Here is a 55823-nt window from a genome sequence, read left to right as displayed (position 1 = left end):
AGCGCAAGCTCGGCGCCTTCCTTCGGCGCGCGGTCGAGATGGATGTCGAAATAATCCGCCAGTGTAAGCTGCCGATCCGCCTCTTCCACCTTCACGCCGTAGACTTCCGCAAGTTCAGCCAGCGTATGCTCGCCGGACACCATGAAGTCGCCGAGCAGATGCGGATCGGGCGAGCTCGACGGCGCCATGTCGACGAAGAAGCGGTCGAGCGCCTCGGCCTTTTCCGGCGGCGCCAGCAGATAGATGTAGTCGCCGGGGGTCACGGGATCGGCCTCGGCCGGCGTGAGGATGCGCTCGTCGCGGATGACCAGCGTGGGCTTCGACCAGGACGGAATCAGCCCGCGCCGGAAATACAGGCTCTTCGAGCGCACGGGATAGCCGACCAGCTGCTGCTCAAGCTGGCCAGGCAGATCCAGCTCGACGCGACGCGGGCCGCGGTCGGCGCGCGGCAGCGCCACATGCAGCCTCCGCGCGGCGGGCGCCAGCGTCCAGCCCTGCAGCAGCAGCGAAATGATGACGACGACAAAGGCGACGTCGAAATAGAGGTAGGCTTTCGACAGGCCGACCAGCATCGGGATCGAGGCGAGGAAGATCGCCACCGCCCCGCGCAGGCCGGTCCAGGCGATGAAGATCTTCTCGCGCCAGCTGAAGCGGAACGGCGCCAGGCAGAGGAACACCGCAACCGGCCGCGCCAGGATCATCAGCGCGATCGCGACGACCACGGCGGGCGCCAGGCTGTCGACCAGCCGCCGCGGCGACACCAGGAGGCCGAGCAGCACGAACATCACGATCTGCGCCAGCCAGGTGGCGGCATCGAGGAAGGTGACGACGGAATTATGCGCGCGCGTCGGCCGGTTGCCGATGATGATGCCGGCGAGATAGACCGCGAGGAATCCGGACGCGTGCGCCATCTGCGCCACGCCGAACACGACCAGCGCCGCCGTGGTGACGAAGGGCGCATGCAGCCCCTGCGGCAGCGCCACCTTGTTCAGCGCAATCACCACCAGCCGCCCGCCGACCACGCCCACGATGGTGCCGAGCACGGCCTCCCGGGCGAACTCCATCGCAACATGCGCCGCCGAGCTCTGGCCGATCGAGATGAACTCGACCAGCATCAGGGTAAGGAAGATCGCGAAGGGATCGTTGGTGCCGGATTCCGCCTCCAGCGTCGCGCCGACTCGCGGGCGCAGACGCAAACCTTGCGTGTGCACCAGCAGGAACACGGCGGCGGCATCCGTCGAGGCCACCACGGCGCCGAGCAACAGCGCCTCGGTCCAGTAGATGTCGAGCGCGTATTTGGCGACCGGCGCGGTGACCAGCGCCGTCAGCAGCACGCCGGCGGTGGCCAGCACCATCGAGGGCGCCAGCACCGCGCGGATGCTCGCAAAGCGCGTGCGCAAGCCGCCGTCGAACAGGATCAAAGCGAGCGCCACCGAGCCGACCAGATAGGTGGTGCGCACGTCGTCGAACTGCAGTTGGCCGGGGCCGGCGTCGCCGGCCAGCATGCCGATGAACAGGAAGACCAGCAGCAGGGGGGCGCCGAAGCGCAGCGCAAGCAGGCTCGACAGGATGCCGGCCATCACCAGGACGGCGCCCAGAAGGATCGCGATACTGACCGAGTCGAGAGAAGCCATCAGCCCTGACAAATCATTGCAAATACTTGCAATTGCATCCTTATCGTCGCCACACTTCCGCGCCAACCCCCTTATTCCCGATAGCGGCGATGCGCCGGTATTTTCAGGGCCAAATCGACATCTGCAATGTGGAGTATCGATGGTCCGCCTGCCCTGCTTGTGAGATTCTGCCCGACAGTCGAATCAATCGATGCCCAAGATCTGATGCCCAAAATCTGATGCCCAAGAACAGCCCCGCCAGCGAGATCCTGTCGATGGACGCGAACGAGATCATGGAATCCGTGCTGACCGCTCTGCGGTCGGTGGGCGCGGAAGTCGCCTCGCCATGGTTCTACCTGCAATTCGGCCTTATCCTGGCCGCCGCCGGCATCGCCTGGGCCGCCGACGCCGCCATCCGCTCGCGGGTCGACATGTCGTCGCTGGCGATGCGCTGGCCGCTGCCGCTGCGGCACTTCGTCCGCGTGATGGTGTTTTCCGCCTCCACCGCGATCTTCGCGATCCAGATGATCGTCGCGCGCGCGATCATGCTGCATACGACCTGGCCGAGCCGCAGCTATCTGCTCGAGGTCTCCGCCAAGCTGGCGCTGGCATGGCTTGCGATCCGGCTGATCACCTCGGTGATCCGCAACGCCTTCATCGTCAGGGTGGTGTCGCTGTCGGCGTGGACGGTGGCGGCGCTTTCCATCATCGGCCAGTTCGGGCCCGCCGTCGAGATCCTCGACTCCTATGCCGTCGTGATCGGCGATCTCCGCCTGACGCCGCTGCTCCTGATCAAGGCATGCGCGCTCCTGATCGTCGCGCTGTGGCTGACCAGCATAGCCAGCAATTTTGCCGAGAGCCGCATCAATCGCTCCAGCGACCTGACGCCGTCGATCCAGGTGCTGCTGGTCAAGATGATCCGCATGGGACTGATGGTGGTGGCGATCACCATCGCACTGTCGGCGGTCGGCATCAACCTGTCGGCGCTTGCGGTCTTCACCGGCGCTGCGGGCGTCGGCATTGGCCTCGGCCTGCAGAAGATCGTCGCCAATTTCATCTCCGGCCTGATCCTGCTGGTCGACAAGTCCGTCAAGCCCGGCGACCTCGTCACCATCGGCGACAATTCGGGGCGCATCAGCGCCATGAAGACGCGCTACATCTCGGTCGCCGCCGGCGACGGCCGCGAATTCCTGATCCCGAACGAGGACCTGGTGACGCAGAAGGTGGTCAACTGGACCTATACCGACAAGAACACGCTGGTGAAGATTCCGTTCGGCACCAATTACGACGCCGATCCGCGGCTGGTGTGCAAGCTCGCTTCCGACATTGCCGCCGCCCATCCGCGCGCCACCAAGGGCAAGAACCCGAACTGCATCCTGACCGAATTCGCCGAAGCCGGCATGAAATTCTCCCTCACCTTCTGGATCGCCGATCCCGACGGCATGGATGGCGTCAAGAGCGACGTGATGCTGGCGCTGTGGGACGCCTTCAAGCGCGAGGGCATCCGCGTGCCCTATCCGGTGCGCGAGATCCGTGTTCGCGGCGGGGCGCTGCCGGTGGAGACCGTGGTGGAGGTTCCGAGCTGAATCCCGGCGTTTTCCCGCAACGACCCCGGCTTGCGCCAGGCCCGCCAATCATTAAATTAGGCCGACAAATCAGCAAATTCCCAGCGAGCACATCCCGCCCATGAACTACGTCGAAGCCACCGATACCTCGCTGCGCAAGACCGGCCAGATCAAGCTGCATGGCCCCGCGGCGTTCGCCGGCATGCGCAAGGCCGGCGCCCTGGTCTCGAAATGCCTGGATGAGCTGACCGACATCGTGAAGGCGGGATTGCCGACCTCCGCCATCGACGACTTCGTCCGCGAGTTCGCCTTCAGCCACGGCGCCTATCCGGCGACGCTGATGTATCGCGGCTACCGCTATTCGACCTGCACCTCGATCAATCATGTGGTCTGCCACGGCATGCCCGGCGACCGCGCGCTGAAGGAAGGCGACATCGTCAATATCGACGTCACTTTCATCGTCGACGGCTGGTACGGCGATTCCAGCCGCATGTACGCCATCCAGCCGATCGCGCGGAAGGCCGAGCGGCTGATCGAGGTGACCTATGAGGCGATGATGCGCGGCATCGCCGCGGTGAAGCCCGGCGCCACCACCGGCGACATCGGCCACGCCATCCAGAGCTTCGTCGAGCCGCAGGGCATGAGCGTGGTGCGCGATTTCTGCGGCCACGGTCTCGGCCGGCTGTTCCACGACGAGCCCAACATCATCCATATCGGCCGCCCCGGCGAGGGCGTGCCGCTGAAGCCCGGCATGTTCTTCACCATCGAGCCGATGATCAATCTCGGCCGGCCGCATGTGAAGATCCTCTCCGACGGCTGGACCGCGGTGACCCGCGACCGCTCGCTGTCGGCGCAGTTCGAGCACTCGGTCGGCGTCACCAAGGACGGCGTCGAGATCTTCACGCTGTCGGCGCGGACGGCTGAGAAGCCTTGGGTGGCTATCTGACCTCTCTCGCCCCCACCCCTCCGTTCTAGCTGAGAATCAATTCAGAACGGCGCGTTGGCGCGGCGGTTTGCCGTGCGGCAGCCCGGCTCGGAAACCTGTTTGATCGCGCATGCTTTTTGGTGCAACATTGAGTTGTGCCGTCTTGTGCGCTGCAAACTTGGTTTGACGCGCATGCCGGGCCGAACGCGATGGAGGGACGACAGTGCCAAGAAGGCGCGGCGCCGTTGTGATCGGCGTCAACAAGACGGGCAACCTTCAGCCATTGGAAAGCGCGGCCGACGGAGCCGAGGCCTTCGGAAATTGGCTCACTTCAGAGGGCTTCGAGGTCAAGGTCATCACGGACAAGGCCGGCAAGGTCAAGGCGCAGGAGATCCAGTCGGCGGTCGAAAGCTTCGTACAGCCTGGCAACTTCGATCAACTCGTCATCTATTTTTCCGGGCATGGATACTGGAAAAACGATGCGGAACTGTGGCTTCTGTCCGACGCCCCCCTGGATGCGAATGCTGCGGTGAGCTGGGTGGAGACTGCGGAATTCGCCAAAGACTGTGGAATTCCCAGCGTCGTTATGATCTCTGACGCGTGCCGGTCCATTCCAGCAACGCCGAAAGACCTACGCGTACGCGGCAGCATCATCTTTCCCAATGACGACGTTGCGCGCAGCCGTGCGAAGGTCGACAAGTTCATGGCTGCGGTGGTCGGCGCTCCCGCATTTGAAATCCCGATCGATGGCAAGAAGCAGAGCGTGTTCACGCACTGCCTCCTGGGAGCGTTCGCGGAACCTGATGCCGAGTTGATCAAGGTCGTAAACGAAGACGGCGTGGCTATTTCGGTCATTCCCAATCGCAGGCTTGGCCGGTTTCTGCAACGCTGCATGACGCGAAAAATGGCTGTCTACGGTGTGCAGTACAATCCGCGACCCGACGCCGAAGTTCTCTCAGACGAAGACATCTATATTGGCAAGGCACGTCCTCCAACGGTGATGGTTGAGGAAGCAGTCGAAGCTCCTCGTCGCAAGCCCGAACTCCCCGTAATACAACTCCGTGATGTCGCGGAAGCCGCCATCAGCCGCGCCATGGACAAGCAAGATGGCCCTTCCGGGTCCAAGGCGCGCGTCCTCGAGCAAATGTCGAGAGAATCGGGATTCGAAGCTGCGATCGAGCAAGCCAGGTCTGTTGCCGAGATCACTCACTTTGAAACTGAAACGGGGTTTGCCGTATTGGGAACAGCAATCGAAGCTGCCGCGATCAGCAACGGCGGCCACGCGGACGTTGTGCAGCCCGGCAATGGACGCGACCCCGGAGTTGTTCGCCTGCACATGCGCAAGCAGGCTCATAGTCTAGTGCTGAGATTTCGCGGCGGACACACGACTGTCCTTGCAGCCTTGCAGGGATATATCGGCCATGTGCTGGTCGAGCATCAACGCGTGGTCAACGTCAGCTATATCCCTTCCGTTAATTCGCAGCGCTGGGGCGATTACCAACCCCGCCGCGAGCGGCTGGACAAGCTACGAGCAGCCGTAGCTGCTGCGGTCCGGCTCGGAGTTTTCAGACTTGATGAAAAGGAAGAGGCCTGGAAACTTGCCGAGCGCATCCGCGTGTTTAAGGGTCTCGACCCTTCCCTGGGGCTCTTTGCGGCCTATGCCTATTCCGATGCCGACCGCCGCGAAGACGTATTGTCGGTTCTCCGCTACATGCGTGACGATCTCACGGCGGATCTGTTCGACGTCAGGCTACTGGCTCGAAGTATCAATTCGATTGACTTGCGCGAGGAGCGAATAGTGCCGTTCTGTCCGATGCTCACTCAGGGCTGGAATTTCCTGCGCGCGCGCAAGGTCGAGCTGCCGGAGCTACTCTATGATGCGCAAGACGAGCTCGAGCCAGCGCTCTGGACGACATTCAAGCCGGAACGGGGGCGATTGATATTCGATGCATTCACGGAAGGGCAATTGCGATGAGGATGTTGCTCATTCACGGCCGCAGCCAGGGCGGCAAGGATCCTGTCGCCCTCCAGAACGAATGGCTGGGTGCGCTCGACAAGGGGCTCAAGAAAACGGGCTTGTCTCTGCCGCGAGACGTGCAGGTGGATTTCCCGCACTATGGTAACCAGCTCGACAAATTCGTCGAACAATTCAAGCTTCCTGCTGATCCGGCAATCGTTCCCAAGGGCAGCCCGGCCTTTGACGAGTATGCGGCATTCCGACGGGAAGTGGCAGATGAAATGCGCCAGCGGGCAGGACTCACGGACGCGCAGGTGCAGGCCGAACTGCCTCCCGGCGTACCCGCCGAGAAGGGACCGCAAAACTGGGAATGGGTGCAGGCGATCGTTCGACTGCTCGACCGTCATCTGCCCGATGTGTCGCAGGGCACCATCGAGGTGTTCTTGCGCGATGTATTTCTCTACACGAAGCGCGACATTGTGCAGGGAGCAATTGATGAGATTGTGTCAGCCAAGCTGACCCCCGACACGACCCTCGTGGTTGGTCACTCGCTGGGCAGCGTGGTCGGTTACAACGTCTTGCGCGCTGCGCCCAAGAACGTGAAAGCCTACATTACCGTGGGTTCACCGCTCGGTATCCGCGCTATCCGGCGAGCCCTAGGTGCAATCAGCAATCCGTTGCAGAAGAGAGATTGCTGGTACAACGCGTACGATCATCGCGATATCGTTGCGCTGAACCCGCTGGATACCGCCAACTTCGATGTTGCTCCGGCCATCGTCAACAACGGCGCCGTCAGCAACCATACCGACAACCGGCACGGCATCATCGGATATCTGGACGACATGGAAGTCGCGCGGACGATCCATGCCGCGTTGCGATAGCCGCTTGGTGTTATCCCGATATCTCCGTCTCGGGTGAAAGCCATCCTGTTGCAAGTCGTTCTCAACAGAACTGCGTCGTCTTATTCCCTGCGGCAAGATGGCTGTCGTCCGCACAAGATTCGGCGGAATAGCCCGCACGCTGCGGTGTAGAACACCGCGCGGGCGCTCTCCAAAAATCCGAGGGCCTCTGAAGGGCAGGAAAACAAACAAGGAGCACGGCAATGTTCGAGATTTCGCGACGCGATCTGGTTCTCGGCAGCACGGGGGCAGCGCTGGTCTTCGGACTCAAGGGTCCGGTATCGTTCATCGGCGCGGCGCAGGCGCAGCGCGCGGCGGACAGCCTGAAATACAAGGTCGGCGACATCGAGGTGTTCAGCCTGCATGACGGCACCATCGAGCGCGTCCTGGGCGAGGGCTTCGTCAAGAATGCCGCGCTCGACGACGTCAAGAAGGCGCTCACCGCAGGCGGCATCGGCCCGGACAAGTTCGAGAATCCCTTCACCGTCACCGCGGTCCGCACCGGCGGCAAGGTCGTGCTGTTCGACACCGGCTTTGGCGGCAACGGGCCGGCAACGGTCGGCAAGATGGCCGACAACATGAAGGCGGCCGGGCTCGATCCGGCGGCGGTCTCCACCGTCGTGATCTCGCACTTCCATCCCGATCACATTTCGGGGCTGTGGGTGAAGGAGACCAACGCGCAGGTGTTCCCGAACGCGGAAATCCTGATGCCGGAGGTGGAGTACAAGTTCTGGACCGACCCGGAGCGGGTGGAGAAGGTGCCGGAAGCCAACCGCCCCCTGGTCAAGCGCATCCAGTCGACCTTCCCGACCTGGAAGAACGTCAAGCAATATGCCGACGGCGCCGATCTCGCACCGGGCGTCAAGGCGATCGCGACGCCCGGCCATACCGTGGGCCACATGTCGTTCCTGGTGGCCTCGGGCGGCCAGCAGCTGTTCATCCAGAGCGACGTCACCGGCATCCACCAGCTGTTCGTGCGCAATCCCGGCTGGTTCTCGATGTTCGATGCCGACGCCCCGAAGGCCGAAGCCACGCGCCGCGCCTTCTTCGATCGCGTCATCGCCGAGAAGGGCATGATTGCCGGCTATCATTTCGGCTTCCCGAATGTCGGCACGCTGTCGAAGGATGGCAACGGCTACGCCTTTGCCGCCGTGAAGGCCTGATCGCGACCACGCAAATCTCAAGCCATCCGGGCGCCGCGTCATACGCGGCGCCCTTTTCGTTCCGCAAACCGGCCGCCCGCCGGTCAATTCAGAGTTGCAAACGCCGCCGGCCGCGGCATGCTGCTGCCGATGCCCCGCAAGCCTGCCCCTTCTGACGACCAGCCCGCCGAAGAGCCGCATTATCACGGCCACCGCGAGCGGCTGCGCGAGCGCTTCTTCACCGCCGGCGCGGATTCGCTGAGCGACTACGAGCTGCTCGAGATGGCCTTGTTCGCGTCACTGCCGCGCCGCGACACCAAGCCGCTGGCCAAGGAGCTCCTGAAGAAGTTCGGCTCGTTCACCGAGGTGATCCATGCGCCGGTGGCGCGCCTTCGCGAGGTCAAGGGCATTGGCGATGCCTCGATCAACCAGCTCAAACTGCTCGCCGCGGCAGCAAGCCGCGCGGCGAAACGCGAGATCGAGCGCAAGATCGCGCTGTCGTCATGGAACGACGTGATCGACTATTGCCGCAGCGGCATGGCGTTTTCCGACAAGGAGCAGTTCCGCCTGCTCTTCCTCGACAAGCGCAACCAGCTGATCGCGGACGAGACCCAGCAGACCGGCACCGTCGACCACACGCCGGTCTATCCGCGCGAGGTGATCAAGCGCGCGCTGGAATTGTCGGCGACCGCGCTGATCCTGGTGCACAACCACCCCTCCGGCGATCCCACGCCGTCGCAGGCCGACATCCAGATGACCAGGGCGATCATCGACATCGCCGCCCCGCTCGGCATTTCCGTGCACGACCACATCATCGTCGGCAAGAACGGGCATGCGAGCCTGAAGGGGATGAAATTGATTTGATGCCTAGGCAAGCCGACCCCTGTTGCAGACCCCGCCCAATGTTCTGTTTGGCCAAGAGCGGAACTCAATTGCCCGGCATGCTATTCATCATATTGATCAAAGACAGGCATTGGAGCCTAGAGGTACGCTTGGTATGCTAACGGACTTGCCTTGATCCGTTTTGAGGAAGTGAGCGTTGCCAACTCAGCAGGATGTATCCAAGCACTACACGCATGGCGACTTGGCTGGTGCAATCCGCACCGGAATCGAGTCCCTTGGCAAGACCATCAACGCCGTAACCGTCGACGATCTCGCACCTGTTGATGAGTTTCATATCGGTGGCCGTCAGGCCTCCGAAGATTTTCTCGGTCAACTCGATCTCTCTCCCGAAAAGCATGCACTCGATGTTGGATGTGGCCTTGGGGGAGCCGCGCGCTTTGTGGCCAGCAGGTATGGTTGTCGAGTGACTGGAATCGATCTGACACCTGAGTATGTCGAGACCGCAAAGATCCTGTGCAGGTGGGTCGGGCTGGACGACAGTGTTTCGTTGCATCAGGGGAGTGCGCTTGCAATGCCCTTTGCTGATGGGGCCTTCGACCGCGCATACATGCTGCACGTTGGCATGAATATCGACGACAAGACGAAACTTTGTTCGGAGGTTAGTCGTGTCCTGCGATCGAACGCGCTTTTCGGAATCTATGACGTCATGAGGATTGACGACGGCGAGCTTACGTATCCTGTGCCGTGGGCAACGACGGCCGCATCAAGTGCGGTAGCGACGCCTGCTCAATACCGTGCAGCGCTGCAGGCGTCCGGCTTTTCCGTCGTTGCCGAACGTAACCGTCGTGATTTCGCACTTGCGTTCTTTGATCAACTACGCGCCAGAACTGCAGCAGCCGGTGGCCCACCGCCTCTGGGGCTTCATATTTTGATGGGCCGAAACACACCGGACAAGGTGCAAAATATGATCGAGAACATATCCAGTGGCCGCATCGCACCAGTCGAGGTGATCGCCCGGAAGGCGTGATACCCGCCGCAGTTGTTGAGCCACGTCAACGATTGGAACAGCGCCCGAGTCTAATTTCCGCGATCTCTTCGGGCTGCGGGAAGCATGTTGTACCGAATCGGAATGATTGCCTGTCTGGCGTTGCTGTTCGGCAGCGCGGCCGCGTCTGCGCAGGATGCTCCGCCGACCGATTGCGACACCTATGCCGCAAACCCGAACGATCCGCTGCGCGTCGCGGCGGGCGTGAACCGCAAGGCGATCGACGTCCCGCGGGCGATATCGGCCTGCACCGAGGCACTTGCACGCTATCCGGACGCGATACGCTTTCACTACCAGCTGGCGCGCGCCTATCGCGAAAGCAAGGACAGTGCAAGGGCGCTGTCGCACTTCCGGCGCGCCGCCGAGGCGTCCTATGCGGAAGCGCAAAATGCCCTCGGCACGATCTACCGCAACGGAGAAGGCGTGCCCAAGGACCTTGCGCAGTCCGCCTCGTGGTACGCCAGGGCAGCGGAGCGCGGCCATGCCGGGGCGCAGAACAATCTCGCTTTTGCCTACGAAAACGGGCTCGGCGTTCCCAGGGATCTCGCGGCGGCCGTCTCCTGGTATCGGAAGTCGGCGGAACAGGGTGAGGCGAGCGCGCAGCACAATATGGGCGTCGTCTACGCCAACGGGCAAGGCGTGGCGAAGGACGATGCGCAGGCCGCCTCCTGGTATCGCAAGGCGGCAGCGCAGGGAAACTCCGACGCGCAAAACAACCTCGGCATGATGTACTGGAACGGCAAGGGCGTAACCAGGGATTATGCCTTGGCGTTCGCCTGGCTCAGCAAGGCCGCCGGAAACGGGCATCAGCTCGCGGCGAACAACCTCGTCGAGATGCGCAAGAAGAACCTGGTGCCCAAGGATACTTTCGCGGCATTCGCGGAGGTCAATGCGGCGATTTCCGGCCCGACGACACCGGCGCGACAATCCCAGCCATCCGCTCAGCCGGCGCAGACGGCAACCGGCGTGGCGATCCTGACGCCACCGCAATCGCCCGCCGTCGCGGCAACTGCCGCAACCGGCCGCCGGATCGCGCTGCTGATCGGCAACGGCAGCTATATCCACGCACCGGTCCTGGCCAACCCCGCCAATGACGTCAAGGCGCTCGCAAGCGTGCTGCAGGCCATCGGCTTCCAGTCCATCACCGTGAAGACGGATTTGAGGCGCGAGGAGACGATCTCCGCGCTGCGCCAGTTCGCCATGGCGGCCGACAACGCGGATTGGGCCGTGATCTATTATTCGGGTCACGGCATCGAGTTCAACGGTATTAACTACATGATACCGATCGACGCCGAGCTCCGCGCCGATCGCGATATCGACCTCGAGTCGATCGACGTGGGCAAGGCGATTGCCGCCCTGGAAGGCGCGAAGCGGCTGCGGCTGATCGTTCTCGATGCCTGCCGCGACAATCCGTTTGCCAGCAAGATGCGGCGCACCATGGCGACGCGTTCGATTGGCCGGGGGCTGGCACGGATCGAACCCGAGGCAGGGACGCTCGTCGTCTATGCCGCCAAGCACGGCGAGACGGCGCTCGACGGCGATGGCACCAACAGTCCGTTCGCCGAAGCGCTGATCAAGCGCATGCCGACCGCGAACCTGGAAATCCGGCGCCTGTTCGACCTCGTGCGCGACGACGTGATGAGCACGACGAACAGGAAGCAGCAGCCGTTCAGCTACGGATCGCTGTCGGGCAGCGAGGACTACTTCTTCGTCACACGATAGGTATCCAACCGGTCCGGATTTCGCCGCCGCCATTTACCATCTGTTAACTCTCCGCTTCGCGTTTTGCGCGATGTGTGAGAGAGTAATTCATCATCGAAATCGAGGGGATCGATCGTGAATCACACGATGGCGCGCCTGTGGGGCGCGGGTTCACTGCTGTTGAATCCGGAACACCTGATCGACTGGCTGCTGGACCGGCTGGAAGAATTGAGCGCGGCGATGATGCCGGCGCCGGCCGAAATGGTTCCGTGCCGCGAGATCCGGCCCGAAACGCGCTTCGATTAGTTCAAGGCGACCGCCTTTCCCTGCGTCGAATTGCGCTCGCGCCGGTACCAGTACAATGCCGCGACGATCAGCAGGTTCACGACGCCGGCAGCCGTGGCATTGGCGAATGACAGGCGATAGTTCGCGCTGATGTCGTAGAACAAGCCGGCCTGGTAGCTGCCCAGCCCCATGCCGATCCAGCCGACGGTCGCGACCACCGCCATGGCAAAGCCCGACAGCCGCAGCGGCGCCGCTTCGCGGGCGCAGATCAGGAGACACGTCATCACGCCGGCAAAGCCGAAGCCGAACAGCACCGATAGCTGGTACAGCACGGCGATGCTCTTGGTTTGGGTGAAGAAGAACACCACGGAGGTTTGCGCCAGCGAGGCCAGGAAATAGGCCGGCAGCCCGCCGATGCGGTCGGCGAGCCAGCCGAAGAACAGCCGGCCGAACACCGCCGTCACCATCACCGTCAGCAGCAGGCCGGCCGCGCTCTGTGGGCTGCAACCGAGATCGATGCCGAGCGGGATGAGATGCACCTGCGGCGCGGTCATGCAGATGCAGCAGAACAGCGCGGCAAGCCCGAGCCATGGCAGGGTGACGCTGTGCGGCACGTTCCAGAGGTTGCCGTCGCGCGGGACGGCCTGACCTGCCGGGCCCGCGGCGGCAGGCGCCGGCCGCAGCAGGAACATCAGCGGCAGGAGAATGGCGAGGAAGCCTGCGCCGAGCACCAGCATGGCGTCGCGCCAGCCGAGTTCGGTGATCAGGAGCCGCCCGAGATAGGGAACGATGCCCTGCCCGAAGGCGCCGCCGGCCGTAACAATGCCGATCGCAAGCCCCTTGCGTGCATTGAACCACATTCCCGTCAACGCGGTCAGCGGCGTGAACAGGCAGGCGAAGCCGACCGCACCGATCAGGAAAAACAGGAGATCGAGCTGCCACTGGGCGCCCTGCCATTTCAGCGCAGCGAGGCCCGCCGCCATCCCGACCGAGCCGACCAGCGCGACGGGCTTTGCGCCGATCCGATCGGACAACGCGCCCCAGAACAGGCCGCCAAGTGCGGCGCCGATGCTGTAGGCGGTATAGGCCATGGAAATGTCGGCGCGAAACCAGCCGAACTCCTCCTCCAGCGGCTTCATCAGCACCGAGACGACGCCACCGGCCCCGAAGCCGAGCGCGAGGGCGACGGTGGAAACCGCGACGATCACCCAGCCATAGGGCTGTTCGCGTGCGCGATCGGTGTCGGCATTGCTCATGTCAGTGTCCCCTGTCAGCCAAAAGGGGCGCGGCGGAATTCCGCCGCGCCCGCGCCGTCGTGCGCCTGCGATCAGGCCTTCCTGGTGATCACGATCTCCAGGTATTCGCTGGGGATGACGAGCGAGCCGTCCTTGGCGACGTTGAAGCTGTCCATCAGCGCGTAGAGGTCGGCCTGCAGCTTTTCCTGCGCGGCCGCGTCGATCGCACCGAACGCCTTGTGCGTCGGTCCGTAATAGGTGCGGAAGATGTCGAGGAAATGCGCCGGCGACTTGTAGCGGAAGGTGAAATGCCGGCTCGTCGTCGCGACGTCGACGCCGCGGCCGAAGATCTCCTCGAGATACTCCTTCTTGCCCCACATCACCGGCGACTTCACGCCCGGCGGCGGCGGCACGAACTTGACGACGGTCTTCAGCAGGTTGCCGATGAAGCCCTCGGGCGTCCAGTTGGCGAGACCGATCTTGCCGCCGGGGCGGCAGACTCGGACGAGTTCGCTGGCCGCGCGCGGATGGTTGGCGGTGAACATCACGCCGAAGGTCGACAGCACGACGTCGAAGCTCGCATCCGTGAACGGCAGGTTCTCGGCATCGGCCTCGCGGAACTCGACCGGCAGCCGCTCGGCCCGGGCGCGCTCGCGGCCGCGCTCCAGCAAGGTGCCGACATAGTCGGTCGACACCACGTCGGCAAAGCGGCGCGCGGCGGCCAGCGTCGCATTGCCGTTGCCGGCGGCGACATCGAGGACGCGCTGGTTGCTCCTGAGGTCGACGGCCTCGCAGAGATTCTCGCCGACGATCTGCAGCGTGGTGCCGACGACGGCGTAGTCGCCGGAAGCCCAGGTGGCCTGCTGCTTGGCCTTGACGGCGGTGAGGTCGGCTGTAGCGGGGGTCTGGATATTCATTGTCGTTTCTCCTGTTTGACTTTGGGGGGACGTGCAGTGAAATCAGTGCTGGTGATGGTGGTCGTGCGGCGTGCAATGGCGCGAGGTACAGGGCTCGTCGACCTTGTTGCCGAGCGGCGCCTTGTTCTCGTTGGCGGTCTTGACGTTGGACGGGACGCCCGGCTTCGTGTTCGCCGCCGTGCCAGGCGCCGACGCACGGTTGTCCGTGGCATCGGCAAGACGCAGCGCGCCCGCGATGCCGGTGGCCCGGGCCTTGCGGTAGAAAGCGTAGTCCGCCGCATACGGCACGCTCAGCATCGCGCCCATGCTCTCGCAGGGCCCATCGGCCGTGCCGCCTCTGGTGTTGAGGCGCTGGATGGTGGTGGCGCCGGCGAGCATGCCGCGGTCGCGCTGCGGCGAAGCCGCGAGCTTCAGCAGCGGAATGTCCGCCTTGCTTGCGCCGGCTGCGCGGCCAACGACCTTGCCGGCCACTGCGCTGCCATCGTCAAGCTCCCAGCTCGGGCCGGCGAAATGCCGCCCGACGGTCTTGCCGTCGATCAGCAGCGTCGCAATCGGCTCGCGGAATTGCCAAGCGAGCTGGCCGGCGGTGTCCTTGCATTCATAGACCTGCGCACCCTCGGCGTGGATGGTGACGATCAGCGTTTCGCCTGGCGCCGAGATGGACTCCGGCAGCTCGGCTGCGGCGAGCGCCGCCGCCGTGAATGTTGCGGCGGCAGCGATCACCGTAACGGCGGTGCGCGGCCGTCGCGTCGCCCAGAATGGCCTGCGGCGGGACGCCGCAGGTGCGGAATGGTTACTGAACATATGGTTTTTCCCTCGATTCGCGTCTCAGAAGCGCCGACACTGCGCGTTGCTGTGATGGTAGGTATGAGGGAGCGGCGTTCCCGCCTGTCCAATTCGCGACACTGCTATCCGCGCGGCGAAACCTTTGGCGGGTTCCGCAAGACAAACAGGGTTATGATGCACCCATCACGAAACCCGGGAATGAAGCGGTGAGCGAGCAGGACGAAGTCCCGTCAAGCATGCCGACGGGCGCGGCCGTGTTGCCGCGCGCGGTGCGGCGTGCGCTTGATTTCATGCAGGCCGGCCTCGAGCGCGACATCGGCATATCCGAGCTTGCGGCTGCAGCCGGGCTGTCGGCCCGCGCGCTGCAGCGGCAGTTCAGGGCTTTCCTCGGCAAGAGCCCGCACGAAGCGCTGCGCGATATCCGGTTTGAAGCTGCGCGCCGTCAGCTGCTGCTCGGCAGGCCCGGCACGCGCGTGATGGACGTCGCCACCGCCTGCGGCTTTCCGCATTTCGGCCGGTTCTCGATCGAATACCGCCACCGCTATAACGAGACACCGTCGCAGACGCTGCGGCGGCAGGCGACCTTCAGCAATGTCGTCGCCGGCCAGCTGCAGATGTTTTCGCACAGTGCCGATCGGCCGGGCGTGACGATTGGCCAGATCGAGACAGCGGCAGGTCAGGAAGAAGCCGGGCGCGGCATCGCGGACGAGATCGCAACGGCGCTGGCGCGCATAGGCATCCTGACGACGGCGAGCACCGGATCGACGCGTTATCACCTGGCCGGCGCGATCCGCGGCAGCGGCGCACAGGCGCGGCTGATCTTCCGGCTGATCGACCGCGAGAGCGGCCGCCATCTGTGGGCGCACCGGATCGAGGGCAATTGGGATCGCGCCAGCGCCTTCGACGAGCAATTGGCCACGCGGCTGGCGGCAGCGCTGCGTCCGAGCCTGCGTGCCGCCGAGATCGACCGCGCATTGCAGAAACCCGATGCCGATCTTACCGCGCAGGATCTGGCGCTGCGCGCGATGCCGGGCGTGCTGTCGCTGGACGAAGCCGGCAATGCCCGCGCCATCGAACTCCTGAACGAGGCGATGACCCGCGACCCTGGCGAGCCGCTGCCGTTCGCGCTCGCCGCCTGGGCCTATGCCCAGCGCGTCGTCTATTATTTCGGCTCCGACCCGTCACGCGACCGCGCGCTGAGCGTGGAATATGCGCGCAAGGCGCTGGGCCTGCGCGCGGACCCGAGGGTGCTCGCCGTCGCCGGCACCGCGCTGTCGCTGCTCGACGATGAAAGCGCAGAGCGCGTCATCGCACAGGCGCTCGCTATCGACGGCAGCTCGGCCTTTGCCTGGGGCCGCAGCGGCTGGGTCGACGTCTATCGTGGCAACGACGACGCCGCGATCGAGCGGTTCATGATCGCACTGGAACTGGCGCCGACCGACGCGCTCGCCTTCAACAATCTCTATGGCATCGGCGTCGCGCATTTCAACGCCGGCCGCTTCCGCGAGGCCGCGCAGTGGCAGGCGCGCGCCCTGGCCGAACATCACTCGCTGGCCTGGATGCACCGGACGCTATGCCCCGCCTACGTATTCGCCGGCGCCCGGGATGAAGCGTCCGCAAGCATTCGCCGCCTGAGGGAGGGCTATCCCGAGCTGACCCTGGCCAAGGTGGCGGATGGATTGCCGCCGCTGCCGCAATCCTCGCGCGAGCGCCTGGTCGAGGCGCTTCACGACGTCGGCCTGCCGCCGTAGCGGATCGAACCCGTCACATTGATCGGCAGCACACGCAGTTGCGGGACGCGCCGGATGTCGACGCGCCCCGCATAGTGACGTATTCGAGCCTCCGGCGTCTCAGTTACAATTCATGAAGGTGCGCTCGCACCTCTTGTAGCAAACGTCTTGCCCGATCGACCGCTTGGCGCATGTCGACTCGCACTTGCCGAGCGCCCTGCCGCACGAGTTTGCCGATGCATAGGCGGAGGTCACCGCAAGCGCGGCAACCACCACAATGGCACTCGCCAGCACCGCCGCCTTTCCGAGAGAGGCCGAGATCGATTTGGTGTCATCGCTTCGCTTGATGGAAATCATTTCGTTGCTCCAGTCGATGTTGCGGAATCCTGCTTCGCGGATGATTGCCATCCGCGGATATGAGTCCGCGCAGGAGCGCTTCGGACTGTCCGTCCAGCGCCAGCGCTATCCGCGCGGCGCACGCTTTGGCGGGAAGCATGGATGGAGGATGCGGAGGCCAGCGAAATGCTGAACGCGCCGCGCAAAGCGATGACCCGGGACGACCTGGTCAACTACATCAGGAGTTTCGACCAGCGCACCCGAGCCCTGATCGGCATCTTCGAAAATCGTCCGGGCTGCTGCCCGGCTTCCTGCGCAATGACGTGATTTCGAAACCAGATGTTCGATCTCTGCTTCTTCAGCCAGACAGCCGAGGGCTGGCGCGCCTGGAAAAAGATGAAGGGGTTTGCGTAGGCGCTTGAAACGTTGTGCGGCCTCTTCTTACCTCGCCCCGCCTGCGGGGAGAGGTCGGATCGCATCGTAGATGCGATCCGGGTGAGGGGGAGCCTCGGCGAACTCGTCTGCCGCCACCTTTGCGGATGCAGCCCCTCACCCCACCCTCTCCCCGCAAGCGCGGGGCGAGGGAGCCAAACAGCTCGGCAAATGGCAAGAAAGAGACCTACTGCACTCGCAGCATGATGAGGCCGTCGGCGGTGTCGGGTACGCGACGCCATTGCGCGTTGTCGTCGGCCTCGAACTGCCAGGTGTCGCCGGTCTTCGACATCAGGATGATCTGACCGCGGTCGAGCCGCCATTGCACCGGTCCGAAGGTCGCGACCGCCGGATCGCATTTCGGCTTGAGGAAGACCTGGAAATTGTCGCCGGTCGTTTCCGTGTTGGTCAGCGTCAACCCGCAGATCGGGCGGCCATTGCCGCGCACCATCTGCCAGTCGCCGATCATCTGGTCCATCGACTTGGCGAGCGAGCGCGCGGCTGCGAGATTTTGCAGGATGTAGACGCCCTCGCCCTGGCGCAGGCCCTCGAAGATGCCGCTCTCGACTTCAGTGAAGTCGATCACGGCCGCTCCGGCGGTATCCTGCATCCGCACGATGTCGAGGCCCTTGATGCTCCAGGCGGCGATGTCCTTGGTGAAGGGAAGCGCGGCCGCGCAGCCTGGCTCAAGTTCGAGCTTGAGGCCACCTTGCGCGGCCTCGTTCTTCATGGTCACGACGCAGGTCTTGCTGCGCTCCGTCGTGGAGAGCTCCCACTGCCCGATCATCTCCTTCTTCAGCGCGTCCTGCTGCTGCGCCTGCGCCGAAACTGCCAGCGCAAGCCAAGCAAGAAGCACGACGCCGGGACGATACAGCGGCATCAGCGGCCCTTCACCGGGGTTTCCGTCACCGGCGTCAACGGCGCCTTGCCGGCAAACCAGTTCTTGAGATTGTCGACCACGAGCTGATCCATGGCGTTACGCGTTACCACGGAAGCCGAGCCGATATGTGGCAGCAAGACGACGTTTTGCATGGTCTTCAGCTCCTCCGGCACGGAGGGTTCGTTGGCAAATACGTCGAGGCCGGCGGCGAGGATGGTGCCGGACTTGAGGGCTGCGACGAGCGCGGGCTCGTCGACGACCGAACCGCGGGCCACATTGATCAGCACGCCGCGCGGACCGAGCGCCTTCAGCACGTCGGCATTGACGATCTTCGCGGTCGAGGCGCCGCCGGGCACGATGACCATCAAGGTGTCGACGGCCTTCGCCATCTCGATCAGGTCGGGAAAATGCTGGTAGGACACGCCGGCGGCAGGCTTGCGCGAATGATAGACCACCGGCACGCGCGAGGCCTCCAGCCGCCGCGCGATCGCCTGGCCGATGCGGCCCATGCCGACGAAACCGACCTTGCGGTCGCGCAGCGAGCCGACGCTGAGCGGATAGTTCTGGGTCTGCCACAGGCCGGAGCGCAGATATTTGTCGGCCTTGACGAATTCGCGCAGCGTCGCGATCAGAAGGCCCATCGCGACGTCGGCGACTTCCTCGGTGAGCACGTCCGGCGTGTTGGAGACGACGATGTTGTGCTCGCGCGCATAGGCACAATCGACGTGATCGTAGCCGACGCCAAAGCTGGCGACCATCTCGAGCTTGGGGAATTGCGACAGCTCTTCCTTGCCGGCATGCATCGTGTGATAGGTCACCGCGATGCCGCGGAGCTTCTGCTTGACGTCGGCTGGCAGCTGATTGAGCTGATCGCCGGTTTCGGCGCGATGCACCACATACTGGTCGGAGAAGCCGTTTTCCAGGATCGGCCTGATCGGCCCGTAGATCAGCAGGTCGATCTTCTCGGAAGTAATATTGGCCGCCATCAGCTTTCCTTTCCAAGCGCACTCTCGTGCCAGCGCCGCAAAACGAGGTGCGAAACTAGCGCAAGCAGCCCATAGATGACAATTCCGGCGGCCGACAACAGCAACAGCGCGGCGAACATGCGAGGTATGTTCAGGCGGTAACCCGATTCCGCGATGCGATAGGCGAGGCCCGAGCCTGCGCCGGCCGAGCCTGCGGCGATTTCCGCAACCACCGCGCCGATCAGCGACAAGCCGCCGGCGATGCGCAGGCCGCCCAGGATATGAGGCAACGCCGCCGGCAGTTTCAGGTAACGCAGCGTCTGCATGGGCGAGGCATGATAGAGCTGGAACAGTCCGGCGAGGTTGCGGTCGACCGAATTCAGGCCGAGCGCTGTGTTCGACAGCACCGGGAAGAACGCGACGATGAAGGCGCAGACCACGACGGCCGTCTGCTGCGGCAGATAGATCAGGAGCAGCGGCGCGATCGCGATCACCGGGGCCACCTGCAGCACCACCGCATAGGGAAACAGCGAATATTCCAGCAGGCGCGACTGGTTGAACAGCAGCGCCAGCGCAATGCCGCCGACTGCCGCACAAACGAAGCCTTCGAGCGTGGTGACGAGCGTGACCAGCAGCGATTCCGACAGCACGCCCCAGTCCGCAACCAGCGTCCGCAGGATCAGCCCAGGCCCCGGCAGCACATAGGGCGGGATGTCGTTGAGCCGCACCACGAGTTCCCACGCCACGAGCCCCATCGCGAGCACGAGGATGGGCAGCAGGATGCGCAATGGGGGAGACTGCCCACTTCTGGATCGCGGCGGCGCTGCAGGCGAGGTGTTCATGCGCGCTGCCCTTCATAGGCCGGCGCCAGTGCCGCGGAGACCTGGCGGCAGAAGCCGGCATAATCGGCGGAGGTGCGGAAATCCTCGCCGCGCGGCTCCGCTGCATCGATGCGGAATTCCGCAGCGATGCGTCCCGGCCGTGCGCTCATCACGATCACGCGCTGCGAGAGATAGACCGACTCGAACACCGAATGGGTGACGAAGATGACGGTCTTGCGCAAGTCGCGCCACAGCGCCAGCAGATCGTTGTTTAGGCGGAAGCGCGTGATCTCGTCGAGTGCGGCGAACGGCTCATCCATCAGCAGTATCTCGGGATCGGTGACCAGCGCGCGCGCCAGCGAGACGCGCATCTTCATGCCGCCGGAAAGTTCGCGCGGATAGCTGTGCACGAATTCGACGAGCCCCACCTGCGCCAGCGCCGCCGTGACGCGGCGATCGGCCTCGGCCGCCGGCATGTTCGCAAGCTCCAGCGGCAGCCGCACATTGGCGGCGACATTCGCCCACGGCATCAAGGTCGGCTCCTGAAACACGAAGCCGATCGCATGGGTGCCGCCGGTCTCGTTGGGCTGCCGCGCAACGTCGACGCTGCCCGAGGTCGGCGCCGCAAGCCCCGCGATCAGCCGGAGCGCCGTGGACTTGCCGCAGCCGGACGGCCCGAGCAGCGAGAGGAATTCGCCGCGCCTGACGTCGAGGTCGAGCGGGCCGAGCGCGGCGACGCCGCTGTCATAGGTCTTGGTGACGCCGTTGAGACGCACCGCAAGGCCGGTCATGCCGGCCGCGGAATCGGATAGCGAGGCGTCTTCGGTCATCGCGACGTCATTTCTTCGGCCGCAATTCGAGGCCGACCGCCTTGTTGACGAAGCGCAGCGTATAGGCCTTGCGGAAATCGATGTCGCGCTTGACGACGCCGGCGCGCACCATCTTGTCGAAGAAGCTCGCCACATGCGCATCCGTCATGGCGCCGATGCCGTCCTTCAGCGTGTCACCGGAATCGACGATGCCGTATTCCTTCATCTTGGCGATGGAATAGGCGAGCAGCGCATCGGTCATTTCCGGGTTGAGCTTCTTGATCATGGCGTTGGCGGCGGCGTTGTCGCCGTAGAGATAGTTGTACCAGCCGATGATGGAGGCATCGACGAAGCGCTGCACGAGGTCGGGCTTCTTGTCGATGAGGTCGAGCCGGGTCTCGATCAGGGTCGAATAGGCATTGAAGCCGTAATCGGCGAGCAGCGTCACGCCCGGCTTCTTTCCCGTTACCTTCTCGATCGCGAACGGCTCCGACGTGACATAGCCCTGCATGGCGCTCTGCTTGTTGGCGAGGAAGGGCTGCGAATTGAATGTGTAGGGCCTGACCATCCGCTCGTTGAAGCCGTATTCGTGCTTCAGCCACTGGAAATAGGAAGCCACGCCTTCCTTGGAGACGAACAGCGTCAGCGGCTTGAGGTCCTCGAGCTTGGTCACCTTGAATTCCGGGTGCGTCACGAACACCTGCGGATCCTTCTGGAAGATCGCCGCCACCGCGATCACGGGCACGTTGTTGGCCACAGCGTCGAAGGATTGCAGCGTGTTGGCCGCCATGAAGAACTCGATCTTGCCCGAGATCAGCAGCATGCGGTTGTTCTCGTTGGGACCGCCGGGCACGATAGTAACGTCGAGGCCGTATTTCCTGTAGGTGCCGTCGGCGACCGCCTGGTAGAAGCCGCCATGCTCGGCTTCCGCCACCCAGTTGGTTCCGAAGGAGACCTTGTCGAGCGTCTGGCCGCGCGCGGGCGCGATGACCGTCAGCAGGCTCACAAATGCGGCGGTTAACGCTCGCGGCAAAAAGGCCGGGTTCATGGTTGGACTCCGTCGATCATTCTGGCCCATGATGGAAGGCCGCGGGCGCGAATGCACCCAAGGAAGTGGCAAGGAAGGCCGCGACAAACTACCTCGCAAATCCGCTTAAAGAAACGCTTCCCGTAATGAGTAAAATCCCGCCCCGCGACTGGAACGCGATTGCCTGGCCGGAGGTCTCCGCCACCGATGCGGCGCGATGGATTGCGGTCCTGCCTCTGGCTGCGACCGAACAGCACGGTCCGCATCTGCCGCTCGAGACCGACGTCATGATCGGCGAGGCCTATCTGGCGCGGGCCAGGGAATTGCTGCCGCCGGACCTGCCCGTCAGCTTCCTGCCGGTGCAGCGGATCGGAATCTCCACCGAGCATACCGACTTTCCGGGCACGCAGACGCTCTCGACCGCGGAAGCGCTGAAGCAATGGATGGCGCTCGGCGAAGCCGTCGCACGGTCAGGCCTGAAAAAGCTGGTGATGGTGACGAGCCATGGCGGCAACAGCGCCGCGATGATGCTGGTGGCGCAGGATTTGCGCGCCCAACACGGGATGCTCGCAGTCACCACGAGCTGGTCGCGCTTCGGCGCGCCGGAGGGACTTTTTCCCGCGGAGGAATTGCGCCACGGCATTCACGGCGGCGCAGTCGAGACCTCGATCATGCTGGCGCGCTATCCGCTAGCCGTGAAGATGGATGCGATCGCCGACTTTCCTTCATCCGGCGTGGCGATGGAGAAGGAGTTTCGCTGGCTGTCCACGCAGCGGCCGGCGCCGTTCGCCTGGCAGGCGCAGGATCTCAACCCGTGCGGGGCGGTCGGCGATGCCCGCCAGGCGTCGGCCGACAAGGGCGAACGGCTGCTCGATCATGGCGCACGCGCTTTCTGTGAGCTGCTGCGGGATGTCGATAACTTCGACGTGAGCAGGCTGGTCGCCGGGCCCAAAAAATCATCCAACTAACTGTATTAACTATCTTTTTTCTATCCATCCCGGGTTCCCGGCGGCGAATCGAACCGCCTCCGAAGTGGCTCCGTCCAAAGGGCATGCGGACCATACCGGCGCCGCTCCCAGACAGGATGGAGTTACCCATGTCGATCAAGACCAAGATTGCCGCTCTCGCCCTCGCTACCCTTGCCGTCGCGGGCTCGCTCGCGACCACCACCACCAAGGCCGAAGCCTATCCGCTGCAGCCCTGGCAGGTCGGCCTCGCCACCGCCGCCATCGTCGGCACTGCGGTTGCCGCCAGCGCCGGCGGCCCGGTCTACTACACCAGCTATCGCCGCTGCGGCTGGCAGCCCCGTTACAACGTGTTCGGCCAGTACATCGGCTCGGTTCGCGTCTGCACGTTCTAAGAGATCGACAAATAGTGGAGCTGCGTCCGGCACGGGCGCCTCATCCACCCCGTGTCGAACCCGACCCGCCCGGCCGTCCCCCCGGGCGGGTCATCCATTTTCGGGGCCCTGAACGCTCCAGGCGACCCGCTTCCCCGCCTCCTGTTGCACGACCGTCACGCCTGGCTGCCATCGATGCGCAGGGGCTCTGCGGCTGTTGCTATTGAGAATGACTTGCAATAATCCTCTCTACGTTTGGGGCTTGGGGATGATCGACGCCTTTCCGCGATCCGGCTTTGGCCGGCGGCGATTTGGCAACAGCCAGCGGGCTTCGCGAATCCGGCCGCGCAGCAGGCAGTGGCGGCGCGCCGGCAAATCTGCAGTGATGGTATGAGACCGCGGGACGTTCGCTACATGAGTCGCTTCAAGACAAGCCGGACCAATCTGATTGCTGGCGCAACGATCGGTGCGCTGAGCTTCGCCGCGCCGGCGCAGGCGGCCGACCTCAAGCTGCCGGTGAAGGCGCCCCATCTGCAGCAGGCGTTCGACTGGAACGGCTTCTACATCGGCGGGCATACCGGCTACAGCCGCGGCTCCACCAGCGCGGTGCTGTGGGATCCGGCGCCAGCCGCCGTGTCCGGCAATTTCGGCGGTGTGATCGGTGGCCTGCAGGCCGGCTACAACTGGCGGGCTCCCTCCGGCTTGCTGTTCGGCGTCGAGGCCGACCTGACGTTTCCGAACTACCTCCACTCGAATTCGCAGATGTCGCTGATCTCGACACCGCGCACCGACTTCATCGAGGACTGGGATTATATCGGCACCGTGCGCGGCCGCATCGGCTACGCCTCGAGCCACTGGCTGCTCTACGCCACGGGCGGCTTTGCCTACATGGGCGAGCGCTTCACCACCCTGCCCGCCGAAGGCTTCGTGGCGAAGCAGCTCGGCGTCCGCCTTGGCTGGGCTGCCGGCGCCGGCGTCGAGTATGCCTTCGCACCTCATTGGACGGTCCGGCTGGAATATCTTTACAACCAGTTCGAACGAGCCAACGTCGCGTTTCCGTCGGGCGAGCGATACACATCCACCAGCGACCTGCAGCTGCTGCGGCTCGGCCTCAACCGCAAGATCGATCTTCCTGGCTCGCCGAAATTGAGCGCGAAGACCGACATCACCGATCCCGAATCCCCGCGCTGGGAAATCCACGGCCAGACCACCTACCTGCCACAGGGCTATCCGGCGTTCCGCGCGGCCTACACCGGCCCCAACAGCCTGACCCCGGCGCCGCAGGCCAAGGCAACCTGGAGCAACGGCCTCTATCTCAACATGCGGCTGTGGGAGGGTGGCGAGGTCTATTACAATCCCGAACTGCTGCAGGGTTTCGGACTCAACGACACCGTCGGCGTCGCGGGCTTCCCGAACGGCGAGGCGCAGAAGTCGAATTTCCCCTACCCGCACTACAACACCTCGCGGCTGTTCTTCCGCCAGACCTTCGGCTTCGGCGGCGAGCAGGAAGAACTGCCGAGCGGCGCGCTGCAGCTTTCCGGCAAGGTCGATATCAACCGGCTGACGCTGCAGGTCGGCAAATTCGCTGTCATGGACGTGTTCGACGGCAATGCCTACGCCAAGGACACCCGCAAGGACTTCTTGAACTGGTCGATGTGGGCGCCGGGCGCGTTCGACTATTCCGCCGACAAGGTCGGCCTGACCTATGGCGCGACCGCCGAACTGAACCAGAAGCAGTGGGCGCTGCGCGCGGGCTATTTCCTGATGCCGGCCGTCTCGAATGCCAACAACTTCGACACCCAGGTGTTCCGGCGCGGCACCTACGCGCTCGAACTGGAGACGCGCTGGTCGCTGTTCTCGCTGCCGGGCAAGCTGCGCGCCATCGCCTGGCTCAACAGCGCCTTCTCCGGCAGCTACCGCGAGACGCTGAACAATCCGCTGCTCGACCTCGACATTGCCCAGACCCGCACGGGCCGCACCAAATACGGCTATGTCTTCAACCTCGAGCAGGCACTTGCCGACGATCTCGGCCTGTTCGCCCGCTGGAGCTGGAACGACGGCAAGACCGAGATCATGGCCTTCACCGACATCGACGCCTCGCTGTCGACGGGCCTCTCGATCAAGGGCACCAGATGGGGCCGGCCCGACGACGTGATCGGCATCGGCGGCGCCATCAATGCACTGTCGCGCGACCACCGCGATTTCCTCGCCGCCGGCGGCCTCGGCGTCCTGGTCGGCGATGGCGCGCTCAACTACCGGCGCGAGCGCATCCTGGAAACCTACTACGCTTATGCGCTGACCAAGGCGATCACGCTGACCGCGGACTACCAGTTCATCACCAACCCCGCCTACAACGCCGACCGCGGCCCGGTTCACGTCTTCTCGGGCCGCCTGCACGGGGAATTCTGATTGGCTAGTCGGCCGTCTGCCGGTACCAATTTCGCGCGGCACCTCGCCTGAACGAGGCGGAATGCCGGCCAGCAAATTGGGAGCCGTCCATGCTTTACCTGGCTGCGAAGGCAATCCTGTCGGGCGTCATCATTGCAGCGATCTCCGAGATCGCAAAGCGCAGTCCGGCCTTCGGCGCGCTGGTAGCATCGCTGCCGCTGGTGTCTCTATTGGCAGTGATCTGGCTATGGCGGGATACCGGCGACGGATTGCGGATCGCTTCGCAGATGGAAGCGACGTTCTGGTACATCCTGCCGTCACTCCCGATGTTCCTGCTGGTGCCCGCATTGCTGCGCGGCGGAATCGCGTTCTGGCCAAGCCTGGCGGTCGGCTGCCTCGTGACATTCCTGCTCTACCTCGCAACAGCCTGGCTGCTGTCGCGTTTCGGAATCCAGCTCTGAGCTGCCCCGAGCAACTGCAGCGAACGATGCAACCGGGTTGACCCCCGTCAAATCCGGCATACCGCAGGTGATATAGCTTTTCCGGCAGCAGCGGAGCCGCGATCATGCCGTTTACGGTCGAGCAATTCGTTGCCGTGTTCGCGAATTACAACGCGGCGATCTGGCCGGTACAGATTGCAGTCTATGTTCTGGGCGCAATCGCCTTCACGCTGGCGTTTCGCGGAAGCGCGCGAACGGACCGAGCCATCGCGGCCATCCTATCAGTCATGTGGGCGTTCACCGGGATCGGCTATCACCTGACGTTCTTTGCAGCGATCAACAAGGCGGCCTACGGGTTCGGCACCCTGTTCCTGATCGAAGCAGCGGCGCTCACCTATACGGGCGCCTATCGCGGTCGACTCAATTTCGGCTTTCGCGGCGACGCGGCGGCATGGGTGGGCGTGTTCTTCGCCATCTACGCCGCAATCCTCTATCCGTTGATCGGCATCGCCACCGGGCATCTTTATCCGGAACTGCCGATGTTCGGCGTCACTCCCTGTCCTGTCACGATCTTCACCCTCGGGATGCTTCTGCTGACGGTGAGACCGCCTTCCGGCTATCTGCTGGCGATCCCCCTGCTCTGGTCACTGATTGGCGGCAGCGCCGCGATCCTGCTGCAGATCCCGCAAGACTGGCTGCTCCTGGCGAGCGGCGCGGTTACAGCGCTGCTCCTGCTCGTCCGCGGATCCGACCCTGTAGCCGAAGCAGGGCCGCGAGCCTGACGGCTCGCGACTCCGAAGGCCGGGAGTGGCCATCCAGCCACCCCTGCGTCAAATCAATCCGGCCAGTCGCAGCAGGACGCCCGCGACGCAGGATGCCGCGAGAACCACCAGCATCCCCACCTTGAAACGGAAGATGGCGATTGCGGCCGCGAGCGACAGAACGAGAGCAGCGACATCCACGCTCGTCAGGACCGGCGCATCGAAGGAGAGGCCAAAACGCTTCACCTCGAAGGTCTGCCGGAACAACGTGTGCAGGGCGAACCAGATCGACAAATTGAGGATCACGCCGACGACCGCCGCCGTGATCGCCGACAAGGCGCCCGCCAGCGCCTTGTTGCCGCGCATGGTCTCGATGTAGGGCGCGCCGGCGAAGATCCAGAGGAAGCACGGCGCGAACGTCACCCAGGTGGCGAGCAGGCCGCCGAGCGTGGCCGCCAGCATCGGCGAAAGCCCGCCGGCATCGCGGAACGCGGCCATGAAGCCGACGAACTGGACCACCATGATCAGCGGCCCCGGCGTCGTCTCCGCCATGCCGAGGCCGTCCAGCATCTCGCGCGGCGAGACCCAGTGATAATAGTCCGCCGCCTGCTGCGCGACATAGGCGAGCACGGCATAGGCCCCGCCGAAGGTCACCATCGCCATCTTGGAAAAGAAGATCGCGATCTGGCTGAAGACGTTGTTCGGCCCGAGGCCGATCAGGATCGCGGCAACGGGGACGAGCCACAGCGCCAGCCACACCGCGCTCACCCGCAGCGTGCGCGCGGCGTTGGGCCTCACGTGGTCGGGCATGGAGTCGCCGAGCATGCTGTCAATAGCGGCCGCATTCTTGCCGCCGCCATGCTCGACGGCGGCGAACTCCGGCCGGCCGAGCCTTGCGCCAATGTAGCCAACAATGCCGGCCGCGACGATGATCACCGGAAACGGGACAGCGAAGAAGAAGATCGCGACAAAGGCGATTGCCGCAAGCGCGATCATGATCCGGTTGCGCAGCGCCCGTTTGCCGACCCGCACCACCGCCTCGATGACGATGGCGAGCACCGCGGCCTTCAGCCCGAAGAACAGCGCTTCCACGAAGCCCACATTGCCATAGGCGGCGTAGATATAACTCAACGCCATGATGGCGATGATGCCGGGCAGGATGAAGAGCCCGCCTGCCACGAGTCCTCCGGCGGTGCGATGCAGCAGCCAGCCGATATAGGTCGCGAGCTGCTGCGCTTCGGGGCCCGGCAGCAGCATGCAGTAGTTCAGCGCGTGCAGGAAGCGGCCCTCGGAGATCCACTTCTTCTCCTCGACGATGATGCGATGCATCACCGCAATCTGCCCCGCCGGGCCGCCGAAGCTGAGGGTCGCCACCCGCAGCCATACCACCAGCGCTTCGCGGAACGAGACGCCGTGGGCATAGGCTTCCGGCTTGGCTTTCGTCGTTGCGGCGAGATCGGTCATGACTTCACCTTGCCGGCCGGCCAGTTGTGGGTCTCGCCCGTCGCATCGCGGCACCAGCGGTAGAACGCGTCATAGAGCAGCATGCCGGCGTCCAGTTGCTCGAGGTCGTCGTCGAACATGCGCGACAGACCGAGGGAGGCGGCGAGCAGTCCGGGCGCTTCCGGCGAGAGATCGAGCCGCGCCGTGTCGGCAGCACGGACCATCGTCGCCAGCCGTTCCATCGGCGGTGTCGACAGGCCGAACTCCTTGACCATCATGTCGAAGGTGCAGAGTTCACCGCGATGGCTCCAGAACACGTTCTCGATGTCGAAGGGCGTCGCCTCGAAGCGGTCGGCAACGGCCTCGACCTCCGACGACTTCACGAAGAGAATGACAGCCGCAGGATCGATGAAGCGGCGGATCAGCCAGGGACAGGCGATGCGGTCGATCTTCGGCCGTTCGCGCGTCACCCACACGGTGCGGCCGCGGCCGTCGCGTTTGGGGATCTTGTCGGCGGGAACGGCGGGCCTCTGCGACTCGGTCCAGCCGAGATGGCCGCCTTCGAGCGTCTCGGCGGCGACGCCGGACTGGCGCAGCCAGGCGGCCGTGCCTTCGCTGAGCTTCAGCCCCTTCTGGCAGATGACGACCACCGATTGGCCGGTGAGCCGCGGCGCCCAGTCCTGCAGATCGCGATGCGAGCGCCGCATCGCGCCGGGGATCAGGCGCGGGTCGGCAGCGAAATCCTCATCGATGCGGACATCGATCAGGGTCGGCGCCCTGGCGGTGCCGATCAGACGGGTGAGCTTGTCGGGTGAGATGGAGGTGTAAGAAGACATGTTGCGTCCTTGGTGAAATGGACGCGATTCTTGGGCATGTCGCCTCGTGGGGAGATCGCAATCCCCATGGGCCGCAAATATGGCTCGTGCGGCGGCGTTGTCAATCCTGATCACGTCAGCTTTCCTGCCGGAAGCTTCTTGAGCCGTCGAAGGTCGCTCGATGCTTCCGAAAGCAGCCAGTCGCGAAAAGTCACGATCTTCGGCAGGCTTGCCGTCGCCTTCGGACAGATGATCCAGTAGGTCCTGGACAGCGGCAGCGACAACGGAAACGGCCGCACGAGATGGCCGTTGATGAGGTCCCACGCAGCAAGCGTGGTGCGCGCCAATGCAATGCCCTGACCGTTGATCGCTGCATCGATGACCATGCTGGCGCGATTGAGCACCGGGCCGTGCGTGACGTCGGCCGTATCGAGCTCCGCCTCGCGCAGCCAGTTGTTCCAGTCGGCACGGCTGTCCATGTGGATCAGCGGATACTTCAGAATGTCGGCCGGCTTGGTCAGCCTGCGCCGGCCGGACAGCAGCTTCGGGCTGCACACCGCAAACAGCCGTTCCGGGCTCAGCCGCACCGTGTCGAGCCCCGGCCAGTTGCCGTCGCCATGGCGCACCGCGAGGTCCACCTCCTCGCGCGCGAAATCGACGTGATGCAGCGTGGCGGAGACACGCAGGTCGATTCCCGTATCCGCCTCGGCGAAATGGCCGAGCCGATGCACCAGCCATTTGGCGGCGAAATCCGGCGAGGTAGAGACGGTGAGCACGCCGGCGTTCTGCCGCTGCAGCAACCGCTCGGTGCCGATGGCGATGCGATCGAGCGCATCGCGCACCACGGCGAGATAGTCGCGTCCGGCCTCGGTGATGATCAGGCGCTGACGCTCGCGGTTGAACAGCTTGATCGCAAGTTCCGCTTCCAGCGCCTTGACCTGGTGGCTCACCGCGCCCTGCGTGACGCAGAGCTCTTCCGCAGCGCGCGTAAAGCTCTCATGCCGCGCGGCGGCTTCGAAGGCCTTCAGGGCGTTGAGCGGCGGCAGGCGTGGGCGCATCGCATGACTTCATGAGAAAAATTGGGGCAGGCACGAGAAACGATGCTTTGCGGGAAAATGTCCCGCGACCCTATTGAACAGCTCCAGCGACGCATTTCAAGCAATTTGGAGCCTGTCATGTCCATCCTGTTGACCGACATCTTTTCGGTCCCGCCGGTGCAGGCCGCCGGCCCGGCCGCGCCTGTTCATCAATCCAGCTCAGGACCCCCAGCCGCCATTCGCCGGCCCGGTTGGTGGAGCTGGCTCGACCGGCCGCTGCAGCGCATTGCGCTGCGCGAGATCGCCGATGATCCGCGCCTGCTCGGCGATCTCGGGCTGTCGCGCGAAGAGGCGCTACGCGAGGCCGCCAAGCCGTTCTGGCGGTGAGAACAAGATCAACAATGGGAGAAGAACGGATGTCCGATCCGATCGTTTACGGCTTTCCGCGCAGCACCTTCGTCAACATCATCAGGTTGATCCTGACGCACAAGGGCGTGGCCTATCAGTTCCACGACCTCGAGCCTGTCATGGGCAAGCCCGAGCATCTGGCGCTGCACCCGTTCAACCGCGTGCCCATCCTCAGGCATGGCGATCTCACGGTCTATGAGACCAGCGCGATCGCCGCCTATGTCGACGAGGCCTTTGGCGGCGAGTCGCTGACGCCGAGAGACATCAAGGCGAAGGCGCGCATGAACCAGTGGATCAGCGCGGTCAATTCCTACTACTACCCGTACATGATCTACCACGTCACGCATGAGCGCCTGGTCTTTCCCGAGCTCGGCATCGCCTCCGACGAGAAGGTCGTGGCGCATGCGTTGCCCAAGGTCGAAACGGGCCTTGCGGTGGCCGAGCGCCAGTTGTCGCATGGCAAGGACTTCCTGCTCGGCGACGAACTCTCGATCGCTGATTTCTATCTGCTGCCGAGCACTTTTGCGTTCAGCCTGACCGCCGAGGGGCAGTCGATGTATCCGAAATTCCCGGCTTTCTGCCGCTGGCGGGAGCGCATGGACAATCTTCCGGCAACGCAGAAGGTTCGTGCCGCCGTGCCACGCGTCCCGATCCAGCATGCCCGCGAATGGGCAACCTCGCACCGGCCGAAATACTGATCACGACGGACCCCTGCCGAGGGGAACGAGTCCCGAAGCCGAAGCGACCAGGGACACCCCGGCAAGGAGAACCAGCACCAGCACGGCCTTGCGAAAGGTCTCATCGTTGATGGTTCCATAGAGCCGGAAGCCGATCCAGATTCCGGCGACCATGAACGGCAGGCCGATGCCGTACAGCTTGACTGTTTCGAGCGTGTAGGATCCGGCGACGAGTTGCGAGATCGAGATGATCACGAAGGCCGCAAACAGCACGGGCTGGAAGACGGCGCGCTGCTTGTCCTTCGACCATCCGCGCAATTGGACGGAGATGGTCGAGATGATGCCGCCGAGGCCGGTGATGCCTCCGACCAGTCCGTTGCCAATGCCGATGGCGACGTCGGCCGGGGCGCCGATCCGAAATGGCCCGAGCGGAGGACGCGTCAGGCTGTAGACCGCGTAGAGCACGAGTAACACGCCGACGCCGAACCGCACATGGGTCGGATCGATGTGGGTCAACAGCATCACGCCAATCGGGATGCCGATTGCGGTGCCGAGCGTCAGCGGCCAGATGTCCTGCCAGCTCAGCTCGTGCCGCAGCTTTGCAATGCCGTAGCCTTGCGTGAGCAGACCGTAGCCCGCGATCAGGGCCGCGGTCTGGATCGGAGTGATCAGATGCAGCCAGAAGCCGGATACGACGATACCCATCGCGAAGCCGGAAAAGCCGCTGACGAAGCCGCCGAGAAATGTCGCAAATGCAAAGATGAGTAGAAGGTTTCCATCCATGGGCGCTCGCTCCAAAAGGTAGCGAGCAGCGCTTGCATGGGGTCACCCACTTGACGGGGAGGCTGCGGAGTCCCCGGCAAGAAAAGTCTAGATCAAGGACTGGAGGTCCGCAACCGTGACGACGCGTATCACCCAGCCGCCTGGAACGTGTCCGGCCTTGCCAGCGCCCAGGCGTCGCGGAAGCGCGGATCGTCGGTGCCGTCGAGCAGCTCGCCCGGGCGCAGCGCCGGATAGAGCTTGGCGAATGAGCAGACTTCCGTCGTCGACGTGCGCTGCGAGAAATGGATCGGACGCAACTCGCTGGGATGTTCGAGGCCGGCCGCCGCCAGCAGCTCGCCGAGCGCATGCAGCGTCGCGTGGTGATAATTGTAGACGCGCTCGGTCTTGTGCGGCACGACGAGGGCGCGGTTGCGCAGGGGATCCTGCGTGGCGACGCCGGTGGGACAGCGATCGGTGTGACAGCTCAGCGACTGGATGCAGCCCAGCGCGAACATGAAGCCGCGCGCCGAATTGCACCAGTCGGCGCCGATCGCCATCGCGCGCGCCATGTCGAAGGCGGTCGCGATCTTGCCGGAGGCGCCGACCCTGATGCGGCCGCGCGCGTTGATGCCGACCAGTGCGTTGTGCACGAAATTGACGCCCTCGCGCATCGGCATGCCCAGATGATCCATGAATTCCAGCGGCGCGGCACCCGTGCCGCCCTCATTGCCGTCGACGACGATGAAATCGGGATAGATGCCGCTTTCCACCATCGCCTTGCAGATCGCCAGAAACTCCCAGGGGTGGCCGATGCACATCTTGAAGCCGGCCGGCTTGCCGCCGGAAAGCCGGCGCATCTCGCCGATGAACTTCATCATCTCCAGCGGCGTGGAAAAGGCGCGGTGCCTGGCCGGCGAGATGCAATCCTCGCCCATGTCGACGCCGCGGATCTTCGATATCTCTTCCGACACCTTCGCTGCCGGCAGCACGCCGCCATGGCCGGGCTTGGCACCCTGGCTGATCTTGAGCTCGACCATCTTGATCTGGTCTTCGCCCGCAACCTTGGCGAACAGGTCCGGATTGAAACTGCCGTCGCGGTTGCGGCAGCCGAAATAGCCGGAACCGACTTCCCAGATGATGTCGCCGCCGCTCTCGCGGTGATAGGGGCTGACGCCGCCCTCGCCGGTGTCATGCGCAAAGCCGCCCTTCTTCGCGCCGGCATTGAGGGCACGCACGGCGTTGGGGCTGAGCGCGCCGAAACTCATGGCGGAGATGTTGAACACCGAAGCCGCATAAGGCCTGGTACAGTCAGGTCCGCCGACGGTGACGCGGAATTTGTCGCCGACCGACGCCTTCGGCGCGACCGAATGGTGCATCCATTCGTAACCGTCGCGGTAGACGTCCTCCTGGGTGCCGAACGGGCGCTTGTCGAGCTGCATCTTGGCGCGCTGGTAGACCACGGCGCGGGTGTCGCGCGAGAACGGCATGCCGTCCTTCTCGCTCTCGAAGAAATACTGCCGCATCTCGGGGCGGATTTCCTCGAGCAGGAAGCGGATATGCGCCGAGATCGGATAGTTGCGCAGCACCGCATGGCCCTTCTGCATGACGTCGCGAATGCCGAGCACGGTGAGCCCGCCGAACATCAGGATCGGGATCAGCAGGAAGTCGAACCACTCGGGATCGAAGATGACTTCCGCGACGAGGAGCGCCGTCACCACGGCGCAGATCGTCAGGACGATGAAGCGTGGCGAGAACGGGAGCAGCAGCGTTTCCATATGACCCTCGGGCGATTCCGCCGGAATATTGTTTGCCGCTGGTTGACCACGGCGGCCCCGGACTGCCGGACACGATATCCGGCGGCAGGGACCATGGATATGACAGCGATATATACGTACGCTTGCAAGCTATCGTTTCCTGCCACGGATAATCAATCCGCCTGCATACGATCCCGGCCGGCGCCCTTTTGCAGTGCAACGAGGCCGGCGGACAGTAACCTAGTGGTCGTGGGGACGCAGCTCATGCGGGATTTCCCGCTTCTCGAGGCCGTTCTGTGCCAGCCATGCGTCGGTGCCGCGGATGGCACGGTCGATGTGATCTGCGGTGCGCGAGAAATCATAGGGTGAGCCGACCAGCGGGCACAACGGCGGCACGACGTAGTACTCGATTTCAGGACCGAGATTTTCGAGCTCGTTGACGAGTTGCCGCGCGATCAGCAGTGTCAGCGCATGCAGCGCGTTGGCGACCGCACCTACCGGCGGGGCGTCGTTGGCGCAGGCATGCCCGGTCGGCAGCACGATCAGGCGGCGCGCGCCCTTGGCGACGGCGACGCGGATCGGCGTGTTGCTGGAGATGGCGCCGTCGGCGAGATAGTAGTTCTTGTAACGGATCGGCGAGAACGCGCCGGGGATGGCGGTCGAGGCGACGATCGCTTCCGACGTCGGGCCTTCCGAGAACACCACGCTGTCGCCGGTGATGATGTCGGTGGTGACGACATGCACCGGCAGCGGCGCCTCCTCCAGGCGACGGAAGGGAATGTGGTCGTCGATCAGCCTGCGGACGCCGTCATGGGTGATCAGGAAATCGCGCCGCCACAGGAATCCCAGCATCGTGCGCCACGTCATCGGAAACACGTCCTGCCGCTTCAGGCCGCGCCAGATGTCGGCCAGCCGTTCCACGCCCTTGACGGTCGGATCGCTGGCATAGAACGCGCCGTTCAGCGCGCCGACGCTGGAGCCGACCACCATGTCGGCGCCGATGCCGTGCGCGGCCAGCGACTGCAGCATGCCGACCTGGATCGCGCCAAAACTGCCGCCGCCCGCGAAGACGAAGGCGGTCCTGCGCGCGGTGGCAGTGTCGGATGCGGACACGGCTTCCTCCCCAGCCCGCGTCATGCGTGCGCGGGGTTCAGGGAAGTTATAGCAGTGCTTCAGGAAGGCGGGCTAGCCGCCAACCATTCGATGTCGTCCCGGCGAACGCCGGGACCCATAACCACTGGCATATGTTGCTGCGCCGGGCTGTTGCTCCAGCTTCCTCAACAACTCAATCCCGGGAGTATGGGTCCCGGCTCGCGCTTCGCTTGGCCGGGACGACGGCGATCAGCGTTCCACAAACGCCTTTTCGATCACGAAATGGCCGGGCCTGTGATTGGCGCCCTCGGCAAAGCCGCGGGTCTCCAACAGCTGCTTCAGGTCTTCCAGCATCGCCGGGCTGCCGCACATCATGATGCGATCCGTCTCGATGTCGAGCGGGCCCTGGTGCAGGTCGTCGAATAGCTGGTCCGAGGTGATGAGGTCGGTGATGCGGCCGCGGTTGCGGAACGGCTCGCGCGTCACGGTCGGATAATAGAGCAGCTTCTCCGACAGCAGCGGTCCGAACAGATCGTCGTCGCGCAACCGCGCCACCAGTTCCTCGCCATAGGCAAGCTCGGAAACCTGGCGGCAACCGTGCACGAGAACGATGCTCTCGAAACGCTCATAGACGTCGGGATCCTTGATCAGGCTCGCGAACGGTGCCAGCCCCGTGCCGGTCGACAGCAGCAGCAGGCGGTTGCCGGGCAAGAGATTGTCGGTCACCAGCGTGCCGGTGGCCTTGCGCCCGACCAGGATGGTGTCGCCTTCCCTGATCTTCTGCAGCTTGGAGGTGAGCGGGCCGTCGGCCACCTTGATCGAGAAGAACTCGAGCTCTTCCTCGTGATTGGCGCTCGCCATGCTGTAGGCACGCAGCAGGGGGCGGCCGTCGACCTCGAGGCCGATCATGGCGAACTGCCCATTCTGGAAACGGAAGCCGGAATCGCGGGTGGCTCGGAAGCTGAAAAGCGTATCGGTCCAGTGGCGAACGGCAAGAACCTTCTCTCGATAGAACGCGCTCATGTGTTTTCGTTTATCCGTGAAGCTCGACGTAGAACAAACCGTTGCTTGACTACCGCGGGCGAAGGCAAAACCTCCGAAAAATCCCGCAATTTTGCGCTGTCCATCGCGCTATCGCGCGCGATAGTCAACCTCATCTGGTGCGCAAATGAGGGTGCACAATGGCAGTCGGTTTATGGCTGGATAAGGTTCGACGCAGCGTGATCGGCGTCACGAAATTAACTTGCCGAATCGTTCGACGGCGCAGAAAGAAATTGCCGTTTTAACTCCAGCGGTAGAGAAATGCCTTGCATCCTGCACAACGGAATAGTTGCTATGCGGCGCAAAGAATTTCTCTAATGTTGCGGCGAGACGGCTGCAACGAACAATGCCAGGGGGAAACACCATGAACGCGTCAGTCAATCGCCAGATCCTGCTGGTGGAGAAGCCGGGCGGAAAGCTCGGGCCCGAACATTTCAAGCTCGTCAACGGCGCCGTGCCGGAGCCCAAGGATGGCGAAGCGCTGCTTCGCACGCGCCTCATCTCGCTCGATGCCGCCAACCGCGCCTGGATGCACGGCGCGACCTATCGTTCCGCCGTCGAAGCCAACTCCGTGATGGCCGGCGGCAGCATTTCCGAAGTGATGTCGTCGAAAGCGCCGAACTTCGCGCCCGGCGATCTCGTGTTCGCCGACACCGGCTGGCAGGATTATGCAGCGCTACCCGCAAAACAGCTGACGAAAATGCCGAAGGTCGAGCCGATGTCCTATCTGCTCAGCGTGTTCGGCATTGCCGGCCTCACCGCCTATTTCGGCCTGCTGCATGTCGGCAAGCCCAGGGAGGGCGAAACGGTCGTGGTCTCGGCGGCGGCAGGTTCCGTCGGCTCCATCGTCGGCCAGATCGCGAAGATCAAGGGTTGCCGCGTCGTCGGCATCGCCGGCGGCAAGGACAAGTGCAACTGGCTGACGTCGGAACTCGGCTTCGACGCCGCCGTCGACTACAAGGATGGCGCCACCTTCAAGGCGCTGCGCGCCGCCGCACCCAAGGGCATCGACGTCTATTTCGACAATGTCGGCGGCGACATCCTGGAAGCCTGCATCGCGCAGATGAACAATTTCGGCCGCATCGCCTGCTGCGGCGCCATCTCGCAATATGACGGCGTGCCCTCGGCACACGGGCCGCGCGGCGTGCCCGGCCTGATCGTGGTGAAGCGCCTGACCATGCAGGGCTTCATCGTGATGGACTACATGGACCAGAGCCAGCAGGCGCTCGCCGAGCTGCAGGCATGGGTCAAGTCGGGCAAGCTGAAGGTGCAGGAAGACATCATCAGCGGGCTGGAGAACACGCCGGCCGCGCTGATCGGACTGCTCGCGGGCGAAAACCGCGGCAAGCGAATGGTGCGGGTGTAGGCGCTCTTCACCTCTCCCCGCCTGCGGGGAGTGTCCGCTTCGTAGGGTGGGCAAAGGCGCAATTGCGCCGTGCCCACCTCATTTGCACCGGGCAAGATTGGTGGGCACGCTGCGCTTTGCCCACCCTACCCTACCTGACACCGCTTTTGCGGCGACACCCCTCACCCCAACCCTCTCCCCGCAAGAGCGGGGCGAGGGAGCCATTAATGCTCCGCCGCCGTTCCCGCATCCGGCACCTTCTGCACGCCGACCTTCTTGCCCTTGCGCGTTGCGAGCCAGTTCTCGAAGCGCTGGATCACGACAAAGAATGTCGGCACGAACAGCACGGCAAGGCAGGTCGATGCGATCATGCCGGAGAACACCGTGATGCCGATCGACTTGCGCGCATTGGCGCCGGCGCCGGTGGCGAGCACCAGCGGCAGCACGCCGAGAATGAAGGCGAACGACGTCATCAGGATCGGCCGGAACCGCGCACGGGCGGCGTTGACCGCGGATTCCAACAGCGGCTTGCCGTCGCGCACGTGCAGCTCCAGCGCCACCTCGACGATGAGGATCGCGTTCTTGGCCGACAGCGCGATCAGCAGGATGATGCCGATCTGGGTGTAGAGGTTGTTCTCGATCCGCAGGTCGGTCAGCACCAGCATCGGGCCGATCAACGACAGCGGGACGGCCAGGATCACCGACATCGGCGCGTACCAGCTCTCATACTGGCCGGCGAGCACCAGATAGACCAGCAGCAGCGCCAGCGCGAAGGCGAAGTAGATCTGGCCGCCGACCACTTTCTCCTGGTACGACATCGCCGTCCATTCATAGCCGGTGCCGCGCGGCAGCGTCTTGTCGGCGATCTCCTCCATCAGCTTCATCGATTCGCCCGAGCTGTAGCCGGTCGCGGGAAGCCCTATGATCGTGGCGGAGGGATAGAGATTATAGAGGCTGATCAGCGACGGGCCGACCGCCGGCGTGATCTTCGCCACCGTGCCTATCGGAATCATGTCGCCGTTCGAGTTGCGCACCATCAGGTTCTCGATGTCGCGCAAGGTGACACGGAACTGCGAGTCGGCTTGCGTGTAGACCTGGAAGGTGCGGCCGAACTTGTTGAACTGGTTGACGTAGGACGCGCCCATATAGGACGACAGCGTCGAGAAGATCTGGTCCGTGGTGACGTGCAGCGTCTGCGTCTTGATCCGGTCGATCTCGATATTGAACTGCGGCACCATCGAGCGGAACGACGAGGACACCCGCTGCAGCGCGCTTTGCGTCTGCGCGTTGGCGATGATCGCGCCGGTGACGGCCTGCAGCTTGGCGAAATCGGAGGTGCCGTCGCGCAGCTCGACCTGCATGGCAAAGCCGGCGGCGTTACCGATGCCCTGGATCGGCGGCGGCGGAATCACCAGCACGCGCGCCTCTGACACCACCGACAGCTTCTCGTTCAGGCCGACGAACAGCGAGCGAAGGTCCTGCCCCGCGCCGCGCGCGCTCCATTCCTTCAGCACGATATAGGCGACGCCGGCGTTCGCCAGGCTCGAGGAGTTGTCGAGCGCGGAGATGCCGGCGATGGTCATGATCTGCTCGACGCCGGGCTGCTGGCTCGCGATCTCCTGGACCTGGTCCATCACCTTTTGCGTCCGCTCCAGCGAGGCGCCGTCGGGCAGCTGCACGGCCGCCAGCAGATAGCCCTGGTCCTCGATCGGGATGAACCCGGTCGGCACGCGTGACAAGCCGTAGCCGCCGATGCCGATCAGGATCAGCGCGACGAGGACGGAAATGTTGCTGTGCGCGACCAGGCTGCCGATCAGCCTGGCATAGCCGCGTTCCAGCCGGTCGTAGACGGCATTGAAGCCGCGATAGAACCAGTTGCGCTGCTCCGGCGGCACCGGCCGGCGCAGCCAGAGCGCGCACTGCGTCGGCTTCAGCGTCGCGGCGTTGATGGCCGACAGCAGCGCGGTCGCGGCAATGACCAGCGCAAACTGCGCGTACATGCGCCCCGTCAGGCCCGGCAGGAACGCCGACGGCAGGAACACCGATATCAGCACCAGCGTGATGCCGATGATCGGCCCGAACAGCGCATCCATCGCCTTGATCGACGCGTCATGGCCGGACATGCCCTGCTCGATATTGTGCGCCGCGCCTTCCACCACGACGATGGCGTCGTCGACCACGATGCCGATCGCGAGCACGATCGCAAACAGGGTGGACAGGTTCACGGTGAAGCCGAGCGCCGCCATTGCCGCGAAGGCGCCGATGATCGTGACCGGCACCGTCGTCGCCGGCACCAGCATGGCGCGCCAGTCCTGCAGGAAGATCAGGATCACCACGAGAACGAGGATGCCGGCCTCGAACAGCGTCTTGTAGACCTCGTTGATCGACTCCTGCACGAACTTGGTGGTGTCGAACGGCGTGTCGTACTTGATATCCTGAGGGAAGGCTTTCGCAAGCTCCGCCATCTTCTTCTCGACGGCCTTTTCGACTTGCAGCGCATTGGCGCCCGGCGACTGAAACACCGCAATGCCGGCGGCCGGCTTCTGATTGAGCGAGAACACCTGGCTGTAGGTCTGCGCGCCGAGCTCGACCCAGCCGACATCGCGCACCCGCGTGACGTCGCCGGACGTGCCGGTCTTGACGATCACGTCCTCGAACTGCGTCTTGTCATCGAGGCGGCCCGCGATGTTGAGCGTGTACTGGAACGCCTGGCCGGCCTGCGACGGCGGGGCGCCAACCTGGCCGGCGGTGACCTGCTGGCTCTGCTGCTGGATCGCCTGGATGACGTCCTGCGGCATCAACCCGCGCACCTGCAGCTTGTTCGGATCGAGCCAGACCCGCATCGAATATTGTCCGGCGCCGAACACGGTGACGTTGCCGACGCCCGGCAGGCGGGACAGCTCGTCGCGGATGCTGATGGTGGCGTAATTGGACAGGAACAGGCTGTCGTAGGTCCCCTTCGGGGAGGTCAGCGTCACGAACAGGAGGATCGCGGTCGATCGCTTCTGCACGGTGACGCCCTGGTTCTGCACCGAGGTCGGCAGCTGCGACAGCGCGGCCGACACGCGGTTCTGCACCAGCACCTGCGCAAAATTCAGATCCGTGCCGATCTTGAAGGTCACCGTCAGCGTGTAGGTGCCGTCGGCGCCGCTGTAGGACTGCATGTAGAGCATGTCCTCGACGCCGTTGACCTGCTGCTCGATCGGCAGCGCCACCGTATCGATCACGGTCTTGGCGCTGGCGCCGGGATAGCGGGTGGTGACCTGCACCGTCGGCGGCACCACGTCCGGATATTGCGCGACAGCGAGGTTATACAGCGCCACGCCGCCGATCAGGATCATCAGGATGGCGATGACGTTGGAAAGGACGGGCCGTTCGATGAAGAATTTCGAGATCATGGCCGGCTCCTACTTCGCAGCCGCGCCGGACTCGATCTTCTTCGCTTGCGGATCGACCTTCTGGCCGGGGATCGCGCGCAGCAACCCGCCGACGACCACCCTGTCGTCCGGCTTCAGCCCGGTCTCGATGACGCGCAGACCGCCATCGAGCGGCCCGGTCGTCACCTTGCGCTGCTCGACCACGCTCTCGCCGTTGACGACCAGCACGTAGCGGCCGGCCTGGTCGGCGCCCAGCGCAGCGTCGGGCACCAGCAGCGCGCTCTGCTGCTGCTCGAAGGGAACGCGGACGCGCACGAAATAGCCCGGCAGCAGCACGCGATCGGCGTTCTTCAGGATGCCGCGGACCGCGATCGTTCCGGTGGACTGGTTCAGCGTCGGCGAGACGTAATCGAGCGTGCCCTTGTGCGGATAGCCGGTGTCGGTCTGCAACGCCACCTCGACCGGCAATTGCCGGAGATCCTCCACGGTCATGCCGCGGCGGCGCGCTTCCTCGCGCACCTTCAGCACGTCCTGTTCGTTGACGTTGAAATTCACATAGATCGGATCGAGCGCGACGATCACCGCGAGCTGCGTCGGCGACGACACGCCGACAAGCTCGCCGACGGAAACCTGGTGCGCGGAGACGACGCCGTCGAACGGGGCGGTGACGTTGGTATAGCCGTAATTGACCTGCGCGATCTTGGTATTGGCCTGGGCCTGCTGCAGATTGGCCTGCGCATTGTCGCGGGTGGCGGTCGAAGTATCCAGCGTCGCTTGCGAGACCGCCTGCTTCTGCACCAGGTCGACCTGTCGCTTGTAATCGGCTTCCGCCTGCTTCACCGAGGCCTGCGCGCCGGCTTCCGCAGCCTGCGCCTGCTCGAGCTTGAGCTTGTAGGTTTCCGGCTCGATGGTGAACAGCGTGGTGCCTTCCTTGACGAAGCTGCCGTCCTTGTAGTTGATCGATTGCAGAAAACCCTGCACTCGCGCGACCAGATCGACCGATTTCACCGCCGCGGTGTTGCCGGTGGCGTCGATGTAGCGCGTGATGTTCTTCTGCAGCGGCGGCGCGACCTCCACTTTCGGCGGCGGCGGCGGGACAAAAGTATTTTGCTCGCAGGCACTTAACGCGACGGCCGCCGATGCAACCGACATGGCGCGCAGCATCGCGCCGGCTCGCAGTCGCAAAAAAACGTTCATCTTCAAATTTGCAGGCGTACGCGCATGCCTCATTTCTGTGCCTCGATTACAAATTGCTTTCAGAAAGGCTTTTTAGTCAGAAAGCGGCTGTCCGCCATCCCATGAAAATAGCAACAATCCGCTTGCAGTAAAACCGGAAAGCGAAAATGATGCCGCCCGCTCCAGGTTGCTCACTCAAGCTCTTTCATAATTTCACTTCGCTTGACGCGACGATTCAAGCGAATAGCGGCGAGGATTTATTCAAATGTTCAGTACGTTGAGGCGCGATGCGGCTTCTTGTGCGTTGACGGCAGCACTGATGCTTGCCGTTGCAACTCCTTCCCTTGCACAACCGACCGAAGCGCAGAAGGAAGCCGTCAAGTCTGCCTGCCGCTCCGATTTCATGGCGCATTGTTCCAGCGTGACGCCGGGCGGCGAAGCGGCGCTGCAATGCCTCGCCAAGAACATGTCGAGCCTGTCGTCGGGATGCGCCAGTGCGGTGAAGGCGATCGAGACGTCCGCCGCGCCGAAGAGCGAGCCGGCAAAGACGGAAGCCGCCCCTGCGGCCGCACCCGCCGCCGCGCCGAAGACCGAGACCACGACGGCCAAGCCCGCCGCGGAACCCAAGACCGAATCCAAGGCCGAATCCAAGACGGCAGCACCGGCGCCGACCGCGGCGAAAAAGCCGACCGAGGCGCAGGCTTCCGCGATCCGCACCGCTTGCCGCTCGGACTATCCCAAGGTTTGCGCGGGCGTGCCCACCGGCGGCGCGCCGGCGCTGGAATGCCTGGAAAAGAACAAGGCCCGGGTTTCCGCTGGTTGCGGCAAGGCGCTTGCGGCTGTCGGCGGCGGTGCTGCGCCGGCGGCGGGCGGTGCTGCTCCGGCGGCTGCAGGCGCAGCACCGGCGGCGGCTCCCGTCGTCATCGTGCTGCGCCCGATGCTGCCGCGCGAGGAACTGTTCGTGCTGCGCTCGGCCTGTGGCGCCGACATCCGCACCCTGTGTGCCGGCGTCGCGCCCGGCGGCGGCCGCATCATGCAATGCATCGCCAACCGCGGCGCCGATCTTTCGCCCGCCTGCAAGGACGTGCTGGTGCCGTTCATGGTGCGTTAAGCCGGCAGCAGGCTAAATCGCGCGCATCACAAGCCGGCGGCAGCAAGCGCCGCCGGCTAGTCTCCGCCACGAAAGGCGAGGATGAGCTGGACCAGGCGAACCGACAGTGCGATGTAGAACAGCGACATCACGATCTGCCATGCCACATGCCAGTTCACCTTCGCGAGCTTGGTGAGCCCGTCGATGAAATTCAGCAGCAGAACGATGACACCGACCAGCATCACGCCGCGGCCGACCAGGCCGTGGCGCAGATAGCCGAACAACTGGATCGCCGGCTCGTCGCTCGACACATGCGCGCCGGCCGAGACGATCAGCGTCCCGATGATCATCTTCTCGATATGGGAGACGACCTCCTTGTAAACCGGCTCGACATTGTCGGAATAGAAGGCAAGCCACCTGGACCTGAGTTCTGCCATGGGTTCTCCTTGCAAGCGGGATCAATCGACTGAAATCGGCGCAAAGCCAGCAATACAACGGGTCCGCGGCCATGAAGCAAGCAGGCGGACGCACAGACGAAGCAGGTTTCAATCCGCAGAACATTGCCGGCAACAACCATTGGAGGAGAACAACATGCGTTCATTGCTGCTCGCGGGCGCCGCGCTAGTCGCCTTTTCCGCCACCATGACCCTGGAGTCCCGCACCGCCAGCGCCGTGGTCTGCGCCGACGGCGTGGTGCGTACCGTCTGCGCCGGACCGCGTGCCGCGGTCGTCGTCAAGAAGCCGGTCCCTGTCGTCGTGTGCCGGACGGTCTGGGTGAACGGCGTCAAGGTCCGCAAGTGCACCTGAGCTCCCAAAGCGCGATGAGAGAGATGAATCGTCATCGCGCTTTAGGTTGTTGTTGGGCATGATCTTTTCGGAAAACCGCTTCACGCTTTTCCGGATCATGCTCCAGCCCCCAAATTTCCTGTAGCGCCCGCCCCCCGCTGGCGCTACATTGCCTCCCAATTTGTAAGTATACTGTCAATCTAGGGAGGAAAGCGTGCGCATCGCCGTGATCGGCGGAGGCCCGGGCGGCCTCTACTTTGCCTATCTCTGGAAGCTTCGGCACCCCGAGGCCGTCATCGATCTGTTCGAGCAGAACCCGGAAGGCGCCACCTGGGGCTTTGGCGTGGTGTTCTCCGACCAGGCGCTGGAATTCCTGCGCGCCGACGACCCCGAGACCGTGGACGCCATCGCGCCGCGAATGGAAAGCTGGCGCAACATCACGCTCAACCTGCGCGGCGAGAGCGTCGAGATCGACGGCGTCGGCTTCTCCTCGATCGGCCGGCTGGAGCTCCTGACGCTGCTGCAGGCCCGCGTGCGCGGCGTCGGCGTCACCCCGCGCTTCGAAACCACGATCGATTCCATCGACCGTCTTGCCGGCTACGACCTGATCGTCGCCGCCGACGGCCTGAACTCGATCGTGCGCCGCGCCTTCGAGAAGGAGTTCGGCACCTCGGTCGCCTACTCCACCAACAAGTTCGCCTGGTACGGCACGACCAAAACCTTTGCAACGCTGTCGCAGACCTTCGTGACCGCCGAACGCGGCACGTTCAACGCCCATCACTACCGCTATTCGCCTTCGATGAGCACCTTTCTCGTCGAATGCGACGCGGCGACCTGGAACGCCTACGGCTTCGAGCACAAGAGCATCGAGGAGTCTCAAGTCATCTGCGAGGAGATCTTCGCGGACACCCTCGACGGTCACAAGCTGATCTCCAACAAGTCGGTGTGGCGCAACTTCCCCTGGATCTGGAACGAGCGCTGGTCGCATCGCAACATGGTGCTGATCGGCGACGCGCTGCACACGGCGCATTTCTCGATCGGCTCCGGCACGCGGCTGGCGATCGAGGATGCGATCGCGCTGACCAAGGCGCTGGAGGCAGAAGCGGATGTCCCGTCGGCGCTGGCGCACTACGAGCGCGAACGAAAGCCGGTCGTCAAGAAGCTCGTCACCGCGGCGCGCACCAGCGCCGACTGGTACGAGCATTTTCCCGAGCACATGAAGCTCGGCCTGATGGACTTCACCTACAGCTACATCACCCGCTCCGGCCGCATCGACGATGCGCGGCTGCGCGCGATGTCGCCGCAATTCATGGCCCGCTTCGAGGCGTCGAGGAGGTCGGCATGACGCTGCAAATCATCGACCAGGTTCCGCGGGATTGCCCGGGCGCCCGCGAGATCGGTTTTTCCGTTCCGGAGACCTACAATGCGAGCCGCATCCTGTTCGACAATCTCGCGCGGGGAAACGGCGCGCGGCTGGCGCTGACCGGACCGGGAGGGACGCGAACCTATGCCGGGCTCTGCGCCGAGGCGGCGCAATGGGGTAACGGCTTCCTTTCGCTCGGCCTGAAGCGCGGCGATCGCGTCCTGCTGTTCCTCGACGATACGCCGGCCTATCCGGCCGCCTTCTTCGGCGCGGTGCGGGCGGGCTTCGTGCCGCTGCTGATCAACACGCTGACGCCGCCGGATCTCCTGAACTTCTATCTCACCGATGCCGGCGCAGCCGTCGCAGTCGCGGATGCCGAATTCGCCGGGCGATTCAACGCGGAAGCCTGCAAGGATACGCCGCTGCACACGTTGATCGTGGTCAACGGCGCAGCCGGCACACATGCCGCACCAAAAGCGCTCGCAGCCGATCAATGGCTGAAAGACTTCCCGAGCGAGCTTGCGGAGGCCGACACGACCCGCAACGACATGGCGTTCTGGATGTATTCCTCCGGCTCGACCGGGCGGCCCAAGGGCATCGTGCATCTGCAGCACGACATGGCCTATTCCGAGCTCGCCTTTGCCCGCAACGTGCTGAAGCTCGCGCCAGACGACATCTGCTTTTCGGTGCCGAAAATCTTCTTCGCCTATGGTTTCGGCAATGCCATCACCTTTCCGTTCTCGGCCGGCGCGGCGACCCTGCTGCTGCCGGGCCAGCCAAAGCCCGCGGCAATCTTCGCGGCCATCGAGCGCTTCCGCCCGACCGTCTTCTTCGGCCTGCCGACGCTCTATACGTCACTGACCAAGGCGGAAAATGCTGCTGCGACCGACTTCTCGTCGCTGCGCATGGCGCTCTCCGCGGCCGAAATCCTCTCCGCCGAGGTCTTCAACGGCTGGAAGGCGCTGACCGGTCTCGAGATCATCGAAGGGCTGGGCTCGACCGAGGCGCTGCACATCTATCTCAGCAACAGCGCCGAGAGGAAAAAACCCGGCGCCGCCGGCTTGCGCGTGCCCGGCTACGAGATCGTGCTCCGCGACAAGGATGGCCGCGAAGTCGGCGATAACGAGGAAGGCATCTTGTGGGTGCGCGGCGATTCCAACACGCCGCTGTACTGGAACCGGCCGGACAAGACTGCCGAGACCATCCGCGACGGCGGCTGGATCTACACCGCCGACCGCTTCGTGCGCGACGCCGAGGGCTTTCACTTCTTCCGCGGCCGCGCCGACGATCTCGTGAAGATCTCCGGCCAGTGGGTCTATCCGCTGGAGGTCGAGCTGTGCCTCGCCGATCATCCCGACGTGCGCGAATGCGCCGTGTTTGCTGCCGAGCTGCCGGACCGGCGGATGACGCTGAAGGCGGTGGTCGTGATGAACGAGAGGGCCTTAGACGAAGGCAACACCACCAAGCGACTGCAGGATTACGTCAAGACAAGACTCCTGCCGTACAAATATCCGCGCGAGGTATTGTTCATCGACGAGCTGCCGAAGACGGGGACGGGCAAGATCGACCGGCAGGCGCTGTTGCGGATGTAGGTTGCCGCCCGATCAGCTGTCGTCGCCCGCGAAGGCGGGCGATCCAGTATCCCAGGGGAGTCCCCGATCAAGCTGAGAGGCCACCGCGTACTGGATGCTCCGCCTTCGCGGGGCATGACAGGTCGAGACCTAGCTCCCCAGCCCCGTCCCGCCATACAGCCAGGCAACGGCGTCGTACCATTCGTTCGATGACTTCGCGCCCATGATGGCGTTGCGCAGCCGGGCGTGCTCGCCGGCGGGATGATAGATGTGCTCGCCGATGGCGCGCGACATCAGCTGTACGCGGGCGGTGCGCGGGAAGCGCTGCGCGCGATAGGCCTCCAGCGCCGCCGCGTGGTCATCGTGGTTTGCCAGCATGTGCGACAGGCACACCGCATCCTCCATCGCCTGGCAGGCGCCTTGCGCGAAATATTGCAGCATCGGGTGGGCGGCATCGCCGAGCAGCGCGACGCGGCCATCGACCCAGCGCTCGGAAGGATCGCGGTCGCACAGCACCCAGAGCTTCCAGTTCCTGCCGTGGCGGATGATGCTTTGCGCCCGCTCATGCACGTGACCGAAACCCCTCATCACCTCCTCTTCCGACACCGGTTGGCCTGCAACCGGCTCCGGCGCGTCGTTGTGATAGGTGACGACGAGGTTGAACACCTTCCAGCCCGACAGCGGGTAATGCACGATGTGGCATTTCGGCCCGGCCCACAGCGTCGCTGCGTTCCAGCGCAGATCTTCCGGCATCTGCTCGGTCGGGATCACCGAGCGATAGGTCGTGTGGCCGGATACCCGCGGCAGCCCGTCCGCCGTGACCTGCTTGCGGATGTTCGACCACAATCCGTCGGCGCCGACCAGAAGCGATCCGGTGACGCGATCGCCATTGGCGATCCGCGCCGTTACCGAGGAGCCGTCCTGCTCGTAGTCCACCACTTCCGAGCTGACGCGCAGCTCGACCAGCGCGTTGCTCTCGCAGGCCCGCAGGAAAACACCATGAAGATCGCCGCGATGCACCACCGCATAGGGATTGCGGAAACGGGCGCGGAAAGCCACGCCGAGATCGATATGGGTGATCTCCTCGGCCGTGAGCGCATTCATCAGCCGGAGCTGGTCGATATAGACGGCCATGCCGCGCGCGGCCTCGCCGACGCCGAGATAGTCGAAGGCATGGAACGCATTCGGCCCGAGCTGGATGCCGGCGCCGATCTCGCCGAGCGCGGAGGCCTTCTCCAGCAGGATGGAACGGATACCCTTCTGCGCAAGGCCCATCGCGGTCGCAAGACCGCCGATGCCGCCGCCGGCGATCAGCACCGGCTTCCGGTCGAGCGCGGCCATCACCCGGTCCTTCCCATATGTTCGAGCGCGTCTTCGGCGCGCAATGGCACGCGCGAGGATTCGTTGTTGAGATCGACGAGCTGCGTCAGCAGCGCAAGCAAGACCTTGCGGTCGGCGGGCTTCAGCGGCTGCAGCATGCGCACCTGCGCCTTCTCCACCGAAGGCATGATGTCGCGCAGGATCGCGGCGCCCGCCCTGGTGAGGTAGAGCAGCTTGACCCGCTTGTCCTCCGGCGACGGCTTGCGGTCGATCAGCTTCTTCGTCTCCAGACGCTCGATCACGCTGCCGAGCGTCGAGCGATCGAAGGCGATCACCGCCGACAGCCGCGTCGCATCGATGCCGGGATGGGTATGGATCGCAACCAGCGCGGCATATTGCACCGGCGTGAGATCGAACGCCCTGCATTCCTCGACGAACAGCGCGACCGCGATCTGCTGCATCCGCCGGAACAGATAACCGGGCGCGGCATAGACCGCGTCCATGGTGATTGGGGTGGGCTTACTCGGCATCGCTCTGCCTGTCCGGGGCGGCGTCGGCAAACGCCGGCATGGCTTTTGCGGCGGCTTCGGCCTGCAGCAGCCGCGGAAAGGCCGACACATCGACGCCGAAACGGCGCGCATTGGCAAGCTGCGGCACCAGGCAGAGATCGGCAATGGTGGGCACCTCGCCGAAGCAGAACGGGCCGGGCTCCCTTGCGATCAATCGTTCGCAGGCCGCAAGCCCTTCGCGATTGGCCCAGGCGGCCCACTCCGTCACCTTCTCCTCGGGCAGGCCGAGTTGACGCAGCCGCGCCAGCACCTTGAGATTCTGAACGGGATGGATATCGCAGGCGATCGCCAGCGCAAAGGCGCGCGCCCTGGCCCGCTGCTGCGCGTCCAGCGGCAATAGCGGCGGCGTGGGATGGGTCTCGTCCAGCCATTCGATGATGGCCAGCGACTGGGTGAGCACGGCGCCGCTGTCGTCTTCCAGTGTCGGCACCAGCCCCTGCGGATTGAGCGCCAGATAGTCCGGCGCGGTCTGCTCGCCCTTGCGAAGATGATGCGGCAGGTGCTCGGCGGAGAGACCCTTGAGATTCAACGCGATCCTGACCCGGTAGGCTGCGCTGCTGCGGAAATAGCCATGCAGCTTCAAAGGACCCTCCCCCGTTTCTTGTTGGTTGGCTCACATTGACGCTAGTCATATTGTCAGTATACTGTCAATCAAATTACCAACAAGAACGGGTAGGAGGCCAGCCATGGAAGCCGTGCAGAAGACACCGGAGCGCGAGGCGTTCTACAAGAAGATCGACGGCGAAAATCTCTCCGCGCTGTGGAACGTGATGGGCGACCTCATCACCCCCGAACCGCGCAGCGCCTGCCAGCCGCATCTGTGGAAGTTCGATGCCATCCGCGAGTACATGAACGAGGCGGGAAAGCTCATCACCGCCAGGGAAGCCACGCGCCGGGTTCTGGTGCTGGAGAATCCGGGGCTGCGCGGCCAGTCGAAAGTCACGACGTCGCTGTTCGCCGGCGTGCAGATGGTGATCCCGGGCGACGTCGCGCCGTCGCACCGGCACAGCCAGTCGGCGCTGCGCTTCGTGCTCGAGGGTCATGGCGCCTTCACCTCGGTCGACGGCGAGCGCACCGCGATGGAGCCCGGCGATTTCGTCATTACGCCGGCGATGACCTGGCACGATCATTCCAATGAGACGAAGGAGCCGATGTTCTGGCTCGACGGCCTCGACATTCCCATGGTGCAGTTCTTCGACGCGTCCTTCGCCGAAGACTCCAAGGAAGACCAGCAGAGGATCACCAAGCCCGTCGGCGACAGCTTTGCCCGCTATGGCCACAATCTGCTGCCGCTCGGCGAAGTCAGGAAATCGAAGACCTCGCCGATCTTCAACTATCCCTACGGCTACACCCGCGAAGCGCTGGAGCGCGCCAAGGGCCGCAACGAGTGGGATGCCTGCCACGGGCTGAAGCTGAAATTTTCCAATCCCGAGACCGGCGATTACGCCATGCCGACCATCGGCACCTTCATCCAGCTGCTGCCGAAGGGCTTCAAGACCGCGCGCTATCGCTCGACCGACGCCACCGTGTTCGCGGCGATCGAAGGCAAGGGCCGCACCCGCGTCGGCGACCAGACCTTCGAGTGGGGCCCGCGCGATCTCTTCGTGGTGCCGAGCTGGCGCTGGGTCACGCACGAGGCCGACGAGGATTCGGTGCTGTTCAGCTTCTCCGACCGCCCGGTGCAGCAGAAGCTGGACCTGTTCCGCGAGGACCGCGGCAACGCGTGATCGTTGGAGAAGCCGTAGGGTGGGCAAAGCGCAGCGTGCCCACCATCGCGAGCTGAGCACTTGAAGGTGGGCACGGCGCAAGCGCCTTTGCCCACCCTACGTAGTGGTCTCACCGCCAGTGCAGCAGCCGCGCTTCCAGCAGGTTGATCAGTTTGCCGACCGCGAGGCCAAACACCGACAGCATCACCACGCCTGCAAGCAGCTGATCCGTCTGCATGAGGTTGCCGGCCTGCAGCACGAAGGCGCCGATGCCGAATTGCGCGCCGATCATCTCGGCGCTGACCACCAGCAGCAGCGCCACCGAGGCGGTGATGCGGAAGCCGGCGAGGATCGAGGGCAGTGCGCCAGGCCAGATCACCCGCCGCACGATGGCGTGGAACGGCACGTTGAAACTCTGCGCCATGCGGATCAGGTTGCGCGGCACTGCGTCGACGCCACTATAGACGGATATCGCGGTCGAGAAGAAAACGCCGAGCGCGATGGTCGCGATCTTCGGCTCCTCGCCGATCCCGAGCCACAGGATCAGCAGCGGCAGCAGCGCGATCTTCGGAATCGGAAACAACGCGGAGATGAAGGTGATGCCGATGCTGCGCGCCAGCGTCGACAAGCCGATCGCAAAGCCTACCAGCACGCCGGCGGCGGTGCCGATGATCCAGCCCGAGCCGATCCGCATGACCGACCAGGAGACGTGCTGCCACAGCGCGCCCGAACTGGCGAGCTTCCAGATCGCGACCGCAATGGCCGAGGGCGGCGGCAGGAACAGCGGGTTGACCCAGCCGGCGCTGCCGGCGAGCTGCCACAGCGCGACCACGACCGCGAGCGCGATCCAGCCGCCATGGCGCCCCGCGCTCGGCGCGAATCCGCCGCCACGGAATTCGACCGGCCGCGGCTTCTCCGCCGCCGCGCCTTCCGTCTCCTGCGGCGCGCGGTCAAGCATGCTGGACCTCGCGCTCGGCGTCGATCGCCTCTGAGCGGATCAGCGACCACAATTCGCCTTGCAGCGCCGTCAGGCGGTTGCGCGCCTCGGCCGCGCCGCGTTCGCCGCGCGTCATCGGTATGGTGACGGTCTCGCGCACCCGGCCCGGGCGGCGCGACAGCACCACGATGCGGTCGGCAAGCCGCACGGCTTCCTCCAGATTATGCGTGACATAGACCGCGCCCATGGCGCCGTCGGCGAGCAGGCGGACAAAATCCTCCATCAGGAGCTCGCGGGTCTGCGAATCCAGCGCCGACAGCGGCTCGTCCATCAGCAGGATCGCCGGCCGCACCGCGAGCGCGCGGGCAATGCCGACACGCTGGCGCATGCCGCCGGAAAGCTGCTTTGGGTAGGCGCCGCTGAAATCCGCGAGGCCGGTGCGGCGCAGAGCGTCGTCGACCACCGTGCGGCGCGCGGTTGCGGAAAGGCCCGCAGTCTCCAGCGGAAAGGCGACGTTGCCTTCCACCGTGCACCAGGGCAGCAGCGCAAAATCCTGGAACACGAAGGTCAGCGGATTGAGGCTGCCGGCCGGCGGCGCACCGCGCAGTTCGGCTGCGCCCTTCGTCGGCTGCAACAGGCCGCCGAGGATCGACAGCAGCGTGCTCTTGCCGCAGCCGGAGGGCCCCACGATCGCCACCACCTCGCCCGCCGCGACCTCGAACGAGACGTCGTCGAGCACCTCGAGCGCGCCGAAACGATGACTGATATGGTCGGCGATCAGGTCCATTTCATTCGCATTGTTTCCTGCGGCTCTCTCCTCGTCATGCCCGGGCTTGACCCGGGCATCCACGTCTTTCAATTCTGCAGCAACCAAAGGCGTGGATGGCCGGGACAAGCCAGGCCATGACGAAAGAGCATTAATCCGCCTTCACATATTCCTTTGCCAGGATCGCATCGACGCCAAATCCCTTGTCGACAAAACCCTGCTCCTGCAGCCATTCGATCTGGTTGGCGACGTTCTTCACGTCCAGCTTGCCGTCGGGATCGATATAGGCGCAGTTGCCTACCACCTGCTCGACCGGCAGGTTGGTGTACTTGGCGATGATCTCGAGCAGCGGCCTGGTCTTGTCGTTGATCTCGGCCTTGCCGCCCTTCACCGACGCCAGGATCACGTCGTGATATTCGCGGTCGGCGCGCACCAGCGCAGCCAGCAGCTTGGTCACCAGCGGCGCGCTGGACAGCGTCTTCGGCGAGGCGAACACCGCGCCGAGCTGCCAGGGCGTCTCGTCGCCGACCCAGCCCAAAAACTTTGCGCCGTCCGTTTCCATCAACGGTCGAGCGGTCGAGACCGGCAAGAGCGCGGCATCGACCGTCTCGCCCTTCAAAGCGGCGGCCGCATTCGACAGCGATTGCAGCGGCAGCACCTTCACGTCGGCAAGCCTGAACTTGTACTTGTCGGCGAGCAGCCCGAGCGAATAGTGGAAACTGGAACCGACCTGCGTGACTGCCACGCGCTTGCCGGCGAGATCCTTCGGCGTCTTCAATCCGGCGGCCCAGGCATTGTTGCTGGCAAAATAGCCGATCAGGGGATAGCCGGCCTTCTCGCGGCTCATGCCGCCGATCACCTTCAGCGTGCGCTTTCCGGCGAGATTGTAGAGCCCGGCCGTGAAGGCGGTGATGCCGAAATCGATGTCGCCCGAGGTGGTCGCCACTGCAATGGGCTGCGCCGCATCGAAGAATTTCAGCTCGATGTCGAGCCCGGCTTCCTTGAAATAGCCCTTGTCCTGCGCGATGAACACCGGCGCCGACGACGACAGGCGGAGCACGCCGATCTTCGCCTTCAGCGCATCGTCGGCCCGCGCCACCCCGCTTGCCGCCAGCGCGAGCAGGCCCGCCAAAGCGAGCCGCCAAAATCCCTGCATTCGTTTCCTCCGTCTCTTCTTCCGTAGGGCGGATTAGCGAAGCGCAATCCGCCATCTCGCGCGCGGCGGATTACGCCTTCGGCTAATCCGCCCTACAATCCCGCGGGCACGTTCTGGTCCCGCCCGATAAAGGCGCCCTGATCTTTGAGCTGTTGTTGCAACTTTTCCGGCGCGATGTCTCGCGGAATCGTATTGCCCGACAGCGCCAGCGCCGCCGCCAGGCCCGCCGCCTCCCCCATCGCAAAGCAGGCGCCGGAGACCCGCGCCGCCGACTGCCCGTCATGGGTCATCGAGGCACAGCGGCCAGCCACCAGCAGATTGTCGATGCGCTCCGGCACCAGCATCCGATAGGGCAATTCGTTGAAGCCGCGCGATTGCGGAATCGGCGGGAACCTGAACACGACGTCGCCTGCCACATGCTGCTCCATCGGCCAGCCGTTGACGCCGATGGAGTCCTCGAACGACGCGCAGCCGAGCACGTCGTCGCCGCTCAGCATATAGCCGCCGACCACGCGCCGCGTCTCGCGGATGCCGAGTTGCGGCGGCAGGTCGACGATGTAGGATTTCTCGAAGCCCGGCACGGTGCGCAGGAACTCGAACGCCTCGAGCGCCTGCCTTCGGCCCTCGATCTCGCCGCTCGTGAGATCGTCGGGCTCGATGCCGTTGATGGCGCGGCCATCGCTGCGCGAGATTTGCGTGAAGTTGACGCGCCATTCGATGCCCGATTTCTGCGGCCGCACGATCGCGCCCTTGCGCGGAAATGTGTGCGTGCCGGCAGCCACCGCCTTTTCCATCAGCGCCGGGATGGTCCGCCACGCCTCGCCTGCTCGCTCGGGATCGATGCCGTTGAGGCGGAACATCATGGAGGGATAGAGCATGTGGCCTTCGTTGTCGCCGACCTCGAAAGGCGCGCCGGCCCAGGCCGCGAGATCGCCGTCGCCGGAGCAATCGACAAAAATGCCGGCGCGCACCGCCTGGCGGCCTGCCTTGGTCTCCACCATCAACCCGTCGACGCGGCGGTCATCGTGCATGACGACTCCCGCGCCGAGCGCATGGAACAGAATGTCCACGTTGTGGTGCGCGAGCAGATCGTCGGCCGCGATCTTGTAGGCCGCGGTGTCGTAGGCCTGCGCAAGGATCTTGCCGAGGATCAAATGCGGCGCGTTCAACCCGCCGAGGCGATCGATTCGCGCAAGCAGGTCGGACGCAATGCCCTGCACCACCCGGTGCATCCGGCCATGCACATTGGCGTGCAGCCCGCAGAAATTGGTGACGCCCGCCGCAGTGCCCATGCCGCCCAGAAAGCCGTAGCGTTCGATCAGCAGCGTGCGACGTCCGGCGCGCGCCGCGGCGACGGCCGCTGCAATGCCCGCGGGCCCACCGCCGAGCACGGCGACTTCATACTCGCCGTAAACGGGCACATTCCGTGCGGGTTCTGTTATGGTTCCCAGCGACAAATCCAGTCATCCCTTCGCGGCCAGGGGCATCCTGGCAAGGCAGGTGGCCTTTTGCCATTCGGCCTTGCGGCAAATCAACCATTCCCGGCCGCCACGGTCTAGCTTCAGCCGCGATCCCCGGAGCGGACGATGAAGAAGCCAATTCTGGACAAGGCCGAGGTCGCCCTCGAATATCCCGACAAGTTCTACAGCGGCACGTTCGAGCGCTCGTCGCGCTTCGAGGCCGCCTTCGATGCGGTCGGGGTCGGCCTCGTGCTGGAACGCCCCGGCGATCCCGACGTCCGGAAGTCGGTTCATCTTCATGTCAATTATGGGTTACTTGCCGATATTTTCGCCCAGCTTGCCGCCACGGCCGGGCGAATTCCCGTTGACGAACCGCATCGTGAAATGCTGATTGAACGGGTGGCCGCACTGCATCATGCGGTGAAGGCCAGGTGAACATCCGAACCAAGGGTGCGGAATGAAGGTTGCAGTTCGTCTCATCGGCGCCCTTGCCGCAATCGCGGCTACGGGTTTTTCGTTCGTTGCCGAAGCCGGTGACGCCAAGGCCGGCAAGCAGATCGCCGAGCGCTGGTGCCAGTCCTGCCATGCCATCGGCGCCAACCAGCCGACGGCCGTCACCGAAGCACCGCCATTCGCGACCATCGCCAGGAAGCCGGACTTTGACGAAGCAAAGGTCGCGGCTTTTCTGCTCACCCCGCATCCAAAGATGCCGGACATCGGCCTGAGCCGTGAGTCGGCAGCCGATCTCGCCGCCTTCATCGCCAGCCAGAAATAGTTTCGGCCGATGGCCGCCGGCCTTGCTCCCGCCGCCCGGAACTGGGAAAACGGCCGGGACAAGGAGCGACGCCCTTGAAGCTGCCCCTCGCCCTTTCGCTCGCGCTGATCGCCGGCACCGCACCCACGCTGGCAATCGAGCAGAATTGCCGGTTCATCCAGGCCAGGGCCGAGCGGGAAGCGTGCTACTCAAGGCAGGAGGCGGAACTGGCGGCGAAGCGCAAGCCGCAGCCGACCGCGGACACCAAGTACATGGATACGATGCAGCAGATGCGGCGGGAGGATGCCGAGGTTTACCGCAGCCTGCGCGGCATCTGCCGCGGCTGCTGAACTTTTTTGTTTGAGCATGATCTTTTCGGAAAACCGCTTCACACTTTTCCGGATCATGCTCTAAGCCTTCGCGCTCCATCGCCCCGCGCGCTTCTCGGCAAAGGAGGCGAGGCCTTCGGCCGCTTCCGCGGTCTGGCGCCTGGCCGAGTGCAGGCGGACGAGGCGTGCATAGGCCGCGTCGTCAACGGCCATGCCGCCGAACGAGCTTTCCATCGCCAGCCGCTTCG

55 protein-coding genes (2 of these 55 only partly in view) are annotated in these 55823 nt (G+C 64.4%); 27 read left to right on the top strand and 28 right to left on the bottom strand.

The window, feature by feature from the left end:
- On the bottom strand, nt 1–1634 hold the 5' portion of the coding sequence (locus HZB49_RS11775; RefSeq protein ID WP_291611409.1) for a potassium/proton antiporter. The gene continues 160 nt to the left of window position 1, outside the view; the window shows 1634 of its 1794 coding nt (coding positions 1–1634); the start codon lies at nt 1632–1634; its stop codon lies off the left edge, out of view.
- 272 nt (nt 1635–1906) lie between these two features.
- Here HZB49_RS11775 and HZB49_RS11770 point away from each other — a divergent pair, with 272 nt between their 5' ends.
- From HZB49_RS11770 to HZB49_RS11730, 9 genes are all read left to right on the top strand, one after another.
- Complete coding sequence (locus HZB49_RS11770) at nt 1907–3199, top strand: mechanosensitive ion channel domain-containing protein (RefSeq protein WP_291611486.1); 1293 nt, start codon at nt 1907–1909, stop codon at nt 3197–3199.
- A gap of 100 nt (nt 3200–3299) precedes the next feature.
- On the top strand, nt 3300–4124 hold the full coding sequence (map, locus tag HZB49_RS11765) for a type I methionyl aminopeptidase (RefSeq protein WP_291611407.1): 825 nt from the start codon (nt 3300–3302) through the stop codon (nt 4122–4124).
- A 202-nt stretch (nt 4125–4326) separates the two neighbouring features.
- A complete protein-coding gene (locus HZB49_RS11760; RefSeq protein ID WP_291611405.1) occupies nt 4327–6078 on the top strand; it encodes a caspase family protein in 1752 nt (583 codons plus the stop codon).
- On the top strand, nt 6075–6941 hold the full coding sequence (locus tag HZB49_RS11755) for a hypothetical protein (RefSeq protein WP_291611403.1): 867 nt from the start codon (nt 6075–6077) through the stop codon (nt 6939–6941). The genes HZB49_RS11760 and HZB49_RS11755 overlap by 4 nt, the downstream gene beginning before the upstream one ends.
- Before the next feature lie 221 nt (nt 6942–7162).
- Nucleotides 7163–8122 carry an MBL fold metallo-hydrolase gene (locus HZB49_RS11750; protein WP_291611401.1) on the top strand — a complete coding sequence of 320 codons (960 nt, stop codon included), beginning with the start codon at nt 7163–7165 and terminating at the stop codon, nt 8120–8122.
- Nucleotides 8123–8251: 129 nt separating this feature from the next.
- Nucleotides 8252–8965, top strand: coding sequence for a DNA repair protein RadC (gene radC, locus HZB49_RS11745; protein ID WP_291611399.1), 714 nt, complete (start codon nt 8252–8254; stop codon nt 8963–8965).
- 175 nt (nt 8966–9140) lie between these two features.
- Entirely contained in the window at nt 9141–9971 is an 831-nt protein-coding gene (locus HZB49_RS11740; RefSeq protein WP_291611397.1) for a methyltransferase domain-containing protein, read from the top strand.
- Between the two features lie 102 nt (nt 9972–10073).
- Complete coding sequence (locus HZB49_RS11735) at nt 10074–11711, top strand: caspase family protein (protein ID WP_291611395.1); 1638 nt, start codon at nt 10074–10076, stop codon at nt 11709–11711.
- Between the two features lie 114 nt (nt 11712–11825).
- A complete protein-coding gene (locus tag HZB49_RS11730; RefSeq protein ID WP_291611393.1) occupies nt 11826–11996 on the top strand; it encodes a hypothetical protein in 171 nt (56 codons plus the stop codon).
- Here HZB49_RS11730 and HZB49_RS11725 read toward each other — a convergent pair.
- From HZB49_RS11725 to HZB49_RS30040, 3 genes are all read right to left on the bottom strand, one after another.
- Complete coding sequence (locus tag HZB49_RS11725; protein ID WP_291611391.1) at nt 11993–13231, bottom strand: MFS transporter; 1239 nt, start codon at nt 13229–13231, stop codon at nt 11993–11995. The two genes, HZB49_RS11730 and HZB49_RS11725, sit on opposite strands and share 4 nt — an antisense overlap.
- A 71-nt stretch (nt 13232–13302) precedes the next feature.
- Nucleotides 13303–14127, bottom strand: a complete 825-nt coding sequence (locus HZB49_RS11720; protein WP_291611389.1) for a class I SAM-dependent methyltransferase — start codon at nt 14125–14127, stop codon at nt 13303–13305.
- A gap of 42 nt (nt 14128–14169) precedes the next feature.
- Nucleotides 14170–14931 carry a DUF3455 domain-containing protein gene (locus HZB49_RS30040; RefSeq protein ID WP_365857546.1) on the bottom strand — a complete coding sequence of 254 codons (762 nt, stop codon included), beginning with the start codon at nt 14929–14931 and terminating at the stop codon, nt 14170–14172.
- Between the two features lie 188 nt (nt 14932–15119).
- Between HZB49_RS30040 and HZB49_RS11710 the strand changes: the two genes are divergently transcribed.
- On the top strand, nt 15120–16664 hold the full coding sequence (locus HZB49_RS11710; protein WP_291611388.1) for a helix-turn-helix domain-containing protein: 1545 nt from the start codon (nt 15120–15122) through the stop codon (nt 16662–16664).
- A 99-nt stretch (nt 16665–16763) separates the two neighbouring features.
- Here the strand turns inward: HZB49_RS11710 and HZB49_RS11705 are convergent, their stop codons facing one another.
- Complete coding sequence (locus HZB49_RS11705; RefSeq protein ID WP_291611386.1) at nt 16764–17051, bottom strand: hypothetical protein; 288 nt, start codon at nt 17049–17051, stop codon at nt 16764–16766.
- A 90-nt stretch (nt 17052–17141) separates the two neighbouring features.
- On the opposite strand from HZB49_RS11705, the gene HZB49_RS11700 reads away from it, so the two are divergent.
- Nucleotides 17142–17306, top strand: a complete 165-nt coding sequence (locus HZB49_RS11700; protein ID WP_291611385.1) for a hypothetical protein — start codon at nt 17142–17144, stop codon at nt 17304–17306.
- Nucleotides 17307–17598: 292 nt separating this feature from the next.
- On the opposite strand, the gene HZB49_RS11695 is transcribed toward HZB49_RS11700, so the two are convergent.
- From HZB49_RS11695 to HZB49_RS11675, 5 genes are read right to left on the bottom strand one after another with little or no spacing between them, the layout of a single operon-like run.
- Nucleotides 17599–18291 (bottom strand): AprI/Inh family metalloprotease inhibitor, encoded by a 693-nt coding sequence (locus HZB49_RS11695; RefSeq protein ID WP_291611383.1) that lies wholly within the window; start codon nt 18289–18291, stop codon nt 17599–17601.
- On the bottom strand, nt 18291–19280 hold the full coding sequence (locus HZB49_RS11690; RefSeq protein ID WP_291611484.1) for a 2-hydroxyacid dehydrogenase: 990 nt from the start codon (nt 19278–19280) through the stop codon (nt 18291–18293). The genes HZB49_RS11695 and HZB49_RS11690 overlap by 1 nt, the downstream gene beginning before the upstream one ends.
- Nucleotides 19277–20098, bottom strand: a complete 822-nt coding sequence (locus tag HZB49_RS11685) for an ABC transporter permease (protein WP_291611381.1) — start codon at nt 20096–20098, stop codon at nt 19277–19279. The genes HZB49_RS11690 and HZB49_RS11685 overlap by 4 nt, the downstream gene beginning before the upstream one ends.
- Entirely contained in the window at nt 20095–20907 is an 813-nt protein-coding gene (locus HZB49_RS11680; protein WP_291611379.1) for an ABC transporter ATP-binding protein, read from the bottom strand. Before HZB49_RS11680 ends, HZB49_RS11685 begins: the two co-directional genes overlap by 4 nt.
- A gap of 7 nt (nt 20908–20914) precedes the next feature.
- Complete coding sequence (locus tag HZB49_RS11675; RefSeq protein WP_291611377.1) at nt 20915–21934, bottom strand: ABC transporter substrate-binding protein; 1020 nt, start codon at nt 21932–21934, stop codon at nt 20915–20917.
- A 125-nt stretch (nt 21935–22059) separates the two neighbouring features.
- Here HZB49_RS11675 and HZB49_RS11670 point away from each other — a divergent pair, with 125 nt between their 5' ends.
- From HZB49_RS11670 to HZB49_RS11650, 5 genes are all read left to right on the top strand, one after another.
- Nucleotides 22060–22881 carry a creatininase family protein gene (locus HZB49_RS11670; protein ID WP_291611375.1) on the top strand — a complete coding sequence of 274 codons (822 nt, stop codon included), beginning with the start codon at nt 22060–22062 and terminating at the stop codon, nt 22879–22881.
- A 128-nt stretch (nt 22882–23009) separates the two neighbouring features.
- The gene (locus HZB49_RS11665) at nt 23010–23273 is read left to right on the top strand and encodes a hypothetical protein (RefSeq protein WP_291611374.1); all 264 of its coding nucleotides are present in this window, start codon (nt 23010–23012) and stop codon (nt 23271–23273) included.
- Nucleotides 23274–23666: 393 nt separating this feature from the next.
- Nucleotides 23667–25661, top strand: a complete 1995-nt coding sequence (locus HZB49_RS11660) for a carbohydrate porin (protein ID WP_291611372.1) — start codon at nt 23667–23669, stop codon at nt 25659–25661.
- Between the two features lie 89 nt (nt 25662–25750).
- Nucleotides 25751–26101: a DUF3147 family protein gene (locus HZB49_RS11655; protein WP_291611369.1), complete on the top strand. Its 351-nt coding sequence runs from the start codon at nt 25751–25753 to the stop codon at nt 26099–26101.
- A 104-nt stretch (nt 26102–26205) separates the two neighbouring features.
- The gene (locus tag HZB49_RS11650; RefSeq protein ID WP_291611367.1) at nt 26206–26862 is read left to right on the top strand and encodes a DUF6064 family protein; all 657 of its coding nucleotides are present in this window, start codon (nt 26206–26208) and stop codon (nt 26860–26862) included.
- Nucleotides 26863–26910: 48 nt separating this feature from the next.
- Here HZB49_RS11650 and chrA read toward each other — a convergent pair whose 3' ends face one another.
- The 3 genes from chrA to HZB49_RS11635 form a co-directional block, all read right to left on the bottom strand.
- Entirely contained in the window at nt 26911–28305 is a 1395-nt protein-coding gene (chrA, locus tag HZB49_RS11645; protein WP_291611365.1) for a chromate efflux transporter, read from the bottom strand.
- Nucleotides 28302–29120, bottom strand: a complete 819-nt coding sequence (locus HZB49_RS11640) for a chromate resistance protein ChrB domain-containing protein (RefSeq protein ID WP_291611363.1) — start codon at nt 29118–29120, stop codon at nt 28302–28304. Before HZB49_RS11640 ends, chrA begins: the two co-directional genes overlap by 4 nt.
- A 110-nt stretch (nt 29121–29230) precedes the next feature.
- Nucleotides 29231–30157, bottom strand: coding sequence for a transcriptional regulator GcvA (locus tag HZB49_RS11635; RefSeq protein WP_291611361.1), 927 nt, complete (start codon nt 30155–30157; stop codon nt 29231–29233).
- Nucleotides 30158–30274: 117 nt separating this feature from the next.
- Between HZB49_RS11635 and HZB49_RS11630 the strand changes: the two genes are divergently transcribed.
- Together HZB49_RS11630 and HZB49_RS11625 are read left to right on the top strand one after the other, a co-directional pair.
- On the top strand, nt 30275–30523 hold the full coding sequence (locus HZB49_RS11630) for a hypothetical protein (RefSeq protein ID WP_291611359.1): 249 nt from the start codon (nt 30275–30277) through the stop codon (nt 30521–30523).
- A 29-nt stretch (nt 30524–30552) separates the two neighbouring features.
- Entirely contained in the window at nt 30553–31242 is a 690-nt protein-coding gene (locus HZB49_RS11625) for a glutathione S-transferase family protein (RefSeq protein ID WP_291611357.1), read from the top strand.
- Here HZB49_RS11625 and HZB49_RS11620 read toward each other — a convergent pair whose 3' ends face one another.
- From HZB49_RS11620 to HZB49_RS11605, 4 genes are all read right to left on the bottom strand, one after another.
- Nucleotides 31243–32004, bottom strand: coding sequence for a sulfite exporter TauE/SafE family protein (locus HZB49_RS11620; protein ID WP_291611355.1), 762 nt, complete (start codon nt 32002–32004; stop codon nt 31243–31245).
- Nucleotides 32005–32132: 128 nt separating this feature from the next.
- Nucleotides 32133–33758, bottom strand: coding sequence for an FMN-binding glutamate synthase family protein (locus HZB49_RS11615; RefSeq protein ID WP_291611353.1), 1626 nt, complete (start codon nt 33756–33758; stop codon nt 32133–32135).
- A gap of 219 nt (nt 33759–33977) precedes the next feature.
- A complete protein-coding gene (locus tag HZB49_RS11610; RefSeq protein ID WP_365857531.1) occupies nt 33978–34874 on the bottom strand; it encodes a patatin-like phospholipase family protein in 897 nt (298 codons plus the stop codon).
- Nucleotides 34875–35078: 204 nt separating this feature from the next.
- Complete coding sequence (locus HZB49_RS11605) at nt 35079–35852, bottom strand: ferredoxin--NADP reductase (protein ID WP_291611349.1); 774 nt, start codon at nt 35850–35852, stop codon at nt 35079–35081.
- A 382-nt stretch (nt 35853–36234) separates the two neighbouring features.
- Between HZB49_RS11605 and HZB49_RS11600 the strand changes: the two genes are divergently transcribed.
- Nucleotides 36235–37236 carry an NADP-dependent oxidoreductase gene (locus HZB49_RS11600; protein WP_291611347.1) on the top strand — a complete coding sequence of 334 codons (1002 nt, stop codon included), beginning with the start codon at nt 36235–36237 and terminating at the stop codon, nt 37234–37236.
- Nucleotides 37237–37439: 203 nt separating this feature from the next.
- Here HZB49_RS11600 and HZB49_RS11595 read toward each other — a convergent pair whose 3' ends face one another.
- Together HZB49_RS11595 and HZB49_RS11590 are read right to left on the bottom strand one after the other, a co-directional pair.
- Nucleotides 37440–40613: a multidrug efflux RND transporter permease subunit gene (locus HZB49_RS11595; RefSeq protein WP_291611345.1), complete on the bottom strand. Its 3174-nt coding sequence runs from the start codon at nt 40611–40613 to the stop codon at nt 37440–37442.
- A gap of 9 nt (nt 40614–40622) precedes the next feature.
- Nucleotides 40623–41756 carry an efflux RND transporter periplasmic adaptor subunit gene (locus HZB49_RS11590; RefSeq protein ID WP_291611482.1) on the bottom strand — a complete coding sequence of 378 codons (1134 nt, stop codon included), beginning with the start codon at nt 41754–41756 and terminating at the stop codon, nt 40623–40625.
- A 277-nt stretch (nt 41757–42033) separates the two neighbouring features.
- Here HZB49_RS11590 and HZB49_RS11585 point away from each other — a divergent pair, with 277 nt between their 5' ends.
- Nucleotides 42034–42879, top strand: coding sequence for a cysteine rich repeat-containing protein (locus tag HZB49_RS11585; protein WP_291611343.1), 846 nt, complete (start codon nt 42034–42036; stop codon nt 42877–42879).
- Between the two features lie 56 nt (nt 42880–42935).
- Here the strand turns inward: HZB49_RS11585 and HZB49_RS11580 are convergent, their stop codons facing one another.
- Nucleotides 42936–43295, bottom strand: a complete 360-nt coding sequence (locus HZB49_RS11580) for a hypothetical protein (protein ID WP_291611341.1) — start codon at nt 43293–43295, stop codon at nt 42936–42938.
- A gap of 154 nt (nt 43296–43449) precedes the next feature.
- Here HZB49_RS11580 and HZB49_RS11575 point away from each other — a divergent pair, with 154 nt between their 5' ends.
- From HZB49_RS11575 to HZB49_RS11565, 3 genes are all read left to right on the top strand, one after another.
- Entirely contained in the window at nt 43450–43665 is a 216-nt protein-coding gene (locus HZB49_RS11575) for a hypothetical protein (protein WP_291611339.1), read from the top strand.
- Between the two features lie 193 nt (nt 43666–43858).
- Nucleotides 43859–44989: an FAD-dependent monooxygenase gene (locus HZB49_RS11570; RefSeq protein WP_291611337.1), complete on the top strand. Its 1131-nt coding sequence runs from the start codon at nt 43859–43861 to the stop codon at nt 44987–44989.
- Nucleotides 44986–46599, top strand: a complete 1614-nt coding sequence (locus tag HZB49_RS11565) for a benzoate-CoA ligase family protein (protein WP_291611334.1) — start codon at nt 44986–44988, stop codon at nt 46597–46599. The genes HZB49_RS11570 and HZB49_RS11565 overlap by 4 nt, the downstream gene beginning before the upstream one ends.
- Nucleotides 46600–46728: 129 nt before the next feature.
- Here HZB49_RS11565 and HZB49_RS11560 read toward each other — a convergent pair whose 3' ends face one another.
- From HZB49_RS11560 to maiA, 3 genes are read right to left on the bottom strand one after another with little or no spacing between them, the layout of a single operon-like run.
- Nucleotides 46729–47919 carry a 3-hydroxybenzoate 6-monooxygenase gene (locus tag HZB49_RS11560; protein ID WP_291611332.1) on the bottom strand — a complete coding sequence of 397 codons (1191 nt, stop codon included), beginning with the start codon at nt 47917–47919 and terminating at the stop codon, nt 46729–46731.
- Nucleotides 47919–48428, bottom strand: coding sequence for a MarR family transcriptional regulator (locus HZB49_RS11555; RefSeq protein WP_291611330.1), 510 nt, complete (start codon nt 48426–48428; stop codon nt 47919–47921). Before HZB49_RS11555 ends, HZB49_RS11560 begins: the two co-directional genes overlap by 1 nt.
- On the bottom strand, nt 48418–49050 hold the full coding sequence (gene maiA / locus HZB49_RS11550; protein ID WP_291611328.1) for a maleylacetoacetate isomerase: 633 nt from the start codon (nt 49048–49050) through the stop codon (nt 48418–48420). The genes HZB49_RS11555 and maiA overlap by 11 nt, the downstream gene beginning before the upstream one ends.
- 103 nt (nt 49051–49153) lie before the next feature.
- Between maiA and gtdA the strand changes: the two genes are divergently transcribed.
- Complete coding sequence (gtdA, locus tag HZB49_RS11545) at nt 49154–50194, top strand: gentisate 1,2-dioxygenase (protein WP_291611326.1); 1041 nt, start codon at nt 49154–49156, stop codon at nt 50192–50194.
- 109 nt (nt 50195–50303) lie between these two features.
- Here gtdA and HZB49_RS11540 read toward each other — a convergent pair whose 3' ends face one another.
- From HZB49_RS11540 to HZB49_RS11525, 4 genes are all read right to left on the bottom strand, one after another.
- The gene (locus HZB49_RS11540; protein ID WP_291611324.1) at nt 50304–51131 is read right to left on the bottom strand and encodes an ABC transporter permease; all 828 of its coding nucleotides are present in this window, start codon (nt 51129–51131) and stop codon (nt 50304–50306) included.
- Nucleotides 51124–51897, bottom strand: coding sequence for an ABC transporter ATP-binding protein (locus tag HZB49_RS11535; protein WP_291611322.1), 774 nt, complete (start codon nt 51895–51897; stop codon nt 51124–51126). Before HZB49_RS11535 ends, HZB49_RS11540 begins: the two co-directional genes overlap by 8 nt.
- Nucleotides 51898–52027: 130 nt before the next feature.
- Nucleotides 52028–53032 (bottom strand): ABC transporter substrate-binding protein, encoded by a 1005-nt coding sequence (locus HZB49_RS11530; RefSeq protein WP_291611319.1) that lies wholly within the window; start codon nt 53030–53032, stop codon nt 52028–52030.
- 92 nt (nt 53033–53124) lie between these two features.
- Nucleotides 53125–54489 (bottom strand): FAD-dependent oxidoreductase, encoded by a 1365-nt coding sequence (locus tag HZB49_RS11525; RefSeq protein WP_291611317.1) that lies wholly within the window; start codon nt 54487–54489, stop codon nt 53125–53127.
- 129 nt (nt 54490–54618) lie between these two features.
- Between HZB49_RS11525 and HZB49_RS11520 the strand changes: the two genes are divergently transcribed.
- The 3 genes from HZB49_RS11520 (at nt 54619) to HZB49_RS11510 (ending at nt 55596) form a co-directional block, all read left to right on the top strand.
- Entirely contained in the window at nt 54619–54927 is a 309-nt protein-coding gene (locus HZB49_RS11520; RefSeq protein ID WP_291611315.1) for a hypothetical protein, read from the top strand.
- Between the two features lie 22 nt (nt 54928–54949).
- Nucleotides 54950–55267, top strand: coding sequence for a cytochrome c (locus HZB49_RS11515; RefSeq protein ID WP_291611313.1), 318 nt, complete (start codon nt 54950–54952; stop codon nt 55265–55267).
- Nucleotides 55268–55341: 74 nt separating this feature from the next.
- A complete protein-coding gene (locus HZB49_RS11510; RefSeq protein WP_291611311.1) occupies nt 55342–55596 on the top strand; it encodes a hypothetical protein in 255 nt (84 codons plus the stop codon).
- Nucleotides 55597–55656: 60 nt separating this feature from the next.
- Here HZB49_RS11510 and HZB49_RS11505 read toward each other — a convergent pair whose 3' ends face one another.
- Nucleotides 55657–55823 carry the final stretch of an enoyl-CoA hydratase-related protein gene (locus HZB49_RS11505; protein WP_291611309.1) on the bottom strand. Its footprint extends 631 nt past the window's final position, so only the last 167 of its 798 coding nucleotides appear in the window; its start codon lies beyond the right edge, outside the window — the gene reads right to left on this strand; the stop codon is at nt 55657–55659.

The organism is Bradyrhizobium sp. (assembly GCF_016219575.1).
In the GTDB taxonomy this organism is placed as follows: domain Bacteria; phylum Pseudomonadota; class Alphaproteobacteria; order Rhizobiales; family Xanthobacteraceae; genus Bradyrhizobium.
The sequence above is the reverse complement of the archived record's forward strand: the minus strand, read 5'-3'. Positions and strand labels throughout refer to the sequence as shown.

What these genes read in the sequence shown, in the direction of transcription:
- HZB49_RS11725 (WP_291611391.1), bottom strand. Translation starts at nt 13,231, where the DNA reads ATGAGCAATGCCGACACCGATCGCGCACGCGAACAGCCCTATGGCTGG.
- HZB49_RS11575 (WP_291611339.1), top strand. Translation starts at nt 43,450, where the DNA reads ATGCGTTCATTGCTGCTCGCGGGCGCCGCGCTAGTCGCCTTTTCCGCC.
- HZB49_RS11665 (WP_291611374.1), top strand. Translation starts at nt 23,010, where the DNA reads ATGTCGATCAAGACCAAGATTGCCGCTCTCGCCCTCGCTACCCTTGCC.
- HZB49_RS11695 (WP_291611383.1), bottom strand. Translation starts at nt 18,291, where the DNA reads ATGCCGCTGTATCGTCCCGGCGTCGTGCTTCTTGCTTGGCTTGCGCTG.
- HZB49_RS11650 (WP_291611367.1), top strand. Translation starts at nt 26,206, where the DNA reads ATGCCGTTTACGGTCGAGCAATTCGTTGCCGTGTTCGCGAATTACAAC.
- HZB49_RS11600 (WP_291611347.1), top strand. Translation starts at nt 36,235, where the DNA reads ATGAACGCGTCAGTCAATCGCCAGATCCTGCTGGTGGAGAAGCCGGGC.
- HZB49_RS11735 (WP_291611395.1), top strand. Translation starts at nt 10,074, where the DNA reads ATGATTGCCTGTCTGGCGTTGCTGTTCGGCAGCGCGGCCGCGTCTGCG.
- HZB49_RS11610 (WP_365857531.1), bottom strand. Translation starts at nt 34,874, where the DNA reads ATGACGCGGGCTGGGGAGGAAGCCGTGTCCGCATCCGACACTGCCACC.
- HZB49_RS11720 (WP_291611389.1), bottom strand. Translation starts at nt 14,127, where the DNA reads ATGAATATCCAGACCCCCGCTACAGCCGACCTCACCGCCGTCAAGGCC.
- HZB49_RS11560 (WP_291611332.1), bottom strand. Translation starts at nt 47,919, where the DNA reads ATGGCCGCGCTCGACCGGAAGCCGGTGCTGATCGCCGGCGGCGGCATC.
- HZB49_RS11590 (WP_291611482.1), bottom strand. Translation starts at nt 41,756, where the DNA reads ATGCTGCGCGCCATGTCGGTTGCATCGGCGGCCGTCGCGTTAAGTGCC.
- HZB49_RS11535 (WP_291611322.1), bottom strand. Translation starts at nt 51,897, where the DNA reads ATGGACCTGATCGCCGACCATATCAGTCATCGTTTCGGCGCGCTCGAG.
- HZB49_RS11655 (WP_291611369.1), top strand. Translation starts at nt 25,751, where the DNA reads ATGCTTTACCTGGCTGCGAAGGCAATCCTGTCGGGCGTCATCATTGCA.
- HZB49_RS11680 (WP_291611379.1), bottom strand. Translation starts at nt 20,907, where the DNA reads ATGACCGAAGACGCCTCGCTATCCGATTCCGCGGCCGGCATGACCGGC.
- gtdA (WP_291611326.1), top strand. Translation starts at nt 49,154, where the DNA reads ATGGAAGCCGTGCAGAAGACACCGGAGCGCGAGGCGTTCTACAAGAAG.
- HZB49_RS11555 (WP_291611330.1), bottom strand. Translation starts at nt 48,428, where the DNA reads ATGCCGAGTAAGCCCACCCCAATCACCATGGACGCGGTCTATGCCGCG.
- HZB49_RS11630 (WP_291611359.1), top strand. Translation starts at nt 30,275, where the DNA reads ATGTCCATCCTGTTGACCGACATCTTTTCGGTCCCGCCGGTGCAGGCC.
- HZB49_RS11620 (WP_291611355.1), bottom strand. Translation starts at nt 32,004, where the DNA reads ATGGATGGAAACCTTCTACTCATCTTTGCATTTGCGACATTTCTCGGC.
- HZB49_RS11685 (WP_291611381.1), bottom strand. Translation starts at nt 20,098, where the DNA reads ATGAACACCTCGCCTGCAGCGCCGCCGCGATCCAGAAGTGGGCAGTCT.
- HZB49_RS11670 (WP_291611375.1), top strand. Translation starts at nt 22,060, where the DNA reads ATGAGTAAAATCCCGCCCCGCGACTGGAACGCGATTGCCTGGCCGGAG.
- HZB49_RS11705 (WP_291611386.1), bottom strand. Translation starts at nt 17,051, where the DNA reads ATGGCAATCATCCGCGAAGCAGGATTCCGCAACATCGACTGGAGCAAC.
- HZB49_RS30040 (WP_365857546.1), bottom strand. Translation starts at nt 14,931, where the DNA reads ATGTTCAGTAACCATTCCGCACCTGCGGCGTCCCGCCGCAGGCCATTC.
- chrA (WP_291611365.1), bottom strand. Translation starts at nt 28,305, where the DNA reads ATGACCGATCTCGCCGCAACGACGAAAGCCAAGCCGGAAGCCTATGCC.
- HZB49_RS11580 (WP_291611341.1), bottom strand. Translation starts at nt 43,295, where the DNA reads ATGGCAGAACTCAGGTCCAGGTGGCTTGCCTTCTATTCCGACAATGTC.
- HZB49_RS11640 (WP_291611363.1), bottom strand. Translation starts at nt 29,120, where the DNA reads ATGTCTTCTTACACCTCCATCTCACCCGACAAGCTCACCCGTCTGATC.
- HZB49_RS11675 (WP_291611377.1), bottom strand. Translation starts at nt 21,934, where the DNA reads ATGAACCCGGCCTTTTTGCCGCGAGCGTTAACCGCCGCATTTGTGAGC.
- HZB49_RS11660 (WP_291611372.1), top strand. Translation starts at nt 23,667, where the DNA reads ATGAGTCGCTTCAAGACAAGCCGGACCAATCTGATTGCTGGCGCAACG.
- HZB49_RS11605 (WP_291611349.1), bottom strand. Translation starts at nt 35,852, where the DNA reads ATGAGCGCGTTCTATCGAGAGAAGGTTCTTGCCGTTCGCCACTGGACC.
- HZB49_RS11770 (WP_291611486.1), top strand. Translation starts at nt 1,907, where the DNA reads ATGGAATCCGTGCTGACCGCTCTGCGGTCGGTGGGCGCGGAAGTCGCC.
- HZB49_RS11625 (WP_291611357.1), top strand. Translation starts at nt 30,553, where the DNA reads ATGTCCGATCCGATCGTTTACGGCTTTCCGCGCAGCACCTTCGTCAAC.
- HZB49_RS11565 (WP_291611334.1), top strand. Translation starts at nt 44,986, where the DNA reads ATGACGCTGCAAATCATCGACCAGGTTCCGCGGGATTGCCCGGGCGCC.
- HZB49_RS11520 (WP_291611315.1), top strand. Translation starts at nt 54,619, where the DNA reads ATGAAGAAGCCAATTCTGGACAAGGCCGAGGTCGCCCTCGAATATCCC.
- radC (WP_291611399.1), top strand. Translation starts at nt 8,252, where the DNA reads ATGCCCCGCAAGCCTGCCCCTTCTGACGACCAGCCCGCCGAAGAGCCG.
- HZB49_RS11540 (WP_291611324.1), bottom strand. Translation starts at nt 51,131, where the DNA reads ATGCTTGACCGCGCGCCGCAGGAGACGGAAGGCGCGGCGGCGGAGAAG.
- HZB49_RS11615 (WP_291611353.1), bottom strand. Translation starts at nt 33,758, where the DNA reads ATGGAAACGCTGCTGCTCCCGTTCTCGCCACGCTTCATCGTCCTGACG.
- HZB49_RS11635 (WP_291611361.1), bottom strand. Translation starts at nt 30,157, where the DNA reads ATGCGCCCACGCCTGCCGCCGCTCAACGCCCTGAAGGCCTTCGAAGCC.
- HZB49_RS11700 (WP_291611385.1), top strand. Translation starts at nt 17,142, where the DNA reads ATGGAGGATGCGGAGGCCAGCGAAATGCTGAACGCGCCGCGCAAAGCG.
- HZB49_RS11755 (WP_291611403.1), top strand. Translation starts at nt 6,075, where the DNA reads ATGAGGATGTTGCTCATTCACGGCCGCAGCCAGGGCGGCAAGGATCCT.
- HZB49_RS11515 (WP_291611313.1), top strand. Translation starts at nt 54,950, where the DNA reads ATGAAGGTTGCAGTTCGTCTCATCGGCGCCCTTGCCGCAATCGCGGCT.
- HZB49_RS11750 (WP_291611401.1), top strand. Translation starts at nt 7,163, where the DNA reads ATGTTCGAGATTTCGCGACGCGATCTGGTTCTCGGCAGCACGGGGGCA.
- HZB49_RS11530 (WP_291611319.1), bottom strand. Translation starts at nt 53,032, where the DNA reads ATGCAGGGATTTTGGCGGCTCGCTTTGGCGGGCCTGCTCGCGCTGGCG.
- HZB49_RS11585 (WP_291611343.1), top strand. Translation starts at nt 42,034, where the DNA reads ATGTTCAGTACGTTGAGGCGCGATGCGGCTTCTTGTGCGTTGACGGCA.
- map (WP_291611407.1), top strand. Translation starts at nt 3,300, where the DNA reads ATGAACTACGTCGAAGCCACCGATACCTCGCTGCGCAAGACCGGCCAG.
- HZB49_RS11595 (WP_291611345.1), bottom strand. Translation starts at nt 40,613, where the DNA reads ATGATCTCGAAATTCTTCATCGAACGGCCCGTCCTTTCCAACGTCATC.